This window comes from Burkholderia sp. USMB20 (genome assembly GCF_000949135.2).
Classification (GTDB): domain Bacteria; phylum Pseudomonadota; class Gammaproteobacteria; order Burkholderiales; family Burkholderiaceae; genus Burkholderia.
This window is the reverse complement of sequence record NZ_JTAN02000002.1, coordinates 224,910-282,107: the sequence shown is the minus strand read 5'-3', so window position 1 is coordinate 282,107 and position 57,198 is coordinate 224,910. Positions and strand designations below refer to the sequence as shown.

46 protein-coding genes and 6 pseudogenes (1 of these 52 cut by a window edge) are annotated in these 57,198 nt (G+C 68.2%); 13 read left to right on the top strand and 39 right to left on the bottom strand.

Annotation, left to right across the window (positions count from 1 at the left end; all coding sequences use genetic code 11):
• Positions 1-1,268 carry the 5' portion of an APC family permease gene (locus PL79_RS03975; protein ID WP_044847318.1) on the bottom strand. Its footprint begins 703 nt before the window's first position, so 1,268 of the gene's 1,971 nt are visible here — the first part of the coding sequence; its start codon is at positions 1,266-1,268; its stop codon lies off the left edge, out of view.
• Between the two features lie 538 nt (positions 1,269-1,806).
• Between PL79_RS03975 and PL79_RS03965 the strand changes: the two genes are divergently transcribed.
• Positions 1,807-2,670: a crotonase/enoyl-CoA hydratase family protein gene (locus PL79_RS03965; protein WP_044847285.1), complete on the top strand. Its 864-nt coding sequence runs from the start codon at positions 1,807-1,809 to the stop codon at positions 2,668-2,670.
• Between the two features lie 51 nt (positions 2,671-2,721).
• Here PL79_RS03965 and pdeR read toward each other — a convergent pair whose 3' ends face one another.
• The 4 genes from pdeR to PL79_RS03945 form a co-directional block, all read right to left on the bottom strand.
• Positions 2,722-4,725 carry a cyclic di-GMP phosphodiesterase gene (gene pdeR, locus PL79_RS03960; protein ID WP_044847286.1) on the bottom strand — a complete coding sequence of 668 codons (2,004 nt, stop codon included), beginning with the start codon at positions 4,723-4,725 and terminating at the stop codon, positions 2,722-2,724.
• A gap of 669 nt (positions 4,726-5,394) precedes the next feature.
• Positions 5,395-9,033 (bottom strand): hydantoinase B/oxoprolinase family protein, encoded by a 3,639-nt coding sequence (locus PL79_RS03955; RefSeq protein WP_044847287.1) that lies wholly within the window; start codon positions 9,031-9,033, stop codon positions 5,395-5,397.
• A gap of 130 nt (positions 9,034-9,163) precedes the next feature.
• A complete protein-coding gene (locus PL79_RS03950; protein WP_044847288.1) occupies positions 9,164-10,468 on the bottom strand; it encodes an MFS transporter in 1,305 nt (434 codons plus the stop codon).
• A gap of 266 nt (positions 10,469-10,734) precedes the next feature.
• Positions 10,735-11,508, bottom strand: a complete 774-nt coding sequence (locus PL79_RS03945) for a putative hydro-lyase (RefSeq protein WP_044847289.1) — start codon at positions 11,506-11,508, stop codon at positions 10,735-10,737.
• Positions 11,509-11,711: 203 nt separating this feature from the next.
• Here PL79_RS03945 and PL79_RS03940 point away from each other — a divergent pair, with 203 nt between their 5' ends.
• Positions 11,712-12,644, top strand: coding sequence for a LysR family transcriptional regulator (locus PL79_RS03940; RefSeq protein WP_044847290.1), 933 nt, complete (start codon positions 11,712-11,714; stop codon positions 12,642-12,644).
• Between the two features lie 62 nt (positions 12,645-12,706).
• Here the strand turns inward: PL79_RS03940 and PL79_RS03935 are convergent, their stop codons facing one another.
• From PL79_RS03935 to PL79_RS03905, 7 genes and pseudogenes are all read right to left on the bottom strand, one after another.
• Positions 12,707-13,033, bottom strand: coding sequence for an antibiotic biosynthesis monooxygenase family protein (locus PL79_RS03935; RefSeq protein ID WP_044847291.1), 327 nt, complete (start codon positions 13,031-13,033; stop codon positions 12,707-12,709).
• Between the two features lie 65 nt (positions 13,034-13,098).
• On the bottom strand, positions 13,099-14,085 hold the full coding sequence (locus PL79_RS03930) for a YkgJ family cysteine cluster protein (protein ID WP_044847292.1): 987 nt from the start codon (positions 14,083-14,085) through the stop codon (positions 13,099-13,101).
• A complete protein-coding gene (locus PL79_RS03925; RefSeq protein ID WP_044847293.1) occupies positions 14,079-14,888 on the bottom strand; it encodes a MetQ/NlpA family lipoprotein in 810 nt (269 codons plus the stop codon). The genes PL79_RS03930 and PL79_RS03925 overlap by 7 nt, the downstream gene beginning before the upstream one ends.
• Positions 14,885-15,934, bottom strand: coding sequence for a formylglycine-generating enzyme family protein (locus PL79_RS03920; RefSeq protein ID WP_044847294.1), 1,050 nt, complete (start codon positions 15,932-15,934; stop codon positions 14,885-14,887). The genes PL79_RS03925 and PL79_RS03920 overlap by 4 nt, the downstream gene beginning before the upstream one ends.
• A gap of 10 nt (positions 15,935-15,944) precedes the next feature.
• Complete coding sequence (locus tag PL79_RS03915; protein WP_044847295.1) at positions 15,945-17,900, bottom strand: arylsulfatase; 1,956 nt, start codon at positions 17,898-17,900, stop codon at positions 15,945-15,947.
• Between the two features lie 179 nt (positions 17,901-18,079).
• Positions 18,080-18,157 (bottom strand): annotated as a pseudogene (locus PL79_RS03910) (SDR family oxidoreductase); the annotation flags it as partial.
• A gap of 103 nt (positions 18,158-18,260) precedes the next feature.
• Positions 18,261-19,214: a LysR substrate-binding domain-containing protein gene (locus tag PL79_RS03905; RefSeq protein WP_044847296.1), complete on the bottom strand. Its 954-nt coding sequence runs from the start codon at positions 19,212-19,214 to the stop codon at positions 18,261-18,263.
• Positions 19,215-19,341: 127 nt separating this feature from the next.
• On the opposite strand from PL79_RS03905, the gene PL79_RS03900 reads away from it, so the two are divergent.
• Positions 19,342-20,361: a zinc-dependent alcohol dehydrogenase family protein gene (locus tag PL79_RS03900; protein ID WP_044847297.1), complete on the top strand. Its 1,020-nt coding sequence runs from the start codon at positions 19,342-19,344 to the stop codon at positions 20,359-20,361.
• 72 nt (positions 20,362-20,433) lie between these two features.
• On the opposite strand, the pseudogene PL79_RS36990 reads toward PL79_RS03900, so the two are convergent.
• The 10 genes and pseudogenes from PL79_RS36990 to PL79_RS03850 form a co-directional block, all read right to left on the bottom strand.
• Positions 20,434-20,577, bottom strand: a pseudogene (locus PL79_RS36990) (porin); the annotation flags it as partial.
• Positions 20,578-20,609: 32 nt separating this feature from the next.
• Entirely contained in the window at positions 20,610-22,925 is a 2,316-nt protein-coding gene (locus PL79_RS03890; RefSeq protein WP_044847298.1) for a TonB-dependent receptor, read from the bottom strand.
• A 194-nt stretch (positions 22,926-23,119) separates the two neighbouring features.
• Entirely contained in the window at positions 23,120-24,337 is a 1,218-nt protein-coding gene (locus tag PL79_RS03880) for an MFS transporter (protein WP_044847299.1), read from the bottom strand.
• Entirely contained in the window at positions 24,334-25,410 is a 1,077-nt protein-coding gene (locus PL79_RS03875; protein WP_044847300.1) for an ABC transporter substrate-binding protein, read from the bottom strand. The genes PL79_RS03880 and PL79_RS03875 overlap by 4 nt, the downstream gene beginning before the upstream one ends.
• A 34-nt stretch (positions 25,411-25,444) precedes the next feature.
• A complete protein-coding gene (locus PL79_RS03870) occupies positions 25,445-25,855 on the bottom strand; it encodes an ExbD/TolR family protein (RefSeq protein ID WP_044847301.1) in 411 nt (136 codons plus the stop codon).
• Positions 25,855-26,571 carry a MotA/TolQ/ExbB proton channel family protein gene (locus PL79_RS03865; protein ID WP_044847302.1) on the bottom strand — a complete coding sequence of 239 codons (717 nt, stop codon included), beginning with the start codon at positions 26,569-26,571 and terminating at the stop codon, positions 25,855-25,857. The genes PL79_RS03870 and PL79_RS03865 overlap by 1 nt, the downstream gene beginning before the upstream one ends.
• A 41-nt stretch (positions 26,572-26,612) precedes the next feature.
• Complete coding sequence (locus PL79_RS36460; protein WP_235879195.1) at positions 26,613-27,041, bottom strand: energy transducer TonB; 429 nt, start codon at positions 27,039-27,041, stop codon at positions 26,613-26,615.
• A gap of 29 nt (positions 27,042-27,070) precedes the next feature.
• Positions 27,071-27,415, bottom strand: coding sequence for a hypothetical protein (locus PL79_RS36455; RefSeq protein WP_235879194.1), 345 nt, complete (start codon positions 27,413-27,415; stop codon positions 27,071-27,073).
• Between the two features lie 33 nt (positions 27,416-27,448).
• Complete coding sequence (locus PL79_RS03855) at positions 27,449-28,495, bottom strand: ABC transporter substrate-binding protein (RefSeq protein ID WP_044847304.1); 1,047 nt, start codon at positions 28,493-28,495, stop codon at positions 27,449-27,451.
• Between the two features lie 44 nt (positions 28,496-28,539).
• The gene (locus tag PL79_RS03850) at positions 28,540-29,709 is read right to left on the bottom strand and encodes an LLM class flavin-dependent oxidoreductase (RefSeq protein ID WP_044847305.1); all 1,170 of its coding nucleotides are present in this window, start codon (positions 29,707-29,709) and stop codon (positions 28,540-28,542) included.
• 440 nt (positions 29,710-30,149) lie between these two features.
• Here PL79_RS03850 and PL79_RS03845 point away from each other — a divergent pair, with 440 nt between their 5' ends.
• Genes PL79_RS03845 through PL79_RS03830 form a run of 4 tightly spaced genes read left to right on the top strand, consistent with a single transcriptional unit; the run spans position 30,150 to position 33,990 of the window.
• On the top strand, positions 30,150-31,226 hold the full coding sequence (locus PL79_RS03845) for an ABC transporter substrate-binding protein (protein WP_044847306.1): 1,077 nt from the start codon (positions 30,150-30,152) through the stop codon (positions 31,224-31,226).
• A gap of 31 nt (positions 31,227-31,257) precedes the next feature.
• Positions 31,258-32,364 (top strand): PhnD/SsuA/transferrin family substrate-binding protein, encoded by a 1,107-nt coding sequence (locus PL79_RS03840; RefSeq protein ID WP_044847307.1) that lies wholly within the window; start codon positions 31,258-31,260, stop codon positions 32,362-32,364.
• Positions 32,364-33,179, top strand: a complete 816-nt coding sequence (locus tag PL79_RS03835) for an ABC transporter permease (protein WP_044847308.1) — start codon at positions 32,364-32,366, stop codon at positions 33,177-33,179. The genes PL79_RS03840 and PL79_RS03835 overlap by 1 nt, the downstream gene beginning before the upstream one ends.
• Before the next feature lie 22 nt (positions 33,180-33,201).
• A complete protein-coding gene (locus tag PL79_RS03830) occupies positions 33,202-33,990 on the top strand; it encodes an ABC transporter permease (protein ID WP_044847309.1) in 789 nt (262 codons plus the stop codon).
• Here the strand turns inward: PL79_RS03830 and PL79_RS03825 are convergent.
• Positions 33,981-35,117 (bottom strand): sigma-54 interaction domain-containing protein, encoded by a 1,137-nt coding sequence (locus tag PL79_RS03825; protein WP_044847310.1) that lies wholly within the window; start codon positions 35,115-35,117, stop codon positions 33,981-33,983. The genes PL79_RS03830 and PL79_RS03825 overlap by 10 nt on opposite strands.
• A 120-nt stretch (positions 35,118-35,237) precedes the next feature.
• Positions 35,238-35,918, bottom strand: a complete 681-nt coding sequence (locus tag PL79_RS03820; RefSeq protein ID WP_044847311.1) for a class II aldolase/adducin family protein — start codon at positions 35,916-35,918, stop codon at positions 35,238-35,240.
• 482 nt (positions 35,919-36,400) lie between these two features.
• Here PL79_RS03820 and PL79_RS03815 point away from each other — a divergent pair, with 482 nt between their 5' ends.
• The 3 genes from PL79_RS03815 to groL all read left to right on the top strand — a co-directional run bounded on the left by PL79_RS03815 (position 36,401) and on the right by groL (position 39,779).
• On the top strand, positions 36,401-37,624 hold the full coding sequence (locus PL79_RS03815; protein WP_235879193.1) for an alpha/beta fold hydrolase: 1,224 nt from the start codon (positions 36,401-36,403) through the stop codon (positions 37,622-37,624).
• A gap of 210 nt (positions 37,625-37,834) precedes the next feature.
• Positions 37,835-38,125: a co-chaperone GroES gene (locus PL79_RS03810; RefSeq protein ID WP_011356207.1), complete on the top strand. Its 291-nt coding sequence runs from the start codon at positions 37,835-37,837 to the stop codon at positions 38,123-38,125.
• A 13-nt stretch (positions 38,126-38,138) separates the two neighbouring features.
• Entirely contained in the window at positions 38,139-39,779 is a 1,641-nt protein-coding gene (gene groL / locus PL79_RS03805; RefSeq protein ID WP_044847313.1) for a chaperonin GroEL, read from the top strand.
• A 109-nt stretch (positions 39,780-39,888) separates the two neighbouring features.
• On the opposite strand, the gene PL79_RS03800 is transcribed toward groL, so the two are convergent.
• Positions 39,889-41,040: a porin gene (locus PL79_RS03800; protein WP_044847314.1), complete on the bottom strand. Its 1,152-nt coding sequence runs from the start codon at positions 41,038-41,040 to the stop codon at positions 39,889-39,891.
• Positions 41,041-41,299: 259 nt separating this feature from the next.
• Here PL79_RS03800 and PL79_RS03795 point away from each other — a divergent pair, with 259 nt between their 5' ends.
• Positions 41,300-41,914: a LysE family translocator gene (locus tag PL79_RS03795; protein ID WP_044847315.1), complete on the top strand. Its 615-nt coding sequence runs from the start codon at positions 41,300-41,302 to the stop codon at positions 41,912-41,914.
• Between the two features lie 93 nt (positions 41,915-42,007).
• Here PL79_RS03795 and PL79_RS03790 read toward each other — a convergent pair.
• The 9 genes and pseudogenes from PL79_RS03790 to PL79_RS36015 all read right to left on the bottom strand — a co-directional run bounded on the left by PL79_RS03790 (position 42,008) and on the right by PL79_RS36015 (position 49,399).
• A pseudogene (locus tag PL79_RS03790) lies at positions 42,008-44,018 on the bottom strand (family 2A encapsulin nanocompartment cargo protein cysteine desulfurase).
• Entirely contained in the window at positions 43,993-44,925 is a 933-nt protein-coding gene (locus tag PL79_RS03785; protein WP_034205507.1) for a family 2A encapsulin nanocompartment shell protein, read from the bottom strand. Before PL79_RS03785 ends, PL79_RS03790 begins: the two are co-directional and overlap by 26 nt.
• A gap of 135 nt (positions 44,926-45,060) precedes the next feature.
• Positions 45,061-45,282, bottom strand: coding sequence for a helix-turn-helix domain-containing protein (locus PL79_RS03780; protein WP_044849007.1), 222 nt, complete (start codon positions 45,280-45,282; stop codon positions 45,061-45,063).
• On the bottom strand, positions 45,279-46,238 hold the full coding sequence (gene epsC, locus PL79_RS03775; protein ID WP_044849008.1) for a serine O-acetyltransferase EpsC: 960 nt from the start codon (positions 46,236-46,238) through the stop codon (positions 45,279-45,281). The genes PL79_RS03780 and epsC overlap by 4 nt, the downstream gene beginning before the upstream one ends.
• 28 nt (positions 46,239-46,266) lie before the next feature.
• Positions 46,267-46,737: a rhodanese-like domain-containing protein gene (locus PL79_RS03770; RefSeq protein ID WP_044849009.1), complete on the bottom strand. Its 471-nt coding sequence runs from the start codon at positions 46,735-46,737 to the stop codon at positions 46,267-46,269.
• A 428-nt stretch (positions 46,738-47,165) separates the two neighbouring features.
• A pseudogene (locus PL79_RS03765) lies at positions 47,166-47,375 on the bottom strand (amidase); the annotation flags it as partial.
• A gap of 74 nt (positions 47,376-47,449) precedes the next feature.
• Complete coding sequence (locus tag PL79_RS03760) at positions 47,450-48,241, bottom strand: alpha/beta fold hydrolase (protein ID WP_044849026.1); 792 nt, start codon at positions 48,239-48,241, stop codon at positions 47,450-47,452.
• An 83-nt stretch (positions 48,242-48,324) separates the two neighbouring features.
• Positions 48,325-48,678 carry a DUF4148 domain-containing protein gene (locus tag PL79_RS03755; RefSeq protein ID WP_044849011.1) on the bottom strand — a complete coding sequence of 118 codons (354 nt, stop codon included), beginning with the start codon at positions 48,676-48,678 and terminating at the stop codon, positions 48,325-48,327.
• Positions 48,679-49,210: 532 nt separating this feature from the next.
• Positions 49,211-49,399, bottom strand: a complete 189-nt coding sequence (locus tag PL79_RS36015; RefSeq protein WP_193759805.1) for a hypothetical protein — start codon at positions 49,397-49,399, stop codon at positions 49,211-49,213.
• Here PL79_RS36015 and PL79_RS36450 point away from each other — a divergent pair.
• Positions 49,374-49,664, top strand: a pseudogene (locus PL79_RS36450) (T6SS effector phospholipase Tle3 domain-containing protein); the annotation flags it as partial. The gene PL79_RS36015 and the pseudogene PL79_RS36450 overlap by 26 nt on opposite strands.
• Here PL79_RS36450 and PL79_RS03745 read toward each other — a convergent pair.
• The 3 genes and pseudogenes from PL79_RS03745 to PL79_RS03735 form a co-directional block, all read right to left on the bottom strand.
• Positions 49,665-50,339, bottom strand: a pseudogene (locus tag PL79_RS03745) (serine hydroxymethyltransferase); the annotation flags it as partial.
• Between the two features lie 320 nt (positions 50,340-50,659).
• Positions 50,660-51,439 (bottom strand): SDR family NAD(P)-dependent oxidoreductase, encoded by a 780-nt coding sequence (locus PL79_RS03740; RefSeq protein ID WP_044848327.1) that lies wholly within the window; start codon positions 51,437-51,439, stop codon positions 50,660-50,662.
• 33 nt (positions 51,440-51,472) lie between these two features.
• Positions 51,473-52,720, bottom strand: a complete 1,248-nt coding sequence (locus tag PL79_RS03735; protein WP_044848326.1) for a D-arabinono-1,4-lactone oxidase — start codon at positions 52,718-52,720, stop codon at positions 51,473-51,475.
• Between the two features lie 256 nt (positions 52,721-52,976).
• Between PL79_RS03735 and PL79_RS03730 the strand changes: the two genes are divergently transcribed.
• The gene (locus PL79_RS03730) at positions 52,977-53,981 is read left to right on the top strand and encodes a helix-turn-helix domain-containing protein (protein WP_044848325.1); all 1,005 of its coding nucleotides are present in this window, start codon (positions 52,977-52,979) and stop codon (positions 53,979-53,981) included.
• Between the two features lie 188 nt (positions 53,982-54,169).
• Here the strand turns inward: PL79_RS03730 and PL79_RS03725 are convergent, their stop codons facing one another.
• Both PL79_RS03725 and PL79_RS03720 read right to left on the bottom strand, forming a co-directional pair.
• Complete coding sequence (locus PL79_RS03725) at positions 54,170-54,598, bottom strand: hypothetical protein (RefSeq protein WP_044848324.1); 429 nt, start codon at positions 54,596-54,598, stop codon at positions 54,170-54,172.
• A 51-nt stretch (positions 54,599-54,649) separates the two neighbouring features.
• Positions 54,650-56,500 (bottom strand): S10 family serine carboxypeptidase-like protein, encoded by a 1,851-nt coding sequence (locus tag PL79_RS03720; RefSeq protein ID WP_044848323.1) that lies wholly within the window; start codon positions 56,498-56,500, stop codon positions 54,650-54,652.
• Between the last annotated feature and the right edge of the window lie 698 nt (positions 56,501-57,198).

Below are 57,198 nucleotides of genomic sequence, written 5' to 3'. Positions count from 1 at the left end.
TTGAACCAGCCGCGCTCGCTGCGATGGCGCCACCAGTACGTGCACAGCCCCAGCAGCGACATGCTGAACGTGAGGAACACGTTGATGCTGTACAGCACGACGAGCACGTCGACGCTGCCGTGCGTCCACAGCAGGATCAGCAGGCCCGACAGGCCGACGACGATGATGCCGTTCTGCCGCACGAGGCGCGTCGACAGGTCGCGGAAATGGCGCGGCACCCACGAGTCCGACGCCATGTTCGACAGCACCGCCGGCCCGTCGAGAAAACCCGTCTGCGCACCGACCAGCAGCAGCCCTGCCTCGAACGCGAGCACCGCCGCGAGCAGCGCGTGGCGCGCGAACGCGGAGCCGAGCCCGAGATGATCGATCACGCTGCCGAACACGACCGCGTTGAGCGTCTCGCCTTCGACGGGCCGTGCGTGCCACAGCATGTACAGCAGGATGATGCCGCCGGCCGTGAACGCGAGCGACGTCGACATGTACCACATCGTCGCCTTGCCGTTCGGCACGCGCGGATCCGCGAGCATGTTCACGTTGTTCGACACGGCCTCGAGGCCCGTATAGGTGCCGCCGCCGAGCGAGAACGCGCGCATCAGCAATGCGAGCATCACGAACACGCCGAGCGATTGCGACATCCCGTGCGCCTCGTGCACCGCGTCGGGCACGATCGTCGCCAGCGCGCTGCCGTGCACCGCGACGCCGTACACGATCAGCCCGAAATGCAGCACGACGAAGCCGATGAAGATCGGCAGCAGCACCATGATCGATTCGCGCATCCCGCGGAAGTTGAGCCCCGTCATCAGCAGGATCAGCACGATCTCGGTCGTGAGCTTGAACGCCTGCGCACTGACCGGCAGCAGGCTGAAGAACGCGTCGACACCGCTCGCGAGCGACGTCGCGACGGTCAGCACGTAGTCGACCAGCAGCGCCGCGCCCGACACGAGCCCCGGCTTCGACCCGAGCAGCGAGGTCGCGACGCGATAGCCGCCGCCGCCGGTCGGGAACAGCTCGATCACCTGGTTGTAGCCGAGCGCGATGATGAACACGGTCGCCGCGGTGGCGCAGGCGAGGAACAGCGCAAGCGGCGTGTGGTGCGCGAGCGCGAGGAACGCCTCCTCCGGGCCGTAGCACGACGACGACAGGCCGTCCGCGCCGAGTCCGACCCAGGCCAGCAACGGCGTCACCGCGATCGCATGGCGCGTGCGCGGATCGAGCGGGTCCAGCGGCTTTCCGACGAGCAGCTGCCACATCTTCTGGAATGCGGTCACGGTCCCCTCCCGGGACGCCGGGCGCGGCGGCGTCATCTTCTAAAGCTAGCCGACGCCCGGCCGCTGCACCAGTCCGCACAATCCATGAGACGTGGTCGGCGGCACGGCGCCGCTTTCAACGCGTAAGCGGCCGGCACGCCGCGCGTCGGCCGATCGCGCGGATCGCGCGGATCGCGCACGGCATCGTCATCGCAGCCGCCGTCGCCGCCTTCGCTGCCTTCGCTGCCTTCGCTGCCTTCGCTGCCTTCACCACCTTCACCGCCCCTGACGACCACCGGCCCGATCCCGCCCACCTCTCATCACGGTTCTCCCGCCGGGCGATCACATCGACCACATCGTTCGCATCGCCCGCATGACTCGCACGGTTCGCGCCGGACGCGATACCCGCCCGCGCCCCCGTCATGCGTTGTTCCCCGCAATTCGACATTTGTGCGCGCGCAACAATGGCGGTGCCTCGCGGCCGGCGCCGTGCGGGGGCAGGTTTCCACGTCGCCGGCCGCGTCGGTCTCTGAAAAACCACATCTCTCGAGGACATACCATGCAACTCCAATCCCATCCGGCGTGCCGTCCGTTTTACGAAGCAGGCGAACTCACGCAACTGACCGCGTTCTACGAAGAAGGCCGCAACGTCATGTGGATGATGCTGCGATCGGAGCCGCGGCCGTGCTTCAACCAGCAACTCGTCACCGACATCATCCATCTCGCGCGCGTCGCTCGCGACTCGGGCCTGCCGTTCGACTTCTGGGTGACGGGCTCGCTCGTCCCCGAGCTGTTCAACGTCGGCGGCGACCTGAGCTTCTTCGTCGACGCGATCCGCAGCGGCCGCCGCGACCAGCTGATGGCCTACGCGCGCTCGTGCATCGACGGCGTATACGAGATCTACACGGGCTTCGGCACCGGGGCGATCTCGATCGCGATGGTCGAGGGCAGCGCGCTGGGCGGCGGCTTCGAGGCCGCCCTCGCGCACCACTACATGCTCGCGCAGAAGGGCGTGAAGCTCGGCTTCCCCGAGATCGCGTTCAACCTGTTCCCGGGCATGGGCGGCTATTCGCTGGTCGCGCGCAAGGCGGACCGCGGGCTCGCGGAATCGCTGATCTCGTCCGGCGAGGCGCATGCGGCCGAGTGGTACGAGGATCGCGGGCTGGTCGACCAGACGTTCGACGCGGGCGACGCGTATCTCGCGACACGCACCTTCATCGACGTGATGAAGCCGAAGCTGAACGGCGTGCGCGCGATGCTGCGCGCCCGCGAACGCGTGTTCCATCTCACGCGTTCCGAGCTGATGGACATCACCGAGGAATGGGTGCACGCGGCGTTCACGATCGAGCCGAAGGATCTCGCGTACATGGAACGCCTGGTGATGCTGCAGAACCGGCGCGTATCGAAGCTGCGCACGGTGTGACGTGAGCGGCGCGCCGCCGCGCAAGCGGCGGCGCCCGTCATGCGGGGAGGCTCAGGCGATCAGCCTGAGCTTTCTGGTTTCCGCGAGCCAGGCCTCGAAGGCCTGGGCCGGCATCGGCCGCGCGAAGTAGAAACCCTGCGCGTGGTCGACGTTGATCTGCTTCAGGAATTCGGCTTCCGCGTGCGTCTCGACGCCCTCGGCGACCACCGAGAAACTCAGCGCCCGCGCGAGCGACACGACCGAGCGCACCAGCGCCTGCGAGCGCGGGTTGCGGTCGATGCCCGTGATGAAGCTGCGATCAAGCTTGATCGAATCGAGCGGCAGCCGCGACAGTTGCGACAGCGACGAATAGCCGGTGCCGAAATCGTCGAGGTGAACCTCCGCGCCGAGCTGGCGGAACTGTTTCATCAGCTCGTGCGCCGCTTCTTCATCCTCGATGAAGCTGCTTTCGGTGAGCTCGATGTCGACGAGGCTCGGCTTCAACCCGGCGCTGTCGAGGATCGACGCGAACTGATCGACGATGTTCATGTCCTGCAACTGCCGCGCGGACACGTTCACCGCGATCCGCACGTCGAGCCCCTTCGCCTTCCACGCGGCGGCCTGCGCGGCCGCGGTGCGCATCACCCAGCGCCCGAGCGGCGCGATCAGCCCCGATTCCTCGGCGAAGCGGATGAACTCGATCGGCGCGACGAGCCCGCGATCCGGCGACTGCCAGCGGATCAGCGCCTCGACGGCGTGCACGTCGCCGGTCGCGATGTCGACGACCGGCTGGTAGTGCAGCACGAACTGCTCTTCCTCGAGCGCCTTGCGCAGGTTCGTGTCGAGCCACATGTACTTCGCGACCTTCTGGTTCATCTCCAGCGAGAATACGCGGTACGTATGCTTGCCCTCTTCCTTCGCGACGTACATCGCGGTGTCGGCGCTGCGGATCAGCGTTTCGAGCGAATCGCCGTGCTGCGGATACATCGCGATGCCGATCGAGCAGCTCGTGTAGACCTCCACCAGCCCGAGGTGGATCGGCGTACGCAGCCGCTCGAGGATGATCTGCGCGGTCGCCTCGAGCAGCGGCCGCGTGCCGTGCTCGAACAGCACCAGGAATTCGTCGCCGCCGAGCCGCGCGAGCGTCGCGCCGGACGGCAGGCAGCCGCCGATGACCGCGGACACGTCCTGCAGCAGGCGGTCGCCGGTGATGTGCCCGTAGTGGTCGTTGACGCGCTTGAAGTTGTCGAGATCGAGGAACAGGATGCCGACCTGGCCGCGCACGTCGGTGCGGTCCGCGGCCAGCGCGACGCGGATGCGCTCGCTGATTGCATGACGGTTCGGCAAGCCGGTCAGCACGTCGGAATTCGCGAGTTCGCTGAGCCGCTGCTGCGCGTTGCGCTCCTCGGTGACGTCGACGCCCGAGCAGATCAGGAACTGCTCGTCGGCGCCGCTGCCGCTCTGCACGAACTTGTTGCGAAACTGGAACAGGCGCGGGCCGTTGACCGTGTTGATGTAGCGCTCGACCTCGAACGCCCGGTTGCTCGCGAAAAAGCCGGTGATGTTGCTGCGCGACTGCGCACCCTGGTCGGGGCTCATGAACAGCTCGAACGCGCTGCGGCCGATCACGTCGACCTCGCGCTTGCCGGTCACTTCCTCGCACAGGCGGTTGAAGCGCTGCACCATGCCGTTGCGGTCGAGGATCACGACGAGCGAATTCACTTCGGACACGACCTGCTCGGCGAACGCGAGCCCGTGCGCGAGGTCGCCCGCGACGGACGCGGTATCGGAATAGGCGGAGGCGGTGCCGGCCCAATTGGCGGTGTCGACCTTCCTGCCGACCAGATGGAGGCTGACCGGATCGCCGAACAGCGCGAGTTCGAGCACGAGGTGCGACGTGACGCCGGTGAGCGCGCGGATCCGCGCGGCCTGCTCGCCGGTCAGTGCCACCGCGACATTGGTCAGGCCGCGAACGGCGGCCAGCTCGAGTGCATTGCTGTCGCTGCCGAGCCGCCAGCACGGGCTATGCGTACCGAGATGCGCTTCGAGCACGGCGCGATCGTTTTCGTCATCCATGGACACGCCCCGATCCAGAAAAAACGCACAGTGTAGACGGAGGCGAGCCGGCCGCCCCCGATCCCCGCGCGCGCAGTGCGCGTACCCGGTGGGGCAGTCGTGATGACCGTGCCAGTGGCCCTCGTTCCGTACTTGTTTCCAACCAATGCGAACCGGCGTTCGCGCATTTCGCGCGCAGGTTTTCCAAACGAATGATGGAACCCATCTTATCAAATGACGAAGAAGATTGGCACTCACATTTGGAACGGGGTGTCAAGGAATCGGAACTCGGTTGGCATGACGGATTTTTCGTGATCGACGGGAGGTGCGAAGCCGGTGGCGAGCGCGTCGAACGGCCGGCGGATTCGCCGGAGTGCCCCGCCGGACGGCGGTTTGCGGGAAATCGAGGCATCCCGGCAGCGATGTGTCGGCACGGCGCTGCGGCGGGGTCGGATCGCATTGCGCCGCGCGCGGAATCGGGGATTCTCGTTGCCCGTTCGTGCGTGAATGCGCGCCCTTATTCCCAGCGCTGTTGCAACATCGCGTCGATCGGTGCGAGCGAATAGATCGCCGGGCCGCGCAGCCGATGCAGCAGCATGAATGGAACCGGTGCGATCGCCGCCCGGAACGCGCGAAAGCGGTGCGGCGAGCGCCCCGCCGCACCGCTTTCCGCGTGCGCCCCCCTGCCGCTCAGCCCGCCGCGCCGTACCCGCCGCCGCCCGGCGTCTCGACGACGAACACGTCGCCCGGCGCCATCTGCGCGCGGCCGATATGCTCGAGCGTCTCGACCGTGCCGTCCGCCCGCTCGATCGTGTTGCGGCCGAGCGCGCCGGCCTCGCCGCCCGCCGCGCCGAACGGCGCGTGGATCCGGTTGTTCGACAGGATCGACGCGGTCATCGGCTCGAGGAAGCGGATCCGCCGGACCGCGCCGTCGCCGCCGCGCCAGCGCCCGGCGCCGCCGGAACCCGCGCGCAGCCGATGCGAGTCGAGCCGCACCGGATAGCGCCATTCGAGCACCTCCGGGTCGGTCAGCCGCGAGTTCGTCATGTGCGTCTGCACCGCGCCGACGCCCGCGAAGCCGTCGCCCGCGCCGCTGCCGCCGGCGATGGTCTCGTAGTACTGGTAGCGGTCATTGCCGAACGTGAAGTTGTTCATCGTTCCCTGGCTCGATGCGACGCAGCCGAGCGCGCCGTACAGCGCGTTGGTGATCGCCGACGACGTCTCGACGTTGCCCGATACCACGGCCGCCGGATACTCGGGGTTCAGCATCGAGCGCGCCGGCACGATCACCGTCAGCGGCTTCAGGCAGCCGGCGTTCAGCGGGATGTCGTCGCCGACCAGCGTGCGGAACACGTACAGCACCGCGGCCATGCAGACAGCCTTCGGCGCGTTGAAGTTGTTGTCGAGCTGCGCAGACGTGCCGGTGAAGTCGATCTCCGCGCGGCGCGCCGCGCGGTCGACGCGGATCGCGACGCGAATCTCGGCGCCGTTGTCGAGCGGATAACGATACGCGCCGTCCTGCAGCGCGCCGATCACGCGCCGCACCGCTTCTTCCGCGTTGTCCTGCACGTGCCCCATGAACGCGAGCACGACGTCGCGGCCGAACTGCCCGACCATCCGCCGCAGCTCGTCGACGCCCTTCTGGTTCGCCGCGACCTGCGCGCGCAGGTCGGCCATGTTCTGCTCGACGTTGCGCGCCGGATAGCGGCCCGACGCGAGCAGCGCGCGCGTGTCGGCGTCGCGCAGCACGCCCGCCGACACGAGCTGCCAGTTGTCGATCAGCACGCCCTCTTCGTCGATGTGCGTCGAATCGGGCGGCATCGAGCCCGGCGTCGTGCCGCCGATGTCCGCATGGTGGCCGCGCGAGCCGACGTAGAACAGCGGCGTGTCCGAGCCGTCCGCGAACACCGGCGTGATGACGGTGACGTCCGGCAGGTGCGTGCCGCCGTGATACGGGTCGTTCAGCATGAACACGTCGCCGTCGCGCATGCGGCCGCGGTTGCGCTCGATCACCGTGCGGATGCTCTCGCCCATCGAGCCGAGATGCACCGGCATGTGCGGCGCGTTCGCGATCAGGTTGCCGTCGCCGTCGAAGATCGCGCACGAGAAGTCGAGCCGCTCCTTGATGTTCACCGAATACGCGGTGTTCTGCAGCCGCAGCCCCATCTGCTCGGCGATCGACATGAACAGGTTGTTGAAGATCTCGAGCCGCACCGGATCGGCATCGGTGCCGAGCGAGCGGCGCGTCGGCAGCGGCGTCGTGCGCGTCAGCACGAGGTTGCCTTGCGCGGTCATCTGCGCGCGCCAGCCGGGTTCGACGACGGTCGTGCCGTTCTTCTCCGCGACGATCGCCGGGCCGTCGATCGTGTCGCCGGCCAGCAGCGAGTCGCGCACGTACAGCGCCGCGTCGTGCCATTGGCCGCCGGAATGGAAACGCACGGCGCTGTGCGCGCGCGGCGCCGCGCCCGTGTCGCGCGGCACGAGCGGCGCGATCTCGACCGGCGCATCCGAGCGGCCGATCGCCTCGACCGATGCCAGCTCGGCGACCAGCGGCGTGCCGGGCATCAGGAACGCATAGCGCTGCCGATACGCGGCCTCGAACGCCTGCTGCATCGCGGCGACGCTGCCGGCCGGCACGTCGAGCGCGGAATCGGTGCCATGGTAGCGCAGGTGCACGCGCCGCGCGGTCGCGATGCGCTCCGGCGCCACGCCCTGTTCGAGCAGCGCGCCGACCGCGTCGTCGGCCAGCCGGTCGAGCGCCGCGTTCAGCGCCGGCAACGATTCATCGGACAGCACGGCTTCCACCGCGCGCTCGCGCATCGCGGTCTGGTCGGCGAGCCCCATCCCGTAAGCGGACAGCACGCCCGCGAGCGGATGCGCGAACACCTGCGTCATCCCGAGCGCGTCGGCCACGCCACAGGCGTGCTGGCCGCCCGCGCCGCCGAACGTCGTCAGCACGTAGCGCGACACGTCGTGGCCGCGCTGCACCGAGATCTTCTTGATCGCGTTCGCCATGCTGCCGATCGCGATTTCCAGGAACCCTTCGGCCAGCGCCTCGGGCGTGTCGCGCCGCCCGGTCGCCGCGTGAATCTCGTCGGCGAGCGCCGCGAATTTCGCGGCCACGCCGTCGCGGTCGAGCGGCTGGTCCGCATGCGGGCCGAACACGCGCGGGAAGTGATCGGGCTGGATCTTGCCGAGCATCACGTTGCAGTCGGTCACCGTCAGCGGGCCGCCGCGCCGGTAGGCGGCCGGCCCCGGGTTCGCGCCGGCCGATTCGGGCCCGACGCGCAGCCGCGCGCCGTCGAAGCCGAGCACCGAACCGCCGCCGGCCGCGACCGTGTGGATGCTCATCATCGGCGCGCGCATCCGCACGCCGGCCACCTGCGTCTCGAACACGCGCTCGAATTCGCCGTTGTAGTGCGACACGTCGGTCGACGTGCCGCCCATGTCGAAGCCGATCACGCGCTCGAAGCCGGCCGCGCGCGCGGCGCGCACCATCCCGACGATGCCGCCGGCCGGGCCGGACAGGATCGCGTCCTTGCCCTGGAACGCGTCGGCGCGTGTCAGGCCGCCGCTGCTCTGCATGAACTGCAGGTTCACGCCGGGCATCTCGTGCGCGACCTGCTCGACGTAGCGGCGCAGGATCGGCGACAGGTAGGCGTCGACCACGGTCGTATCGCCGCGCGACACCATCTTCATCAGCGGCGACACCTCGTGCGACACCGACACCTGCGTGAAGCCGATCCGGCGCGCGAGATCCGCCAGCGCGCGCTCGTGCGCGGTGTAGCGATAGCCGTGGATCAGCACGATCGCAAGCGCCTGCACGCCCGAGTCGAACACGCGGCGCAACGCCGCTTCCGCGCGTTGCGCGTCGAGCGGCACGACGACGTCGCCATGCGCGCCGATCCGCTCGTCGACCTCGACGACCGTCTCGTACAGCGCATCGGGCAGCACGATGTCGAGATCGAACAGGCGCGGCCGGTTCTGGTACGCGATGCGCAGCACGTCGCGAAAGCCGCGCGTCGTCGCGAGCGCGGTGCGTTCGCCCTTGCGTTCGAGCAGCGCGTTGGTCGCGACCGTCGTGCCCATCTTCACCATGTCGACGCGCTCGGGCGTGATCGGCTCGCCGTCGGCGAGGCCGAGCAGGTGGCGGATGCCGGCGACGGCCGCATCGCGATACTGCTCGGGATTCTCCGACAGCAGCTTGTGCGTGACGAGCGAGCCGTCGGGGCGGCGCGCGACGATGTCGGTGAAGGTGCCGCCGCGGTCGATCCAGAATTGCCAGCGCGCGGCGTCGGAGGAAACGGGGAAAGTGTGTCGGTCAGTCATGGCGATGAACTCGATGCGTCGTTGAACGAAGGACGAGCGCCGCCGCACGGCGCGCGTCGCGCGCCGCGTGAGGGCTTCGATGAAAAGGGAGCGGTAGAAAGGCGGCGGGCGGGCGCCCGCCCATGCGGCGTTATGCGGCGTCGAGTTCGCGGCCGCGCGTCTCGGGCAGCGTCAGCGCGGCGACGATCAACACGCCGTAGGCGGCGACCGCGAAGATCCCGATGCTCGCGCCGAGCCCGTAGTGCTTCGACAGCGCGCCGATCAGGAACGGGAACAGGGCGCCGATCGCGCGGCCCACGTTGTAGCAGAAGCCCTGGCCCGAGCCGCGCACCCGCGTCGGGAACAGCTCGGTGAGGAACGCCCCCATCCCGGAGAAGATGCCCGATGCGAAGAAGCCGAGCGGGAAGCCGAGCCACAGCATCGACGCGTTCGTGAGGTGCAGCACCGGCGACGTGTAGGCGAACGCGATCACCATCGAGCCGAGCGCGAACAGGATGAAGTTCGGCTTGCGGCCGAGCCGGTCGGTCAGGTACGCGCTCGTCAGGTAGCCGACCCACGAGCCGAAGATGATCATCGCGAGATAGCCGCCGGTGCCCATCACGGTCAGGTGCCGCTCGGTCTTCAGGAACGTCGGCAGCCAGGTCGTGATCGCGTAGTAGCCGCCCTGCGCACCGGTGGTCAGCAGCGCCGCGCGCAGCGTCGTCGACAGCAGTTTCGGCGCGAAGATTTCGGTGAGGCGCGGCGCGTCGGCCACCTTCGCCTGCGTGGCCTTCTCCTTCTCGTAGACGTCCGGCTCCTTCACGTAGCGGCGGATCACGACCACCAGCAGCGCCGGCGCGAGGCCGACGAGGAACAGCGCGCGCCAGGCCTGTTCGGCCGGCAGCACCGAGAACAGCAGCGCATACAGCAGCGCCGACAGCCCCCAGCCGATCGCCCAGCCCGACTGCACGAGGCCGACCGCCTTGCCGCGATCGCGCGCGCGGATCACTTCGCCGATCAGCACCGCGCCGGCCGTCCATTCGCCGCCGAAGCCGAAGCCCATCAGCGCGCGCGCCGCGAGCAGCTGGTGATAGTTCTGCGCGAGCCCGCACAGCGCGGTGAACACGGCGAACCACAGCACCGTCAGCTGCAGCGTGCGCACGCGGCCGATCCGGTCGGACAGGATGCCCGCGATCCAGCCGCCGAGCGCCGACGCGAGCAGCGTCATCGTGCCGATGAAGCCGGCGTCCGCGAGCGAGATGCCCCAGGTCGCGACGAGCGTCGGGATCACGAACGACAACATCTGCGTATCCATCCCGTCGAGCATGTAGCCGACCTTGCAGCTCCAGAACGCGCGGCGTTCGCGCGGCTGCGCGTCCGCATACCATCCGAACAGGCCGTTGCGTGCGGGGCCCGCGGGGTCGGCGGCGGGCGCCGCGAGGGTCTTGCTTTCCATGGTGAAGCTCCTGTCGAAATATGCGGTCGAGACCGTGCGTGTGGTGCGGGTGGTGCGTGTGGTGCGTGTCGTGTTTGTCGTGCGCTTCTTGCGTCGTGTGTTGCTTGCGTCGTGTGTTCGCGTGGCGTGTCGGCGTCGTGCGTTGCTTGCGCGCGTCGCGCTGCGGCTGCGCGCCGCCCTCCGGCCGGGCGGATCGTCTGCGCTCGCGGCATGCCGCCGCGTCGGGGCCGGACCGGCGCCCGTGCGGGCCGCCGGCGTCGGTCGGGTCAGAACACGGCCAGCGACGCGTTCGTGATGTCGGTCATCAGCATGTAGCCGGGCGTATGCGCGATCGCGAGCGGCAGCTTCGCGTCCATCAGCGCGGTTTGCGGCGTCACGCCGCACGCCCAGAACACCGGCAGCTCGCCGTCGCGCACCGTCACCGCGTCGCCGAAATCGGGCGCGGCGAGATCAGCGATGCCCAGTTCCTGCGGATGGCCGATATGGACCGGCGCGCCGTGCACGCCCGGGAACCGGCTCGTGATCTGCACCGCGCGGATCGCGTCGGCGCCGCGCAGCGGCCGCATCGACACGACCAGCTGGCCGCCGAAGATTCCCGCGCGTCGGTTCGGAATCGTCGTACGGTACATCGGCACGTTGCGACCCTCCTCGATGTGGCGCAGCCCGATCCCTTCGCGCGCCAGCATGTCCTCGAACGAGAACGAGCAGCCGATCGCGAACACGACGAAATCGTCGCGCCACAGCGCTTCGAGCGATTCGGCCCGCTCGGTCAGGCGCCCGTCGCGGTAGACGTTGTAGCTCGGCACGTCGGTGCGGATGTCGAGATCCTCGCCGAGCACGTCGAGCCGGAACGCGCCGGGTTCGCCCACGCCCAGCAGCGGGCACGCCTTCGGGTTCGCCTGGCAGAAGCGCAGGAAATCGTGCGCGTACGCGTTCGGCAGGATCGCGAGATTCGCTTGCGCGAACGGGCCGCACTGGCCGGCCGTCGGGCTGCGGAACGTGCCGTTGCGCACGGACTGGCGGAATTCGGAAGGCGTCATGATGGTCGCGGGCAGATCGATAGGTCGTCGGAATGACGGTTGCGTCAGCGGATACGGCGAAGAATAGAAAAGAAAAAATTTTGTCGCCAACGAGTTTTTTTGCGCCGCGTGTATAGAATTTCTTTACACGAAGCCGGGTTTTCCCCAGTCCCGTTCATTTTTTCAGCGGGGCAAGCTGCGCGCCCAACGCCTTGCCGACCGCCATGAACACGCGTTTCCTCGAAACCTTCGTCACGCTCGCGAAGCTGCGCAACTTCCGCACGACGGCCGCCGCGCTGCACGCGACGCCGGCCGCGATCTCGCAGCGCCTGAAGGCGCTCGAGGACGAATTGCAGACCGTGCTCGTCGATCGCGACAGCCGCGAATTCCGGCTCACGCCGAACGGCGAGTACCTGCTCGGCTATGCGAAGGCCGTCGTCGAGGCGACGCACGAGTTGCAGGCCGCCGCGGCCGGCGAAAGCGCGCTGCGCGGCAAGTTGCGGCTCGGCGTGATCGAGACGGTCGTGCACAGCTGGCTGCCGCATTACCTGCGCCGCCTCGCCGCCGACTATCCGCAACTGGAGATCGACCTGACCGTCGACGTCAGCGTCGTGCTGCAGCGCCGGCTGATGGCCGGCGAACTGGACCTGATCATTCGCGTGGAGGGAAGCGACGAGGCGTCGGTCGTCTGTGACGCGCTCGCGAACTATCCGGTGCGCTGGATCGCGCGCGCGGGGCTGCTGCCGACTGCGCGCACCGGCCTCGCGCGGCAGGTGCTGCGCCAGCCGATCCTGACCTACGGGCGCGGTACCGCGCCGCACCGCGCGCTCGAGGACATCGTGCGCACGCTCGCGCACGCGCATGGCGTGCCGCTGTCGGAGACGCGCATCACCGGCTCGCCGTCGATCTCGGTGATCGTGCAGCTCGTACGCGACGGCTTCGGCGTCGCCGCGATTCCGGTGCTGTTCGTGGATGCGCTGATCGCGAGCGGCGAGGTCGTCGAGCTGCCGCTGCAGCCGTCGCCGCCGTCGATCGTCGTGTCGATGTCGCGGCGGGCGGACGCGCCGAAGTTCGTGCATGGCGCGTCGATCGCGGCACGCGCCGCGTGTCACGAGTATTGCGAGAAGAGCAACCGGCTGCTGGTCGAGGCGCTTTGATGTGGTGTGGGGATGCCGGGCGGATCACGCACGGCGCCTGAAGCGCCCGTTCGGCGATCGGCTTACGCCGGCTGCCGCGCATGCGGCTGCGCAAGCTTGCCGTCGCCGTACTCGCGCAGCACCTGCGAGATCACCACGCGATAGCCGTCCAGCCAGCGCGCCTGCTTCGCCTTCGCTTCCAGATGCGCGGGATGCTGCATCAACTGCCGCAGCGCCGCCTCCGATTCCCAGTAGTAGACGTTCTGGATCAGCCCCGCCTCGGCGTTCTCCCACGTCTCCTCGCCGAGGTAGCCGGGCGTCGCGCGCGCCATGTCGGCGATCTGCCGGTCGAGGCGGTGGAATTCGTCGTCGTATTGCCCTGCACGGAAAATGAAGGTCGATGCGTACATGCGCGCCCCATCGGAGACGGTTGAAAGAGCGCCAAGTGTAAGGCACGCGCGGCGTGCCGCCGGTGTCACGCGGTAAGCGCGGTGGAAGCGTGCCGATCGTCGAGCCACGCGTCGATGCGCGGGGCGTCGGTGCGCGTGCCCGCCGTGGCGGCCGGCATGGCGGCGAGTGCGTGCCCCGCACGTTCGAGTGCCTGCGCAAAGCCGCGCAATTCGGCCGTCGCCGGCCGATCGTCGAGACGACGGCGTGCGAGTGCCGCCTCGATACGTGCGTCGATCAACGCGCGCTGCGCGTCGATGAAGTCGATGCACAACGCGCGGCAATGCGCGGACACCGATGCGACGGCCAGCAGCACCGGCACGATCGACATCGTCAAGTAGCCGCCGGGCGCAAGCCGCGCCAACGCCGCGCGCACCTGCGGTCCGCCGTCGATCAGCGATGCGAACACCGCGTCGCGCCATACCGCACGCTCGAACGCGAGCGCATCGCGAAACGTGTCGAGCGCCGCGCGGTCCGCGACCTGCCCTGCCGTCACGAGCGGCAGCGCCGACGCCATATCGAGGGAAGCCGTGCCGCCGTCCGCGCCGACGATGCAATTCGCACCGAGCCACGCCGTCTCGTCGCGCCGCCCGGCGAGCACGCGGGATTGCAGGCGGTCCGGCAGCATCGGATCGAGCGGCACGGCGCGGCAGATCGAAGGCTTGTCCGCATGCACGCTGCAGCGGCCGTCGTCGGCCAATGCCGGACAGCGCCCGAGCGACGGATAGTCGTAGCCCTGGAGCGTCAGTGCAATCCATTCGTCGCTCGCGCCGCGCGCGCGGTGGAACAACGCGTTCGCGAGCGCATCGCAGGCGGCGATGTCGTCCGCGTCGAGCGCATGCTCGCGTCCGCCCGCGCGCGTTCGTTCACCGATGCGCCGCTTCGGCACACGATGGATCGTCAGCGCGCCGACGAAGCGGTGCCGATGCCGGAACAGTTCGCGCAACGACAGCGTCGGCGCGCTGTTGCAGCAGCGGCCGCACGCATTGCACGCGAGGCGATAGTCGTCTACCACGGCCGCCGCACCGAGTCCTGATAGCGCGTCAGGATGAAATGCGCGACGTCGTCCGAGTGATACGCGGCGACGAGCTGCGCGACCCACGGCTTCGTGCGGTCGGCCTCGCGCACGGTCAGCACGTTCGCATACGGCGAGCGCGCATCCTCGAGATTGATGCTGTCGCGCGCCGGCTGCAGCCCCGCGCGCGCGGCGTCCTCGTAGTCGATCGCGACGAACGCGGCCGAGTCGAGCGCCGCATGCAGCCGGTCGCGGCGCAGCGCGACGAACTTCAGCGCGAGCCGGTTGCCCGTCACGTCGCGCAGCGTCGCATGCAGGCCGGCCTGGTCGCGCAGCGTCACCAGCGTGTCGTTCTGCAGCAGCACGAGCGCGCGAGCCATCCCGCGCGAATCGGCCGGGATCGCGACCGTCGAGCCCGGCTGCAGTTCGTTCAGACTCCTGATCTTGCGCGAATAGAGCGCCATCGGCAGCGTGACGGTCGGCGCGACGGCGTTCAGTGCATGACCTTTCGCCGTGCGCGTCGCGGCAAGGCGCTGCGCGTCCTCGAAGCTCGCCGCGTCGATCCTGCCGTCGGCGAGCGCGGTATCGATGCGCGACGCGTCGTCGAATTCGACGACGTCGAAGCTCAGCCCGCGCGTGGCGGCGACACGCTTCACCTCGTCCAGGATGTCCGCATGCACGCCGCGTGTCACGCCGACGCGGATCGTCGATGTGACGGATTCGGCCGCAACGATCCAGCCCGAAGTGGCGACACCGCATGCAACGATCAGCGACGCGGCAACGCAATGCATCACCCGCTTCATGACGCATCCCTCAGAATCGTGCGGAACCCGATATGCGATGCACCGAGATCCGCTTCCTGCTGTTCGCGCGACGACGCGCGATAGCGCACGCAGTAATCGCGCGAGCACAGGAACGAGCCGCCCTTGATCACCATCGGCGTGTCGTGCCGGCGCGTCGGCGGTGCGACGGCCGCCGTGTCGCCGTTCGTGTGCGATTGATGCGGGCCCGTGTACGTGTCCTTCGTCCATTCCCATACGTTGCCGATCATGTCGTACAGGTGGAAACCGTTCGCCGCATAACAGCCGACCGGTGCCAGGCCCGCGTGGCCGTCCTCGGCCGTATCGAGCACCGGGAACGCGCCCTGCCAGTAGTTCGCGGCCGGCTTGCCCTGCGCGTCGCGCGGCGCCGCATCGAGCGACGCGTCGTCGCGACCGGCCTTGCCCGCATATTCCCATTCGGCTTCGGTCGGCAGATCGCGACCGAGCCAGCGCGCATACGCGAGCGCGTCGCGCTGCGTGACGAGCGTGACGGGCAGGTTGCCGAGCCCGTCGACGCTGCTGCCGGGGCCGCGCGGCTGCCGCCACGATGCGCCCTTCACCCAGGTCCACCATGCGAGGTCGCGCGCGTTCAGCTCGTCGCGCGTCGGCACGTGAAACACGGCTGCGCCGCCCTGCTGCTCGGCCTCGGTCACGTAGCCGGTCGCCTGCACGAACGCGGCGAACTGCGCGATCGTCACGTCGGTCTGGTCGATCCAGAAGCCGCTGACGCGCGTCTTGCCGTCGCCCGCCGGACGCTCGTCCGCATAGCCGCGTGTGCTGCCGAACACGAACGCGCCGCCGCTCAGGTGCACCATCCCGGCCTTCGGGTCGTCACGCCACTTCGCGGGCAGGCCCGAGTAGCGCTCGCACTGCCGCTCCGAGCCGAGCGGCACGAGCGGGCGGCCGCGATTCGCGTCGTCGAAGGCGCCGGCGGGCGACGCCGACGGGCTCGCGTAGCCGACGGCGAACGCAGCCGCGAAGAGCGTGGCCGCGAGCGCCGCGCCGAGTGTCCGGAAGCGGAACCGCATCGTGCCGTCCTCAGTAGTAGCCGCGCGGACGCAGCGGTTCCACCCCGCCGACGTTGCTCATGTACGTCTTCCACTGGTCGACGAGCGTGCTGATGACCGACGGGTTCTGCGCCGACACGTCGGTCGTCTCGCCGCGATCCGCCGCAAGGTCGTACAGCTGCCAGTGGCCATCGAGCGGCCCGAGCGGCGGCTCGGTCCACAACGCCTTCCAGCGGCCGTCGGCGCTGCGCAGGTATGCCCGGCCGTACGCTTCGTCGCCGAACGGCGTGGTATGCACCTCGCCCGTCGCCGAGCCGGTGAGCACCGGCAGCAGCGACTGGCCCGTCGGCGGATAGACGTAGCGGTTGTTGTAGACGACCTTGCCCTTGTTCTGGTCGACACCCGTCAGCGTGTTCACGAGCGGCGGCGCCGGCTGCGACGGCGGCGTGACGCCCGCGACCGCGAGGAAGGTCGCCGTGTTGTCGGTCACGTGCGTGAACGCGCGCAGCGTCGGCAACTGGCGTGTCTGCCCCGGCAGCCGCACGATCGTCGGCGTCGACACGCCGCCTTCGGCCGAATAACCCTTCGTGAGCCGGAACGGCGTCGCGCTCACTTCGGCCCAGCGCAGCCCGTACTGCAGCCGTTGCGCGTTCTGCTTGCCGTTGTCGGTGCCGAGCGTCGAATAGACCGGCTCCTGCCCGTTCGCGGTGTCGGTCGCCGTCGGGTCCGCGCCGGAGTCGATCGGCCAGCCTTCCGCGCCGTTGTCCGACTGGAACATGATGAACGTGTTGTCGTATTCGCCGATGTCCTTCAGGTGCTGGATCAAGCGGCCGATGTTGTAGTCGAGGTTCTCGACCATCCCCGCATAGATCTCCATGTAGCGCGCCTGCGCGCGGCGCTCGGCCGGGCTCAGGCTCGCCCACAGCTTGTCGACCTTGCCGGTGCCGTAGTCGCTGTAGCCGTCGGCGGCGGAATGCACGGCGCTGATGTACTTCGCGTTCGCGGTGCCGTTGTTCGCCGTCGCCGGCGACGCGGCCGTCGTTTCGGGCAGGCCGTCGAACGGCTTGAAGTCGGCGGGAATCAGGCCGAGCGCCTTCTGCCGCGCGATCCGCGCGTTGCGGATCGCATCGTAGCCGGCGTCGTATACGCCCGCGTACTTGTGCAGCCACGGGTCCGGCACCTGCAGCGGCCAGTGCGGCGACGTGTAGGCCGCGTACGCGAAGAACGGCTTGCCGTCCTGCTTGTTCGCATCGATGTACGAGATCAGCTTCTGCGTATAGAAGTCCGTCGAGTAGAACACGGCCGGATTGCCGCCCGCGCCGCCCGGCTGTCCGGGCTGGCCCGGCTGCACGTAGCTGCCGTCTTCCGTGTAGTTCGACGAGCCGGCCGGCTCGTGCGCGAAATGGTTCGTCGCTGCGCCGCCGAGCAGCACGTAGCTGCGCTCGAAACCCCACTGGTCGGGCGTCTGTCCGCTGCCCGTCGCACTGCCGACGATCCCCGAGCCGATGTGCCACTTGCCGGCGATGTACGTGTGATATCCGGCATCCTTCAGTAGTTGTGCGAACGACAGCGCGCGATCGTTCAGGTAGCCCTCGTAGCCGGGCAGCCCGCGCCGCTCGTCGGTCGGCACGCCCATCGTGCCTTCGCCGACGAGGTGGTGATCGGTGCCGGAAATCAGCATCGCGCGCGTGATCGCGCAGACGGTGCCCGTGTGGTGGTTCGACAGGATGCGACCCGACGCGACGAGCGCGTCGAGGTTCGGCGTGTTGATCTCGCCGCCGAATGCATGGATGTCGGAATAGCCGAGATCGTCGGCCATGATGTACAGGATGTTCGGGCGCTTCGCGGCCTGCGGCGGTGTCGCGGCGGACTGCGACGGCGCATCGCTGTCGACGCCCCCGCACGATGCGAGCGACAACGCGCCGGCAATCGCGGCGCAGACGACACGGAAACGGAAGGCATGCAACGGCGACGCGGACTTTTTCATTTTGTCGAACGCTCGATTACGGATCGGCGATCTTAGCGGCGCCCGCGCGGCGCCCAAAGTCGGATTCGTCACATGCTAACGGGAAGCAGGAATATGCACGCCGCCCGTTGATCGACGACTCGCGCCGTCATGCACGCGTTGCGTCAGTTGCGTCCGCCGAGGGTACCGCCGCCGTCCACCGCGAGCGCGTTGATCGTCACGCCGTGTCCGGCGAGTTCCAGCGCCCACGTGCGCGTGCAACCGACGAGCGCGCGGCGCATGCACGACCCGCACCGATTGTCCGTCAGGCGCAGAAAACGCGTGTGGTCGCCGTCGTCCGCGTCGTCCGCGTCTTCCGCATCGTCCGATCCCGCGTCGTCGCTACGATGCGTGAACGACGCGCTGCGGCACGCGCTCGCCGTCTGCGTCGTCCGACTCCAGCATGCGCGGAATCTCGTCGACGAACGTATCGATGACGACGCGCACCTTCGACGGCACATTGCGCGACGCCGGCCGCACCACGAACACTTCGGCGCCCGACACGCTGTCGCTGTCCATCACGAGCGCGAGACGCCCGTCGCGCACGTACGGCGCCATCAGCCAGCACGGCAGCCACGCGAGGCCCGCGCCGGCTGCAGCCGCGTCGGCGATCGCGTGCAGGTCGTCGAACCGCAGGCGGCCGGCCGGGCGATGGTCGTGCACCGCGCCGTCCGGGCCGATGATCCGCCACGGCGTCGGCTGCCCGCCGCGCGAATACGCGATGCCGACGTGCGACGCGAGCTCGTCGGATCCCGTCGGCCGGCCGTGACGTTCGAGATACGCCGACGATGCGCAAATGCCCATCCTCTGTACGCCGAGCCGCCGCCCGACGAGCGTGCTCGTATCCGCAAGCTCGCCGATGCGCACCGCGATGTCGAAGCCGTCGTTGACCAGATCGGCCAGGCGATCGCTGAACGACACGTCGATTTCAAGCCGCGGATAACGCTCGATGATGCGCCGCACGACGGGCGCCACGCATTGCCGGCCGAACAGCACGGGCACGCTGATCCGCACGCGCCCGGCCGGCTCGCGCCGGCCCGCGTCGAGCGCGGCCTCCGTCTCGCCGAGTTCCGCCAGCAACCGCCGGCACTGCTCGTAATAGACGAGCCCTTCGTCGGTCAAGCCGAGCTGGCGCGTCGTGCGCTGCAAGAGCCGCGCACCGAGCCGTTGTTCGAGACGCGCGACGATCTTCGCCACGGCCGAGCGCGTCATGCCGAGGCGCAGCGCCGCCGCGGCGAAGCTGCCCGACTCCACGACGTCGACAAATTCGGCGATGCCTCTCAGCCGCTCGTCCATGCAGTTCCACTCCGATGGGATGACAGGTTTGTATCCGTGCCGGCGACAATCGTTGGCCGAATAATCGTCAATGCGTCCGGACGCGCAACACTATGATAGTCCGGTCTATCTCTAAAAAGGAGTCGACATGCACGCATGGCAAATCAGACCGGGGGACGGCATTGCCGCGCTCCGGCGCATCGACGCGACGCGTCGCCCCGTCGGGCCGACCGACGTCGTCGTGAAAATCCACTCGGCAGGACTGAACTACCGCGACCTGATGTTCGCGCGCGGCGACTATCTCGGCATCGGCAAGAACGCGCTGATTCCTGTCGCCGACGGCGCCGGCGAAGTCGTCGAAACCGGCCGCGACGTCACGCGCTTCAAGCCGGGCGATCGCGTGATCAACACGTACTTCCCGCGCTGGATCGACGGGCCGCCCACGCCGCAGAAAGTCTCGGGTTCGCCCGGCGCGCAATTCGACGGCGTGCTCGCCGAGCACTTCGTGTCCGACGAAGCGGCGCTGGTCGCGATTCCCGCGCATCTCGACTACGACGAAGCGGCGACGCTGTCGTGCGCGGGCATCACCGCATGGAACGCGCTGTTCGCCGACGGCGGCGCGGGGCCGGGCTCGACCGTCGTGCTGCTCGGCACGGGCGGCGTCTCGATCGTCGCACTGCAGCTCGCGCACGCGGCGGGCCTGCGCACGATCGTCACGTCGTCGAGCGACGCGAAACTCGAACGCGCCCGCGCACTCGGTGCGGACGCAACGATCAACTATCGCGCGACGCCCGAGTGGCAGCACGAAGTGCTGCGGCTCACCGGCGGTGCGGGCGCGGATCTCGTCCTGGAAGTCGGCGGACACGACACGCTGCCGCGCTCGGTCGCCGCGACGAAGCTGGGCGGCGTCGTGTCGGTGATCGGCGGCGTCAGCGGGTTCGGCGGCCCCGAACTCGGGCTGCTGTCGCTGATCGGCGACATTCGGAAACTGCACGGGATCATGGTCGGCAGCCGCGCGATGCTCGACGACGTCGTGCGGCTCGTCGATGCGAAACGGATCAAGCCGGTGGTCGATCGCGTGTTCGGCTTCGACGAGGCGCCGCAAGCGTATGCGTACCTGCAGTCGGGCCAGCATTTCGGCAAGGTCGTGATTCGCGTCGCTTCGTAACGGATGAAGGCGGCCGCCGCCGCCTTCTTTCCCGCACACCCGGAACCCGTGCCGGATCTCCTCACGCCCCCGGATCTTCGGCTTCGCGACGCCGGTCGACGCGTCGTAGCGCACCGTCGTGTACACGTATCGCGCGCCGACGAACGACGCAGGCATGAACCGAACCTTGCCGTTCACTTCGACGTTCCGATACCTGATCGACGTTACAGTCGCGCCGTTCGTCGAACGGACGCGGCATGCGCCGCGCGTCAGATCTTCGCGGTCAGCGTGATCCCGACCGTGCGCGGATCGCCGTACAGCACCGGATACGCGCCATACGACGGCAGCAGCTCGAGCTTCTTGTAAACCTTGTTCGTCAGGTTCGTCACGTAGCCCGTCACGATGTATTTCTGGTTCGGCGTCGTGTACGACACATGCGCGTTCAGCACCGTATAGCCGCCTTGCCAGAGCTGCGGCATCGTCTGCCGCGTCGCGCTGAAGTATTCGCGGCTGCGGTAGTTCACGTCGCCCCCGGCCGTCAACGTGCCGAACGACACCGGCACGCGATAGTCGAAGCCCGCGTTCAGCGTCGTATGCGGCGAACGCGCGAACGAGTTGCCGACGGCCGTCGGCACGTAGCGGAACTCCGTGAAGCGCGTGTTCAGCATCCCGAGGTTCGCGAACAGGTACAGGCTGTTGACGGGCTGCGCCTTCAGCTCGAGCTCGAAGCCGTCCGCGCGCCCCTGCCCCGCATTCGACAACGTCGACACCGGCGGCCCGCCGAACGGGTTCGGCGCGAGCGCGAATACCTGGATGTCGCGATAGTCGTAGTGGAACACGCTCGCGTTGACGATCAGCCGCTTGTCGAACCACTCGCTCTTGATGCCGATCTCGTAGTCGGTCAGGTACTCCGGCGACACGGTGGACACCGTGCTCTGCGTATACGCGTTGCCGTTGTAGCCGCCCGAGCGGAAACCGCGCGCATAGCGGAAATACGCGCGCACGTTGTTGCTGAGCGCATATTCCGGCGTGAGATCCCAGGTCGGCGCACGCCACGTGTTCGTCTGGTTCTGCTGCGCGCTGACCGCGAGCGGCGACGACACCGACGACGGCGACCACCAGCTGTTCGGATCGCTGAACGTCACGTTGCCCGTGCCCTGCAGCCCCGTCAGATTGATGGTCTTGCGCTCGATCGTGTAACGCAGCCCGCCCGTCACGTTGAAACGGTCGGTGAAGCGGTACTTGACGCTGCCGAAGATCGCCGCGCTCTGCGTGTGCTGCGTGAGGTCGGTCAGGTGGTAGAACGCGGGCGACGGCGCGCCCGGCAGGCCGCCGCCGGCGCCCTGCTCGGCCAGTTGCTCGGTAAACAGGTGCGTGCCGACCAGCCAGCTCAGCCGCTCGCTCTGCGGCGATTCGAGCCGGAACTCCTGCGAGAACTGGCGGCTCGACAGGCGGTCATGCGAGCGTGCCGCATCGAACGGCGAATAGTCCTCGTCGTCCTGATACCAGCGGTGCAGCCCTTCGAATGCCGTGATCGACGTCAGCGACACCGCCGGGTTGATGCGCCAGTGCGCGGTGAGCGACGTACCCCAAGTCGAGATGTGATCGCTCGACGGCGCATTGAGCGACACCGTGTACGGATCGGTCGACCCGACGAAGCCGAACTGGTTCGCGCCGCCGCGACCCGCGCCCTCCGCGTGCCATGCATCGCCGCCGCCCGTGTAGTTGCGGCCGTGGATGTTGAACAGGAAATCGGTGTCGGACGTCGGCACGGCCAGCACCTGGAAGCGCACCGCGTTGTCGTGGAAGCCGCCGAAGCGCCCTTGCTGCACGGTGTTCGTGTAGAAACTGTCAGCATTCTCGTGATACACCGACACGCGCGCGGCCAGCACGTCGTTCTTGCCGATCGGACCGCCGATCGCGGCTTCCGCGAGCCGGCTGTTGTACTGGCCGAGGCCGAGCTTGCCGTAGCCGCTCACGTCAAAGGTCGGCTTCTGCGACGTGATGCTGAGCGCGCCGCCGACGGTATTCTTGCCCCACAGCGTGCCCTGCGGCCCGCGCAGCACCTCGATGCGATCGAGGTCGAACAGCGGAAAGCCCTGCCCGAACACGCTGTTGATGTATACGTCGTCGAAGTACACGCCGATCGGGCTCAGCGACAGGTCCGAAGGATCGTTGCTGCCGACGCCGCGCAGGAACCAGCGCGGCCGCTCGCGGCCCTCGGTCGATTGTCCGTTGAAGTTCGGCACGTACTTCGTCACGTCGTTGATCACGCGCAACTCGTTGTTCTTGATCGCGTCGCCGCTCAGCGCACTCACCGCGACCGGCACGTCCTGAATGCGCTCCTTGCGCCGGCGCGCGGTCACGGTCACCGTGCCGAGATTCGCTTCGCGTACGGTCGACCCGCGATTCGCGCCGGTGGTCTTCGGCGCTGCCGCGGTCGCGTCGTCCGACGCCTGTTGCGCCGGCTTCGCGTCCGGCGCCCCCGCGGTCGCCGCGCCATCCTCTGCCCATGCGGGCAACGATACGGTGCCGCCCGTCAGCAGTCCCCCCAGCGCGGTGACGATTAGTTTTTTCCTGAACATCGATGAGTCATCCTGTTTGATCGGTTGAACGCACGTGCGTGCGCGACGCACGGGTTCTGTATTGCAATTCGGATGCCAGCATCGAGAAGCCCGTCGCACGGGGCTGCAGGCACGCGCACGGTGCCGCCGTTGCTGCATACGCATCTGTGGAAGAAAGCAAACTGCTGGTCTCGCAACACCGTCCTCGAAGATCGTCAGGACAGCTTTGCAGGCAGCGGCTGCGCCGCACCGCGACGGCTCCTGGCGAACCGCAGCGCGAACGCCACCAGCACGACCACCGGCAGCCAGCACAGAAACACGGCCTGCAACCCGACGACCGGCACGAGCGCACTGCCGGCCAGCGGGCCGCAGAACGCGCCGGCCATCGACGCGAGGTTGTACAGGCTCGACACCTGGCTCTTGTCGGCCGGGTGGCGGCCCAGATGCTGCATGTTGACGAGATGCAGCAGCGATGACCCGGCGCACAGCGCGGCGAGCCCTGCGCCGACGATCCACGCGTCGCGCGCGAGGCCGAGCGTGAGCAGCCCGGCGATGCTGCCTGAGAGACCGAGCGCATGGCAACGGCGCCCGGTCATCCGCTGTGCGACATTGCCGAGCCCGAACAACGCGATCACCGCAACGGCACCCTGCAAGGTGAGCAGCGCGACGGCGCGCGTCCGCGACAGTCCGAGCGACTGAATCGCGAGCACCACCGTATACGTGCCGACGAGCGAGCGTGTCGCGCTGTTCACGGCCTCCAGCACGAGCTGCTCGCGCACGTCGTGGCTCCACGCGAGCGCGAGCAGCGCGCGCAGCGTGCCCGTTTCATGCCGTGCGCGGCGCGACGGCGGCTCGGCGTCGCCAAGCAGCATCCGGCTGAACAACGCCATGCCCGCGAAGCTCGCCGACGCCGCGCAGAACGTCGCGACCGCGCCGTGCGCGCCGATCAGCCAGCTCGCGAGCCACGGCCCCGCCATGCCGGTTCCGACCGACATGGCCGCGCGATACCAGCCCGCGCGCGCGAGGCCGATCTGCGCGAGACGCGCAAGGAATACGCCGTTGATCGACACGATCCGGAACGGGATGCACAGCCCGATCAGCCCCTGCGTGAGCGCGATCAGCGGCCACGCGCCGGTAAACGGCACGACGAGATTGAGCAGCATCGGCCCCATGCTCGCGGCGAAGTACACGCGCCGCGCGCCGTAGCGCGCGACGAGCAGCCCGGCAGGCAGGGTCATCAGTGCAATGCCGAGGGGCTCCATCGCGGCGATGACGCCGAGCCGCGCGCTGTCGACGCCGAGTGCCAGCGCATACAACGTCGTCGCGAGCTGCGCCATGCTGATCGTCGTGCCGCTCGCGAGCGCGAGCAGCATGAAGCCGCCGGTGAAGCGCTCGCGCCGCCATGCGCCGGCGACGCGTGCCGGCACGCTCACCGCGCGGCGTCGCGAAACGATGCCGCGATGCCGTCGAGCGCACGCCGGTCGATCCACGCGTGCACGTCGAAGTCGGCGGGCAGGAACCGCCAGTCGACCAGGAAACGCTTGAAATCGTCGAGCGCTGCGATCGACGCTTCGTCGAGATCCGTGCGCAGCCGCCGGTGGACGTCCGCGCCATAAGCCAGCCGCAGCCAGTCGTGGCCCGACCCCGTCTCGCGGCCGAGATAGTCGAGCACTTCATCTTCGTGCTCGCGCGCCCAGCCTTCGACATCGGTCACGCGCGCGAGGAAACGGCTGACGATGTCGGGATGGCGCTCGAGCGTCGCTGCGTTGACGGTCAGCGGCCGCGGCGAACCGTTGTTGATGCGGACCTGCGGATCGGGATGAAAACCGATGTCGACGACCGGCTGCGCGCCGATCAGGTGCGCGGTTTCGAGCCCGAGCGAGCCCTTCACATAGATCGCATCGACGTCACCGCGCACCAGCGCGGCCGCCTCGGCTGCATAGAGCCGCCGGCTCGACAGGCTCGCCGGATGGCTGAATGCCGCGTCGCGGGTCGCGGGGGTCGACACCGGCGCGCGCAGGTTCGACGCCGGTACGTCGACCCATTCGACGTCGCCGGGGCCGAGCCCGTCGAGCGACAGCGCACTGACGAAGCCGCGCAGCGCCGCCGCGCGGAAGATGTCGATGCGCTCGCCGTCGCGGCGCGGCAGGCCGATGCGGCGCCCGCGCAGGTCTTTCGGCCGCGTCAGGCCGGCTTCCGGCAGTGCGACGATCGCCTGGGACTCGTCGACCCAGGTCAGCGCGACCACACGCGTGTCGGCGCCGGACGCGCGCGCCCACAGCGCCGGAATGCTGCCGCCCTGCCGGAACGCGTTGTCGAGCGAATGATCGACGTGCGCGTGATGCAGCGCCGCGTGCTGGCTTTCCTGCAATGCGCGTACGGTGATGCCGTCGCCGGCGAATTCGCTGTCGAGCCAGCCGAGATGCGCGGCAATGCCGAGCGGCGTCGGTACCGGACAGCGCGTGTACCAGATCGACTGGACGTTGTGTGAAGCCGTGGTGCTCATGGATGCGTTCGCAAAGGAAGTCTTGAAAGGCGCGTCAGCCGCGCGGCGCGGTGAGCACCGACAGCCGCGTGATGCCCGCGCGCTCGATCGCGGCCATCAGCTTCGCGACGATGCCGTACGGCACGTGCTCGTCGGCCTGCAGGTCGAGCGCGACGTCGGGGCGGCCGGCCTTCAGCGCGGCCAGTTCGGCCGGCACCGTGTCGAGCGCGACCGCGCGCTTGTCGAGATACACGATGCCCTTGGCGTCGACGCTCACGGTAACGTTCGGCTTGCGGTCGGCCGGCGCGGTAGCGACGGTATTCGGGAGATTCACGTGCACCGCGTTGTTGAGCAGCGGCGCGGTGACGATGAAGGCGACGAGCAGCACGAGCATCACGTCGACGAGCGGCGTGATGTTGATTTCGCTGAGCACGTCGTCGTTGTCGGAAGAGGACGAGAAGGCCATTATGCGAACGCCTCCTGGCGGGTGTCGTCGGAACGGCGTGCCGGCGCGGCAGCAGGCGCGGCGGCCGGCACGCGGAAGCCGGCCTTCTGCGCGAGCGTGACGAAGTCGGTTGCGAACGCATCGAGGTCGGCCGACGCGGCCTTCACGCGACGCACGAAGAAGTTGTACGCGAGCACGGCCGGCACGGCGACCGCGATGCCGATCCCGGTCGCGACGAGCGCCTCGCCGATCGGCCCGGCAACGACGTCGATGCTCGCCGACGCGCTGTGCGTGATCGCGGTCAGCGCATGGATGATGCCGAACACGGTGCCGAACAGGCCGACGAACGGCGCGGTGCTGCCGATCGACGCGAGCACGGCGAGCCCCGCTTCCTCGCGTCGGCGCGCATTGTGGATCTGCTGGCGCAGATGGCGTTCGAGCAGGTCGTGGCGGCTCCAGCTGTGTTCCAGATCGTGCGCGCTGCTCTCGTCGGCACGCCGCAGCGCGTCGAAGCCCGTCGCGGCGAGTTCGCCGACCGGGCTGTTCGCGCCGTCGAGCGCGGCCGCGTCGTGGAAGCTGTTCGCGGCCCAGAATGCACTGACGTAACGCCGGTTGCGCGCGCTCGATCGCAGGCTCTGGATTGCCTTGACGACGATCAGCGTCCACGTGACGACGGAGAAGACGACGAGCAGCCAGAGCGCGCCCTGGACGATGAAGGTGGTCGGGATACCGGTCATGATGTGAGTTCCTTGAAAAATGTGGCGAGCCGCCCGTCGGGTCAGCCCAGCTTGAAATCGATCGGCACGTTGACCCAGCCGTCGACCGCTTCGTCGCCGCGCTTCGCGGGCACGAACGTCCAGCGCTTCACGGCGGCCACCGCCGCGTTGTCGAGCACGCGGCGGCCGCTGCTCGTGCGGACCTCGACGGAATCGGGCGTGCCGTTCGCGAGCACGTGCACGCGCAGCACGACGCGCCCCTCCCAGCCCTGGTCCTGCGCGAACGCCGGATAGTCGGGTGCCGGGTTGCGCAGGTACGCCGCGTCGCCGATCGGCGCGGATTCGCGCACCGGTGCGGCCGGCGCGGCGGGGACGGGCGCCGGGTTCGGGATGGCAGGCGCTGCGGCGACCTGTGCCGGTGCAGCAGTCGATGCGTCGCGAGCCACCGGCGGCACGACAGCCAGAGCGGGCGCCTGATGCGCAACGGCCACGCGCGGCTTCGGCGGGGTCGGCGCCTGCTTCAACGGCTTCGGCGGCACGACCGGCGGCGGCGGATGTGCGGCCTGCGGAAACGGTCGGGCGGCCGCGTCAACTCGACCGTCATCGGCAGCGGCCTCGGCGGTTGCACGCGCGGCTCGGCGGGCGCACGCGCCGCCAATAGCGCGATGCCCGCGTGCAGCGCCGCGACGGCGAGCGCAATCGCGCCCGCGCCGCGCCAACCGCCCGGCTGCGCGGGCCGCACGTCCTTGCGCGCAGGCGGCACCGCCGGCGACAGCCGTGTCGCAGGCACCGCAACCGCGGCGGCCGTGCGCGCCGCGTGCCGGCGCGCCGTCGGCACGCCGTATTCGATCAGCAGTCCTGTCATATTCGGCTCCTTGCAATGACGCGCCGCGGCGCGCTACGCGACCCACGCATGGCGATGCCGGTCGATCTGCGTGAACGGCGCCGGATCGATCCATGCGCGCGCATCGAAATCGCGTTCGAGAAAGCCCCATTCGACGAGGAAATCCTTGAACGCGACCAGTCCGTCGATCGACGTCGGCGCGAGCCCCGTTTCCAGATGCCGGTGCACGTCCGCGCCGTACGCGTAGCGCACCCACTCGTCGGACGCGCGCGTTTCGCGGCCGATATAGGCGACCGTCTCCGCCGGATGGCGCGCGGCCCAGTCGCCCGCGCCGACCACGACCGACAGGAAGCGGCTCACGAGATCGGGGCGCGCATCGATCAATGCGCGATCGACGGTCAGCGTGCGCGGCGTGCCGTTGCCGATCCGCACCAGCGGATCGGGGTGCGCGCCGAGATCGATGACGACCTGCGCGTCGATCAGGTGTACGGTTTCGAGCCCTTCGACACCTTTCACGAACACCGCGTCGACCTCGCCGCGCACGAGTGCCGCGATCTCGAGCCCGTACTCGTGCGGGCCGCGCGTGAACGACGCGGGCCCGGTGCGGCGCTCGTGCGTGTCGGGCAGGTCGACCCATTCGGCGTCGCCGTGGCCGAGCCCTTCCAGCTCGAGCGCGCTCAGGAACCCCTTCAACGCGGCCGCGCGCCAGAAGTCGATGCTGATCGGATGGCGCGGCAACCCGAGCCGCCGGCCGCGCAGATCGCGCGCGGTGCGGATGCCGCGTTCGGGCAGCGTGACGATCGCCTGGAATTCGTTGGTCCACGACAGGCCGATCACGCGCGTATCGGCGCCGCGAGCCCGCGCCCACAGCGCGGGAATGTTGCCGCCCTGCCGGAACGAGTGCGGCAGGCTGTGATCGAAATGCGATTCGCGCTTGTCGGCGTCGGCCGTCTCCTGCAGCGAGTGCAGCGCGATGCCGTCCGGCCCGAACTCCTCGTCGAACCAGCCGCGATGCACGGCGATGCCGAGCGCGGTCGGCACCGGGCAGCGCGTGTACCAGAGTGCGTCGCAAGCCGTGGCCTGCGCAGCGAGTGTCGTCATGGTGAGTGTCCTTGTCGTTTGAATGTGCAGGCCTGCCGCCGCGCTCAGGCACCGGCCACGCGCAGCGTCGCCTGCGTGCCGCGTGCGTTCAGCGTGCCGTCGACGAGCGGCAGCACTTCCTCGCCCACGCGGTACGCCTCTTCGAGATGCGGGTTGCTCGCGAGAATGAACGTCGAGACGCCGATGTCGACGTATTCCGCCAGCCGCTCGGCTACCTGCTCGTGGCTGCCGACGATCACGCAACCGGGGCCGCCGCGGATCTGCGACATCCCGGCCCACAGGTTCGGGCCGACGATCAGGTCGTCGAAGTGCTGCGTGTTGCCCTGGTGCAGCGCGAACTGACGTTTCGCGCCGACCGATTCCGACTCGCCGCGCCCGCCGAAGCCGTTGTGCGTCGACGCACTCACGGTCGCGAACATCTGCCGCAGTTCGGCCCACGCCTGCTCCTCGGTCTCGCGCGCCAGGATGTCGATGCGCATGCCGAAGCGCAGGTCGCGCTCGGCGTTCTGGCGGTCGAGCGCGCGGCGCGCCGCATCGATCACCTCCTTCTGCTTCGCGAGCGGCTCGCCCCAGCTCAGGTGCACGTCGCCGTGCTTCGCGGCCACCGCGAGCGCGGCATCGCTCGCGCCGGCCAGATAGATCCGCGGCGGCGTCTGGCCGCTCAGCGGCGGCAGCAGCCCGCCGGCTTCGACGCGATAGAAGCGGCCGTCGAACGTGAACGGCGCGCCGGCCGCGACGCCCTTCACGACGTCGAGAAATTCGTCGGTGCGCGCATAGCGGCTGTCGTGATCGATGAAGTCGCCGTACGCGCGCTGGTCGGGACCGCCGCCGCCCGTGACGACGTTCCACTCGACGCGGCCGCGGCTGATCCGCTGCAGGCTCGCGGCCATCTGCGCCGCATAGACGGGATGCACGAAATGCGGCTGCAGCGCGATCAGCAGTCGCAGGCGGCGCGTCTCGCGCGCCAGCGCGGCCGCGACGACCCACGGCTCCTCGGTAAAGCGGAAGATCGGAATCAGCGCGCCGTGGAAGCCGGCGATATCGGCCGCACGCGCGACTTGCGACAGGTAGTCGATGTAGCCGAAATCGTCGTCGTCGACTTTGGGCGCAACGCGCGATGCGCGCTGGCGGTTCCATTCGCCGCGCGTATGCAGGTCGTGTGCGCGCCGGCCGTCGCCGTGCATCGGCAGGCGCCACAGAAATTCAACAGCCATCGGGATTCTCCTTGTCGGCCCGTTCGGATTGCGTGCGGCACCGGCGTGCCGCGCGTATGCAGCGCTGTTAAGCACGCGGTGTGCCAACGCGCGCGCTCGCCGACCTGCGAAGCGACCGACGAGCGCGCGCGACGCCTTGCGGGCCGGGCGTCGGCGGCAAACGGCAGGAACGCGCCCGAGGTTGCCGGCATCGCGAACACGAGCCGGCGCGGTGCTGCTGCACCGGCCGCACCGGTGCTGCATGCGCAACAGCGCTCGATGCGACTGTTGCTCACGCAACAGGCGATGCGCGGGCCGACGCGCGGCGCATCGCGCGCGATGCCCGCTGCGCTTGCCGCACGGCCGTTTCCGTTCACTGGCCCGGAACTTGCAATGTGGAACGGCCCGCGCGTGCGACACCGCGCCTCGACCACGCTTACCCAGACAGGGGAATCTCACACATGACAGACAGGCCCGATTCGTCATCGGACAAGCAGCAGACGTTCTGGTACGCCCGATCGCCGGTACCGACGCCGCTCGGCATCGCCGTGCATCTCGGCTGGCTCAACGGCGAGACGTCAGCCGACGGCGTCGCGATCCGCTCGCCGCGCGGCGCCACGCGGCACGACGTGTCGTCGATCAGCGACCACACGCTCGCGCAGTCGTTTCGCCAGGGCGGCAGCATCCCCGCGATGTGGGCGCGCTCGAACGACGCGAATACGCGCGTGATTGGGTTGTCGTGGGTCGACGAATCGCAGCTGATCCTCGCGCGCCCCGAGTCGGGCATCCGCTCCGTGAAGGCGTTGCGCGGGCGCCGGATCGCGATTCCGAGCCGCCCCGACGATCGCATCGACATCTTTCGCGCGTCGGCGCTGCGCGGCTTCGTCAATGCGCTGAGCCTCGACGGATTGACCACGCGCGATGTCGAACTCGTCGACGTGCGCGCACGCACGCTGCAGGCAGTCGGGCCGGCGCGCGCGGCGAACCTGTTCGCGTCGCCGCAAGGCTTCTCGAGCCGCGCGCTCTATGCGGCCGAAGCCGGCGCGCTGCTGCGCGGCGAAGTCGACGCGATCTACGTGAAAGGCTCGACGGGCCTCGAGATCGCGCAGCTGATCGGCGCGCACGTCGTGATCGACATCGGCTTCCATCCGGAGCGCTCGATCCGCAACAACAACGGCACGCCGCGCCCGCTGACCGTCAACGCGGACGTGCTCGCGAACCATCCGGACATCGTCGCCGGCTTCCTGAAGCTCGTGGTCGCCGCCGGCGAATGGGCGAGCGCGCATCCCGACGAAACCGCGCACTACGTGGCCGGCGAAACCGCGTCGTCGATTGACTGGGTTCGCGCCGCGTACGGCAACCAGCTGCACCGCCATCTCGGCGTCAATCTCGACGACGAATCGATCGCCGCGCTCGACGAGTTCAAGACGTTCCTGCATGCCCACGGCTTTCTGGAAGCGGACTTCGATGTCGCCGACTGGATCGACCCGCGCCCGCTCGCCGACGTGCTGCGGCCGTCGCTGCAGAAGCGCGCATGAGCCCCTTTACCGTTCACTGTCCGGGACCATCATGAAACACACGCTCTCCCTCGCTTCGCTGCGCCGCCCGCTACGCGCGCTGCTCGCCGCGCTGCCGCTGGCCGCGGCGGCGCTCGTGGCACCGGCCGCGCATGCGGAAGACGCCCCCAAGGTCGTGCGCATCGCCGTCGTCGCGTATTCGAGCGGCGGCAAGACGCAATACGCGGGTGCCTCCGCACTGATCGACGCCGACAAGTCGCTCGAGAAAGCGCTGGCGGCACGGCACGTGAAGCTGCAATGGGTGCCCGTGTCGACCGCGGCGGTCGGCACGCTCGTCAACGAGGCATTCACGAACGGCAGCATCGATTTCGCCGGCTACGGCGATTTGCCGTCGGTCGTCGTCAACGCATCGGGCACGCACACGCGCCTGATCGTGCCCGGCGGCGTCGGCAGCAACACGTATCTCGTCGTACCGGCCGGCTCGACCGCGAAATCGATCGTCGACCTCAAGGGCAAGCGCATCGCGCTCAACCGCGGCCGGCCGTGGGAAGTCACGTTCGGCAAGCTGCTCGCCGAGAACGGGCTGAAGCTGTCCGACTTCAAGATCTACAACCTCGATCCGCAGGCCGGCGCGGCGGCCGTCGCGGCCGGCCGCGTCGACGGCTTGTTCACGCTGTCCGACGCGTATTCGCTCGTCGACAAGCAGGTCGGCAAGATCATCTGGTCGACCAAGACCGCGCCCGACGACTGGAAGATGCGCGCGGAACTGTGGGCGTCCGACGATTTCGTGCGGCGCTACCCCGACATCACGCAGCTCGTCGCGACGGCCTACGTCCGTGCCGCGCACTGGATCTCGCAGCCGCAGAACCGCGACGCGTACGTGAAGATCCTGAGCGCGTCCGGCCAGCCGGAAAGCATCGTCCGCCGCGAATACGCGGACGAAGCGACGCCGTGGAAGGAGCAATGGACGCCGCTCTTCACGCCGGCGCTCACCGGCCACTATCGCGACGTGATCGCATACAGCCGCCAGGCCGGCCTGACTTCCGTGCCGGTCGACGTGAACGCGCTGCTCGCGCCGACCTTCGTGTCGACCGCGCTCAAGCAGCTCGGCCTCGACGGCTACTGGCGCGCCGACGCCGCGCGCGTCGCGAGCCGCTGATGCCGATGCGCGCCCTCGCGCCGAACGGCTTGCGCGCCATCCGCCTGCCCGGCATCGCGCGGCTCGGCGAACATGCGCTGTGGTGGATCACGCCCGTCGCGTTCGCCGCGCTGTGGTGGCTCGCGAGCGCGCAGCGCTGGTTTCCGCCGCAGCTCGTCGTACCGCCCGAACGCCTCGCGGCGACGCTGCGCACGCTGCTCGACACCGGCGAGCTGCGCGACAACCTGCTGATCACGCTGCATCGCCTCGCGCTCGGCTTCGCGATCGGCGCGACGGGCGGCGCCGCGTTCGGCATCCTGCTTGCGCGCAGCCGGCTGTTCTCCGACTATCTGCGGCCGACGTTCGACCTGCTGCGGCAGGTGCCGACGCTCACGCTGATTCCGCTGCTGATCCTGCTGATCGGCGTCGACGAACCGCTGAAGCTCGTCGTGGTCGGCAAGGCCGTGTTCTTCCCGGTTGCGCTGGCCGCATACACGGGCGTGCACGACGCGCCGCGCGATCTCGTCGAGATGGCGCGCCACTACGGGCTCGGCCGCTTCGCGCTGCTGCGCGACGTGCTGCTGCCGGCCGCGCTGCCGCCGCTGCTGACCGGCGTGCGAATCGCGCTGGCGCGCGCGTGGCTCGCGCTCGTTGCGGTCGAACTGCTCAGCGCCGACAGCGGGATCGGCCAGATGATGGAACTTGCCCGGCAGATGCTGCGGCTCGACGTGGTGCTCGTCGACGTCGCGGCGATCGGGCTGATCGGCTTCGCGCTCGACCGATCGATCGCGCTCGTGCAGCGCTACGCATTGCGCTGGCAGATGCCCGCACGCTGACCCTGACTGGATACGCTTCGGCATGACCTTCGCTACCCGCGCTTTCTCGTTCTCCCCGCTGCGCCGCCGCGCGCGCGGCTTCGTCGTGCCGGCCCTGCTGGTTGCCGCATGGCAATACGCGTCGTCCGGCGACGCGGCTCATCAATACGCGTTCGTGCCGTTGCAGCAGGTCGGCGCCGCGCTGGTCGAACTCGCACGCAGCGGTGAACTCGCGACCGATCTCGGCGCGAGCCTGCGCCGCACGACGCTCGGGCTCGGAGTCGGCGTCGCGCTCGGGCTCGTGTTCGGTGCGTCGATGGCGCGTTCTCCACTCGCGCGCAAGCTCGCCGAGCCGGCCTTCCAGGCACTGCGCTACGTGCCGCTGCTCGGACTGATTCCGCTGCTGAGCCTGTGGGCCGGCACCGGCGAATTCGCGAAGGTGTTCATCATCGCGCTCGCCGCGTTCTACCCGATGACCACCGCCAGCTTCGACGGGCTGCGCCGCGTCGATCCGCGCTACGTCGAACTCGCGCGGTCGTATCGCCTGAGCCGGATCGGCTTGTGGCGCGACGTGCTGATTCCGGGCGCATTGCCCGACCTGTTCGCGGGCGTGCTCCAGGCCGTGCCGTTCGCGTGGATCACCGCGACCAGCAGCGAGCTGCTGTTCAACACGGGGGCCGGCGTCGGCAGCCTGATGCAGAACGCGCAGGCCGGTGCGCGCGCCGACGTGCTGCTGGTGTGCGTGCTGGGCGTGACGGCGCTGGCCGTCGGCATGAGTGCGCTATGCGAGCGGATCGCGCAGCGCGCGCTGCGCTGGCGCGATCACGCCTGACGGCGCAGCCGCGCGTCGGCGTCGCCTGCGTCGCCCGCTCCACCTGCATCGCGCGGCTTCAGGATGCCGAGCTGCGCGAGCCGTGCGCGCACGATGTTGCGCGATTGATCGAGCAGGCGCGACATGCGCAGCTGGTTGTGCTCGCTGTAGTCGAACACGCTGCGGTAGACGGTGTCCTCGATGTGCTGCCACAGCGCCGGCGTGCCGAGATCGAGCAGTTCGACCACCGCGTGGCGCAGCGCCTCGGTCGCTTCCGCCACATCGCGTGCGCGGCGCGGCGGCGCGGCTGTTGCGCCGTGCGCGTCGGCCGGATCCGGCGCAAGCGACAGCGCGGAGAACTGCAGGTCGCCGACGTCGATCGCGCCGCCCGCGCAGATCAGCACCGCATGATGGATCACGTTCTCGAGTTCGCGGATGTTGCCGGGCCACGCGTGCGCGTGCAGCCGTGCGCGCGCGGCGTCCGTCAGCGTCGGCGCGGCCACGCGCAGCCGCTTCGCATAGGTGTCGATGAAGTGTTCGATCAGCGGCGCGATGTCGCCGGGCCGCTCGCGTAGCGGCAGCAGGCTCAGCTTCACGACGTTGAGCCGGTAGTACAGGTCCTCGCGGAAATTGCCGGCGCGCACCGCGGCTTCGAGATTCACGTTGGTGGCCGCGACGAGCCGCACGTCGATCTTCACAGTCTTGCGCGAGCCGACCGGCGTCACCTCGCGCTCCTGCAGCACGCGCAGCAGCTTGACCTGCGCGGACAGCGGCAGGTCGCCCACTTCATCGAGAAAAAGCGTGCCGCGATTCGCCGATTCGAACCAGCCTGGCTGGCTATTGATCGCGCCGGTAAACGCGCCGCGCTCGTGACCGAACAGCTCGCTCTCGATCAGCGTCTCCGAGAACGCGCCGCAGTTGATCGCGACGAACGGGCCGTCGCGGCGCTCGCTCAACGCGTGCACGAGGCGCGCGATCAGCTCCTTGCCGGTGCCGCTCTCGCCGGTGACGAGCACCGTCGCATCGCTCGGCGCGACGAGCTGGATGCGTTCGAGCAGCACCCGCGATTTGGGATCGTCGAACGTCAGTGCCTTCGCACGGATCGTGATCGCATGCGAAGTCGGGTCCGGCAAGCTGAAGATGGCCATGGCACGACCGGCGTGTTGAACGGGAGAGGTTCGACGATAGCAAGGCGCGCGCCGGCCAGGAACCAATTCATCGAGCTATCGGTATGACGGCGGCCGGATTGCGCCGCCCCCGGCGCGGCGTCACGCGAGGCCAGTCATCTTCCATTGCTGCTCGAGCGCGCCCGGGCCGAATTCGAGCGAGCCGCCGAGCGGTTCCGCGAGCGCCTGGAAATACGCGGCTTCCTCGAGGATCAGGATGTACTTCGACACGTCGAGAATCGACTTGCCCCAGAACGTCGCGCCGCCGTTCGCCTCGATGATCGCCGGGACTTCGGGGTCGCGCCGGATCGTGTCGACGATGAAGCGCGGTTCGCCGGGACGGCGATCGACGTAGACCGGAATCTCGCGGGCCCTCGTGTAGCGCGCGGCCGGCGCATAGCGGATCGGCAGCGGACGATGCGCGCTCGCCCACGCGCCGAGGTACGGGCCGTGCACGTGAATCACGACGTCGACTTCCGGTACCTCGCGGAATACGCCCGCATAACGCGGCCCGTTGGCGCCCGCGCGCGCATCGCCGTGCAGCACGTCGCCGTCGAGCGTCACGACGACCGGCTGGATCTCCTGAGACGCAGCCCACGGGCTCGGCGCCGACAGCGCGACGACGAGTTCCGTGCCCGGCACGCGTTGGAACGCCTGGAACGTGTTGGTGGCGGACAGCGTGCGCGTTTCCTTCAGCACGCGCGCGGCCTGCGCGAATTCGCGCGCGGCGCGCTCGACGAATGCCACGAGTTCGCCGCTGTCGATGGCTTGGGTGACGGACATGAGTACGGTTTCCTTGATCGGGTGGACGGATGGGCTCGCGTCGCAACGCCGCGACGCACGGCAACCGGATCAGCAGCAATCGTGCCAGCAGGGCACGCGAGCGTCGCATGCGTGCGCCACCGCGCGGGCGGGCGGTGTGCGCGCCGTGGACGAACCGCGCGGCGCGATACGTGTGTCGGCATCTGTTGCGGGAGCAACAACCGGCGAGCCCGGATTGCTGCGCGAGACGCAGCCGGCGCCTGCGCGCGCCGCACGCCGCGCGCGGGCGTTTCCCCGTCGTGCCGCACGCCGCGCGTGCCGCGCCCGCGCTGCACTGGCGCTGCACTCGCGCTGCGCCGCGCTGGTTCAAAACTTGCGTCGTGGTCGGCCCGCGCCGGGCACTGCCCGGCGCGTCCGATCCGATCTCACCGACCTCCATCCGACCATGACGCTCTCCCCTGCGCGGCTTCGCTGCGCGCACGCTGCTGGTTTCGGCGCTCGCCGTGCCGTCCCTCGTTTCGCATGCGGCTTCGCCCGGCCGCGTTCCCGCGCCCGATCCGTTGCAGGGCGACGGTCGCGTATCCGCGTTCTACACGTGGGACCGCGACGTTCCGGCGACGCCCGGCGTGCTGCTGCGCACCGAAGCACTGCCCGCGACGCTCGGGCTCGCGAGCGCCGGACGGCAACTGCGCATCCTGTATGCGTCGACCGACGGCGTCGGCGGCCGCGCGCCGATCGCCGTATCGGGCGCGCTGTTCGTGCCGCGCGGTACGCCGCCAGCCGGCGGCTGGCCGATCGTCGCGTGGGCACACGGCACATTCGGGATGGCCGACATTTGCGCGCCGTCGTGGTTCGGCCGCTCGTATCGCGACGTGCGCTACCTGAACGCATGGCTTCAACAAGGCTTCGCGGTCGTCGCGACCGACTATCAGGGGCTCGGCACGCCCGGCCCGAATCCGCAGCTCAACAACCGCTCGAACAGCTACACGCTGCTCGACAGCGTGCGCGCGGTGCTGGGCGGCGTGCCGGGCCTCGCGAACGAAGTCGTGCTCGTCGGCCAGTCGCAGGGCGGCTCGGCCGTATTCGCGGCGGCCGGCTACGCACCCGTCTATGCACCGGAACTCGCGATCCGCGCGACCGTCGCGACCGGGACGATCTACAACGCGTCGCGCGCCACGCTCGCGTCGCTCCCGAAGTTCGAAACCGCATACCGGCGCGATCCCGAGCGCGTCGATCCTACGCTCGCGTATCAGTTCTACTCGGTGCTGTCCGCGCAGCAGATCGACCCGTCGCTGCGCGCGGACGAAGTGCTGACCGACACCGCGCTGCCGATCCTCGAACAGGCGCGCATCGGTTGCCTGGCGTCGCTCGAGGACGATGCGGCGCTCGCGCACCTCACCCACGCGAACGCCGTGAAGCCGGGCGGCGATGCGCGTCTGAAGGCGTGGTGGGACGAATACCTGAAATATCCGACGCTGAAGATCGCCACGCCCGTCTTCATCGGCGCGGGCGCGGACGACGGGCTCGCACCGCTCGAGCTCGCGCTAGCGAAGGATGCGTGCGCGGCGGGCACGACGGTCGAGGCGCACCTGTATGCGGGCCGCGAACACAACGGCACCGTCAACGCATCGCTTGCCGACTCGATTCCGTTCGTGAAGCGCGTGCTCGCCGGCGCGACGATCCGCCCGGTTTGCACGCCGGCCGCGCAGCAGGCCGACGCGCAATAGCCGGCAGCACGTGCTTTGCATGACGGCGCGAATGCTTTCCCGGAATCGACGCATGGGCTGCATCGTCGCGGCAGGCGCGTCCATAGCGCCTGCACGCAAATGCATTTCGGAATCCGTTATTGGATCGCGCCGCCACGCGTTTTTATACTCGTCAGCACTCTCTGCTAAAGAGTGCCAGCCAATTTCGACACAACAGAACAGGACGGACAGATGAGCCTACGCCCCTTGCACGACCGGGTCATCGTGAAACGACTCGACCAGGAAACCACCACCGCCTCGGGCATCGTGATCCCCGACAGCGCCGCGGAAAAGCCCGACCAGGGCGAAGTGATCGCCGTCGGCCCCGGCCGCAAGGACGCGGACGGCCAGCGCATCGTGCCCGACCTGCAGGTCGGCGAACGCGTGCTGTTCGGCAAGTACGCGGGCCAGGCGGTCAAGGTGGACGGCAATGAATTCCTCGTGCTGCGCGAGGAAGACATCGTCGCGGTCGTCAATCAATAACGGAGAGCAAATCATGGCAGCGAAGGAAATCATTTTCAGCGACGTCGCACGTGCGAAGCTGACCGAAGGCGTCAACATTCTCGCGAACGCGGTGAAGGTCACGCTCGGGCCGAAGGGCCGCAACGTCGTGCTCGAACGCAGCTTCGGCGCACCCGTCGTCACCAAGGACGGCGTGTCGGTCGCGAAGGAAATCGAACTCGCGGACAAGCTGCAGAACATCGGTGCGCAGCTCGTGAAGGAAGTCGCGTCGCGCACCAGCGACGCCGCCGGCGACGGCACGACGACGGCCACCGTGCTCGCGCAGGCGATCGTGCGTGAAGGCCAGAAATACGTCGCGGCAGGGCTCAATCCGCTCGACCTGAAGCGCGGCATCGACAAGGCGGTGGCAGCGGCCGTCGACGAGCTGAAGAAGATCAGCAAGCCGACCACCACCAGCAAGGAAATCGCGCAGGTCGCGACGATCTCCGCGAACGGCGAGGAATCGATCGGCCAGCGCATCGCCGAGGCGATCGACCGCGTCGGCAAGGAAGGCGTGATCACCGTCGAGGACGGCAAGTCGCTCGCCGACGAGCTCGACGTCGTCGAAGGGCTGCAGTTCGACCGCGGCTACCTGTCGCCGTACTTCATCAACAACGCCGACAAGCAGATCGCCGAGATCGAGAACCCGTACATCCTGCTGCACGACAAGAAGATCTCGAACATCCGCGACCTGCTGCCGGTGCTGGAGCAGGTCGCGAAGTCGGGCCGGCCGCTGCTGATCATCGCGGAAGACGTCGAAGGCGAAGCGCTCGCGACGCTGGTCGTGAACAACATCCGCGGCATCCTGAAGACGGTCGCGGTCAAGGCGCCGGGCTTCGGCGATCGCCGCAAGGCGCTGCTGGAAGACATCGCGATCCTGACCGGCGGCCAGGTCGTCGCCGAGGAAACGGGCCTCACGCTCGAGAAGGCGACGCTCGCCGAACTCGGCCAGGCCAAGCGCATCGAGGTCGGCAAGGAAAACACGACCGTGATCGACGGCGCGGGCGACGCGAAGAACATCGAGGCGCGCGTGAAGCAGATCCGCGTGCAGATCGAGGAAGCGACCTCCGACTACGATCGTGAAAAGCTGCAGGAACGCGTGGCGAAGCTCGCGGGCGGCGTCGCGGTGATCAAGGTCGGCGGCGCGACCGAGATCGAAGTGAAGGAGAAAAAGGACCGCGTCGACGACGCGCTGCACGCGACGCGCGCGGCCGTCGAGGAAGGCATCGTGCCGGGCGGCGGCGTCGCGCTGATCCGCGTGCGGCAGGCGATCCGCGCACTCAAGGGCGCGAACGCCGACCAGGACGCGGGCGTCAAGATCGTGCTGCGCGCGCTCGAGGAACCGCTGCGCCAGATCGTCACGAACGCGGGCGAGGAAGCGAGCGTGGTCGTCGCGAAGGTCGCGGAAGGCACGGGCAACTTCGGCTACAACGCGCAGACCGGCGAATACGGTGACCTCGTCGAGTCGGGCGTGCTCGATCCGACCAAGGTCACGCGCACCGCGCTGCAGAACGCGGCATCGGTCGCGGGGCTGCTGCTGACGACCGACGCGACCGTGTTCGAAGCGCCGAAGGATGCGGCGCCGGCCGCGGTGCCGGGCGGCCCGGGTGCGGGCGGGCCCGGGTTCGATTTCTGACATCGCTGTGCGCGGCCGCCCGAACCGGGCGACCGCGCTTCGATCCACGACGCGTGGCGGCACCGGTCGCCACGCGTTTTTTCATGCGTGAACGCCGCGCGCGCCGTCGTCAGAACATCTGGCGCAGGCCGATCGCGGCCCCGACGTTGTTGGTCCTGCCGATCTGGTCGACCTTGCCGGTGAGCCGGTTGGTGGCGCCCGGATAGTCGGCCGCGAACGCGCCGTTGCCGCGCGCGAAATCGACCGTGCCGTATACCTCGGTGTGCTTCGACAGCGCATATTCGGCCAGCACGGTCGCCGAGTAGTTGATTCCGGAGCCGAGCGTGCCGTCGAGCCGCTCCGCATTGCGCGCGTGGCCGTAATAGCCGGCCACCGTGATCAGCAGCGGCGCGGTAGCCTGCCAGTTCGCGCCGACGTAGAACGTATCGTCGATACGATTCGGGCTGCCGCCACCGAGCGTGGGCGCGCCGGCCTGCTGCATGTTGAAGTCGGTCGTGCCCGTCTTGTCCTGCCCGTGCAGCCAGCCGGCCAGCAGGCGCACGGACGGCGTGACCTGGTACGCACCGCTCACGTGCAGGAAGTTCACCTTCGCGCCGTTGACCGCGCTGCCGTTCACGGACGACACCGAGGTCTGCTGGAAGCCGGCGTTGATCGACGCGGGCCCTTGCGCGTAGGTCAGCTCGACACCGTACGTGCTGTCGAGACCCATCGCACCGGCATGATTGCCGAACCCGTAGATCGCATCGACGCTGAAGCCGTTGGTCGAGAACTTGTACTTCACCGAGTTCGCCACCGTCAGGTAGTTGCCGATGCCGTTGTACGCCCAACTGTCCTGCCAGTAGTCGCCGACGGTCATCGGGTCGAACACGTCGCCCATCGTGTCGTACAGCGGCGCGTACTGGTTGCCGAAGGTCAGCGAGCCGTACCGGTCGCTCGCCAGGCCGACGTACGCCTGCCGGCTGAACAGCGTGTTCGCGACGTGCAGCCTGCCGTCGCCGAGCTCGAAGCCGTTCTCGAGACGAAAGATCGCCGCGAGGCCGCCGCCGAGATCCTCGCTGCCGCGCAAGCCCCAGCGGCTGTGCGTTTCCGGGCCGACCGTCATGCCGACCAGGTCCCGGCCGTCGGGGCCGGCGTTCGTCTGATAGCGGATCGCCGTATCGACGAGGCCATACAACGTGACGGAACTCTGCGCAAAGGCGGGTGATGCCGCTGCTACGGCGAACACCGCGCCGACACCACCGGATACGACGATGCGGTTCATGAAAGGCCTCCCTGAGCGATTGATTTTGTAAGCACTCCGACAGCATTTGCGGCTGGCGGACGGTACTGCGCTCGGGAGAATAATCGGTCATATTCGCGACACCTATTGCCGATTCCGGATTGCACCTTTCCAACGCGCTCAACAATGACGGCGGCGTGCGATGCACGCTAGCCGGCCGGTGCCGAAACGACCGCGCGGCGCCATCGACGGCACGCCGGGGTAAGATGAACGCTCCTTCCGCCGCTTCGCCGCCCGCGCCATGTCGACCACCATCAACACCCTGCTGCCGCTCGCCGGCGTCCTGCTGCTCAGCGTGGCCAGCCCCGGCCCGAACTTCGTGATCGTCACGTCCACCGCGCTCGCGCAGCGCCGCGCCGGCGTGATGACCGGGCTCGGCCTCGCCGCCGCATCGGGCACCTGGGCCGCGATCGCGATTGCCGGCCTCGGCCTGCTCGTGACCCACGTCGCCTGGGTGCACACCGCGCTGCGACTGGCAGGCGCCACGTACCTGATCTGGCTCGGCCTGAAGATGGTGCTGAGCGCACGCAAGCCGCTCGCCGTGTCCGCGCCGCCCGCGTCCTCCGGCTGGCAGGCCGCGAAGAAGGGCTACGTGGTCAGCATGACGAACCCGAAATCCGTCGCGTTCTACGGCAGCATCTTCGCGTTGATGGTGCCGGCGCATACGCCGGTGTGGCTCGATCTCACGGTCGTCGTGCTGTCGATCGGGATTTCGGGCGCGTGGTACTGCGCGATGGCGCTGCTCGCATCGCATCCGTCGGTGCGCCGGCTGCTGATCCGGCGCAAGGCCGTGCTCGACACGACGGCCGGGCTGCTGCTGATGGGGCTCGGCGGGCGCATGCTGGCCGGGCGCTGAGCGCCGTCGCGCTGCCGCATCGCCACGAAAAAAGGCCGCTTGCGACGCCCCGTTGCCGGGAGTCGCAAGCGGCCTTTCCGCATGCCGCGCGCCTCAGCGCCGTGCCGCCAGCCTTCTCACGACGCTCACGAGCGCATCGACCTCATCGCACGTGTTGTAGAACGCCAGCGACGGCCGCACCGTCGCCTCGAGCCCGAAGCGCCGCAGGATCGGCTGCGCGCAGTGATGCCCGGAGCGCACCGCGATGCCCTCTTCGTTCAGCGCCTGCCCGACTTCCTCGGTCTCATAGCCCTTCAGCACGAACGACAGCACGCTCGCCTTGTCGCGCGCGGTGCCGACGAGCCGCACGCCCGGCACCGGCGCGAGCACGCTCGTCGCATACGCGAGCAGGTCGTGCTCGTAACGCGCGATGTTCTCGATGCCGACGCGGCTCACGTAGTCGAGCGCCGCGCCGAGCCCCACCGCATCCGCGATGTTGCCGGTGCCGGCCTCGAAGCGGTTCGGCGGCGGCTGGAACACCGTGCGCTCGAACGTCACGTCCGCGATCATGTTGCCGCCGCCCTGCCAGGGCGGCATGTCGTCGAGGATCGCGCGCTTGCCGTACACGACGCCGATCCCGGTCGGCCCGTAGATCTTGTGCCCGGAGAACACGAAGAAGTCCGCATCGAGCGCCTGCACGTCGACGCGCATGTGCGAGATCGACTGCGCACCGTCGACCAGCGCCTTCGCGCCCGCGCGATGCGCGAGTTCGACGATCTCCTTCACCGGCACGACCGTGCCGAGCGCGTTCGACACCTGCGTGACGGACACGATCCTGGTGCGGTCGTTGAGCAGCTTCCGGTATTCGTCGAGCAGCACCTGCCCCGAATCGTCGACCGGAATCACGCGCAGCTTCGCGCCTTTGAGTGCGGCAAGCTGCTGCCACGGCACGATGTTCGCGTGATGCTCGAGGTTCGACACGATGATCTCGTCGCCTTCGCCGACGTTCTGCACGCCCCACGACTTCGCGATCAGGTTGATCGCCTCGGTGGTGCCGCGCACGAACACGATCTCGTCCGGCGACGACGCTCCGATGAAGCGCTGCACCGTTTCCCGCGCATGCTCGTACGCATCCGTCGCACGGCCGGCCAATGCATGCGCCGCGCGGTGGATGTTCGAGTTCTCGTGCGCATAGAAATACGCGAGTCGGTCGATCACGGCCTGCGGCTTGTGCGTCGTCGCCGCGTTGTCGAACCAGACGAGCTGCTTGCCGTTCACGCGCTCCTGCAGGATCGGGAAATCGCGGCGAATCGCGTTCACGTCGAACGGCGGGTGTGCGCCGCGATACAACTGACCTTGCGGCTCGGCCGCGCGCGTATCGTCGATGAAGTAACGCGGCACCTCGCCGCCCGATGCGCGCGACACCGGCACGTCGCGCTGCACGGCGAGCAGTTCGCGCAGCGCATCGTCGCCCGGCAGCCCGAACGCTTCCGGCGACGCGAGGCCGTTCGACGGCACGACGATGTCCTGCGGCGTCGCCTGCCAGCCCTGCCGCGAGCCGTCGGTGAAGTAAAACGGCGACGCGGCCGGCGCTGCCTGCACCGCGCCCTCCGACACCGCCGCCTGCGCCTGCGGCACGCCGAGCGCCGCGCCGCCGATGCGCGGCTCGAACGCGGGCGCGATCGACACCGCGTTGTCGGGCAGCCCGTTCTGCGCGGCCGCGTGCGGCGCGAGCGCGGGCACGCGATTGCCGAGCGACAGCACGTGTGTCGGCGGACGGCCGCGAGGTTCGTGCCGGCGCCTTGCCTTGCGGCAGCGCGGAGGCCCGGCACCCGGTGCCCGTGCCGCCGGCCCCGCGAGCGGCGAGCGCCCCGGCGCCGGATTGCTCACCGACGCGAGGATCGGCGCGGCAGCCGGCAGCGCCGACGGCACGCCGCGACCGCCCCGCTGCCCGCCGACAGCCCGGGCGCGGTGGCCTGCCCGGGCGGCGTCGCGAAGACTCCGGACGCGAGCCGCGCGAGCCGGCCGCCGGGTCGGGCAGGCCGGCCGGCAGCGGCGCGTGCGGCAACGCGAGCGCGTCGCTGCCGGCCGAGCCGGGATTAACGGTAGGTGTCGGGATAGTCATGGTACTTGGCGATTTCGACGTCATCGAGGACAGCCAGCGCATCCGGCGAATGGACCGCGAGCGAGCAGTACAGCGAGATCAGGTACGACGCGATCGCCTGGTTGTTGATCCCCATGAAGCGCACCGACAGGCCCGGCCCCTGCTCGCCCGCGACGCCCGGCTGATACAGGCCGACCACGCCCTGGCGCTTGTCGCCGACGCGCAGCAGCAGGATCTTGGTCTTGCCGTCCGCGACCGGCACCTTGTCCGACGGAATCAGCGGAATGCCGCGCCACGTGAGGAACTGCGAGCCGAACAGGCTGACCGTCGGCGGCGGCACGCCGCGCCGCGTGCATTCGCGGCCGAACGCGGCGATCGCGAGCGGGTGCGTGAGGAAGAACGCCGGTTCCTTCCATACCTTGGTCAGCAGTTCGTCGAGGTCGTCCGGCGTCGGCGCGCCCGTCAGCGGGAAAATCCGCTGTTCGTCGGTCACGTTCGCGAGCAGCCCGTAGTCCGGGTTGTTGATCAGCTGGCTTTCCTGCAGTTCCTTGATCGTCTCGATCGTCAGGCGCAGCTGTTCCTTGATCTGGTCGTGAGGACTGCTATAGAGATCGGAGATCCGCGTATGCACGTCGAGCACCGTGCTCACCGCGTTCAGGAAATACTCGCGCGGCTGTTCCTCGTACGGCACGAAGGTCTGCGGCAGCACGCTTTCGTCCTCGAGCTGCGTGCACGCGGCGCGCACGGCTTCCGGGTTCTTCACCTGGTTCAGGCGATAGATGCCGGCCTCGACCGGCACCCACTGCAGCAGATGGGTCAGCCAGCGCGGCGTAATCGTGGAAAGCTGCGGGACGGTCTTGGTAGCGTTCGCTAGTTGGCGGGCGGCGTGATCGCTCAGCGCGGCCGTGCCGCTTGCAACGGTCGACATGTGTGGCTCCGGGTTCTTAAGATGAAAAACGGGATTGCTTATGACGCTGGGTGATTATCGGAAGCACGCACCTGCCGGCTCAACATGCTATAGCCGTCACGCGGCACCACCGAACGGGAAAGGAAGCGGAATGCGTCAGGCGACGGACACGCCGGGCAACAGCGTCGAGATCGACACGTCGAACGCGCGCGCGATCTTGTCGGCGGTGACGATCGAGGCGATCGCCTCGCCGCGCTCGATCTCGCCGACGTACGAACGGTTCAGCCCCGCGTGTTCGGCGAGCTGCTCCTGCGACCACGTGCGTGCCTCGCGCAGCTTGCGCACGTTGGCGCCGAAGTGCTGGATCAGGTCGCTCATGTCGTCACCTGTGCGTCGGGCACCGGCTCGGCCGGCTCGCTCCGCGCGCGCGGCGCGGCATTCGCCTCGCTGCGCAGCACGGCCTGCGTGATGTTCGCGCCCGCCGGCACGTCCTGCGTGAGCCACACGTTGCCGCCGATCACCGCGCCGCGGCCGATCGTCACGCGGCCGAGGATCGTTGCGCCCGCATAGATCACCACGTCGTCCTCGACGATCGGGTGGCGCGCGAGCCCCTTCTCCAGATGACCGGCCGCATCGCGCGGGAAGCGCTTCGCGCCGAGCGTGACGGCCTGGTACACGCGCACGCGCTCGCCGATGATCGCGGTCTCGCCGATCACGACACCCGTGCCGTGGTCGATGAAGAAGCCGCCGCCGATCCGCGCGCCCGGGTGAATGTCGATGCCGGTTTCCGCATGCGCCTGCTCGGCGATGATCCGCGCGAGCAGCGGCAGCCCGAGCCGGTACAGCTCGTGCGCGAGCCGGTGGTGGATCATCGCGAGAATGCCGGGATAGCACAGCAGCACTTCGTCGACGCTGCCCGCCGCCGGATCGCCGTGGAACGCGGCCAGCACGTCGCTGTCGAGCAGCCGGCGGATGTCGGGCAGGCGTGCCGCGAAGGCCTGCACGGCCGTGGCGGCCGCTTCGTCGATCTGCGCGTCGGCGTTGCGTTGCCGCGCCGCGTAGCGCAGCTCGAGCGTCACCTGCGCAAGCAGCGCGTTCAGCGCCGCGTCGAGCGCGTGGGCCACATAGAAGTTCTCGCTCTCCTGCCGCAGGTCGGGCGGCCCGAGCCGCATCGGGAACAGCACGCCCTTGAGCGCGCCGATGATCTGTGCGAGCGCCTCGCGCGCCGGCAGGTCGCGCCCGCCCGGTTCGAGCGAGCGGCGCTGCTTCTCGCGCCACGCGCGGCGCACGGTCTGGAGCGACTGAACGATGTCGTCGATATCGAATGCGGCCATGCTGACTTCTCCCCGTAACGGCCGTGACTCAGTCCTGCGCCCACGGCAGGCCGCGATGGCGCCAGCCGTTGCTGCCGCCGCGATGCTGCTGTTCGTCGAGGTCGCCCTCGAACCCTTCGAGCACGTTGAATACCTGCGTGAAGCCGCCTTTGGCCGCGGCCTCGGCTGCCTGCGCGGAGCGGTTGCCGCTGCGGCAGAGCAACAGCACGACCGCGTCCTTGCCGGTCTTCGCTTCCAGTTCGCGCACGAAGCGCGGGTTGCGCGTCAGGCTCGTGCCGGTCGCCCACGGCACGTGCAGCGACTCCGGCACGTGGCCGACGAATTTCCGTTCTTCCGCGGTGCGCACGTCGACCAGCAACGCGTCGCCGGCGGAAAAGAGCGCCCACGCGGCTTCCGGCGCCACGCCGCCCGCGTACGGCGTGCCCGCCGCTGCGGCCGCCGCGCGGGCGTCTTCGAGCGCCTGCTGGGCGGCGGTTCGTTCTTCCAATGCAAACGTCATCACGCTTCCTTGTTCTCGCAGTTTCGTATGATCAAACATGCCGGGAATGCGGCCGGTGCAGCTTGCGTGCTGTCTATAGCCGTCAGCCCCACTATGCGAGCGCGCTCGGGGAAGCAGAACCAATAAAAATTCATTTCCTAATCAGCAGCGCGTGAAATGCAATAGCAGACGCGCGCAATTGGGGCGGATGCGTGCGGAGGACGGGGAGCGATGGCCGTTCGATGTCGCGCATCGAAGGTTTTTTGAAAGGATCGGCGGCGGCGAAGCCGGGAACGATGCCGCATGCGACGCGTGCCGCACGTCGTGATGGAATCCGCGATGGAATCGTGCGCCGGGTCGAACGGCGCACGCTTCGATGAATCGGCGAATGGCAAGCGGCCGGCGCGGTGCATCGCCGACGCACCACGCCCGTCACCGCATCAGCGGTCCGGATCGTCGCCGCGGGCAATCGCGCGATCCACCTCGTCGGCCTGCCGGCGCACGTCGTCGGGACGATGCTCGACCACCGCGTTGATCGCCGGGTTCACCGCTTCGAGGCGGGCCAGCGCGGCATCCGCCACTTCCCGCGCGGACACTTCACGTTGCTGCTCGCGCTTCGCGATTTCGGTCGCCGACAGTTGCCAGAGTTGCTGCGTCATGAATTCTCCTCGTCAAGGGACTTCACAATCACCGACGGCGCCGCGCGTCACGCACGCCGCGCCGCCGCCTTCACTCACTGCGCATCCTGCTTCGCACGTTCCGCGGCCGCGATGATCGCGTCGGCCACGGCTTTCGGCTGGCTCAGCATCGCGACGTGGCTGCCGTTCACACGCGTGACCGTCGCGCCGATCCGCTTCGCCATCGCCTCCTGCAGCTTCGGATCGATCATCCGGTCCTGCGTCGCGACGACGAACGACGACGGCTTCGCATGCCACGCGGCCTGCGCGACCTTCTCCGAAATGCAGCCACCGTACCACGGCCCCTGCGTCGCCGCGACGACGCGTTGCTGCGCGGGCGGCAGGTCCGGCGCGAAATCCTGTGCGATCGCCTTGTCCGACAGCGTCGCGAAACCGCCTGCATCGTTGCGCAACTCGCCGGCCCACGACGGTGCCGGCAGCCCCTGCGTGACGTCGGCGATCGACTGGCCGTTGTCCGGCGCGAACGCGGCGACGTAGACGAGCGACTTCACCTTGTCGTCGTTGCCCGCATCGCTGATCACGACACCGGCCCACGAATGGCCGACCAGCACGACGGGCCCCTTCTGCTCGTCGATCGCGCGCTTCGTCGCGGCGGCGTCGGCGGCGAGCGAGCTCAGCGGGTTCTGCACCGATACGACATGCAGGCCGCGCGCTTCGAGCAGCGGAATCACGCGGTTCCAGCTCGACCCGTCGGCGAACGCGCCGTGCACCAGCACGACGTTCGTGCCCTTCAGGTCTTCCTTGGGTGCCGCCTGCGCCGAGACCGCACCGAACAGCCCGCCGAGCACCGCCGCGGACACCAGAACCCGTTTCGTCAAACCGACCATCGTCATGCTCCTTTTCATCGTGTTGTGCATCTGAAGTGTTTCCGATGCGGCCGCGCCGCTCGTCTCCCGGGCGCGGCCGCGGATCACGAGTGCGCGTACAGATCGTCCGCGTCCGTGCGCGCGTTCCGTGCGGCGCGCTGGTCGGCCGCGGCGTAGCGGGCGGCCGGCGCCGACGCGGCAGCCACGTTGTCGTCCTGCGACTTCGACGGGCCGTTCTGGTCGGAGCGCGCGACCTGCTGCGCTGCGATGACATTCTGTGCGGCGGCGATATCGTCCGGGTAGTGCGCGTCGCTGCCGGCCGGGTTGTAGCCGGCCTGCTCGAGCCGGACGAGGTCGGCGCGCACATCGGCGCGCGTGAGGCCGTGGCCGGCATCGGCGAACGACAAGACGGGGATCGAAGCGAGTACGGCAACTGCGAGGATTCGAGCGGCTTTCATGAGATTTCTCCTGGGGGGAAGATGGGGTATCGATCACTCGGCGTCCGGTGCGAACGCTTGGCACCGAACGTTTGCTGCATGTCGACAGTAGAACCCGCTCACGTATCCGGCTTGTTTCCGAAACTCGCCTTCAGTGCAATCCGATGTCTCCAGAGCCTCGATAGATACAGTGCGATACAAATCCGTCAGTATCGCCACGCACATACGGACGATCGCGATTCGAGCGCTGCCAAGTACGGACACGATCTCGCGCGCAATTGCGTCATGAGGCTGATTCGCCGGATGGTCGCCTGTCGGACGACAGCGGAGCGCAAGGCCACGCTCTACGTCGACAACGAAGCCATGCGACCGATTCGGGCCTGAAACACATTCTGACAATCCGTGTCCGTTATCACGGCCTCCGCGCGGAGTTTTCGGGCGACCGCGTCTTTCACGCGCGCCGATTCAGTATGCTCGCCGCCTGATCACGTTTCCCTCTTGCTTCGGACACTTATCTTTTCACTCCGTGTCGGTCCGATGGTGGCGGAACGCATCACGCATGTTGAGGAGTCTGGATGACCAATTCAATTTTCGATCCTCGATCGGAAGCGAAAACGCGCAATGACGAACCCGTCGCGGAGGCGGCTGCGCCGGACGCGCCCGCATCTCGGCCGGCACCGCCGCCGATCGTCGTCGGCCGCGTCGAAGGCGTGACGATGTTTGCGAAGAACACGCCGCTCATCTGTCTCAAGCAGATGCCCTTGCCCGGTATCGTGATCTTCGTGCATGGGGTGAACTCGGAGGGCGAATGGTTCGAGGCGTCGGAGGAAGGGCTGTGCAAAGGCCTGAACCGCAGGCTCGGGCGTCTGGACGACCAGATGATGTATCACGGTATCGACGCCGGACAGCTGACGCCCGCGAAGTACACGGAGAGTGTGACGCCGGATGGGTTCCTGAACCCTGATTTGCTGGCAGACAATTACATCAAGCCCGATCCGTCGTTCTCACGTCACGAAGTCCGCGTGCGGCACCGGGTTCGGGTACACGCCCGCGGCGATCAGGCCGGCGTAGTGCGCCATGTCGACCATCAGGTATGCGCCGACCGACTTCGCGATCTTCGCGAGACGCTCGAAGTCGATCTTCAGCGCGAATGCCGATGCGCCCGCGACGATCAGCTTCGGCTTGTGTTCGTTTGCCAGCTTCTCGGCCGCGTCGTAGTCGATGTCTTCCTGTTCGTTCAGGCCATAGCTGACGACGTTGAACCACTTGCCCGACATGTTCACCGGCGAGCCGTGCGTCAGGTGGCCGCCGTGCGCGAGGCTCAGCCCCATGATCGTGTCGCCCGGCTTGAGCATTGCGAAGAACACGCCCTGGTTCGCCTGCGAACCCGAGTTCGGCTGCACGTTCGCGGCTTCCGCGCCGAACAGCTGCTTCACGCGGTCGATAGCCAGCTGCTCGACCACGTCGACGTACTCACAGCCGCCGTAGTAGCGCTTGCCGGGATAACCTTCCGCGTACTTGTTCGTGAGCTGCGAACCCTGTGCGGCCATGACGGCCGGGCTCGTGTAGTTTTCCGACGCGATCAGCTCGATGTGGTCTTCCTGGCGGCGGTTCTCGTCCTGAATGGCAGTCCAGAGTTCCGGATCGACGTTGGCGACGGTGCTGGTAGTGCGATTGAACATGATGATTGATCAAAAGAGAGTGATGGATTGACCCTGGTGGGCCGGACTTGCCCGGACCCGCGAAGTCGAGCGCCGGACCGGCGCTCGATGACGTCGACAACCATGCCGCCCCGCGACGCCGGCTGAACGGTGATTCGGCATTGCCATTCCAGCAGACGCAGATTCGTTCAGATAGAAGGATTACGACAATCCGCTAGGACACATCGCGCGGCGAACCGGCAAAAAAAATCGAAGGTCCGCATCGCTGCGGAACCTTCGACAGAACCTGCCGTCCCTGGGGAGCTCGCGCCTGCCCTTCGGCTTCCTGCGAATATCGGGGCCTAAACGGCGGAGAAACAGTTGTCGACGAACAGATGGGTGCCGTTGACGAAGCTCGATTCGTCCGACGCCAGGAACAGTGCGGCCGCCGCCACTTCCGACGGCTCGCACAGCCGGCCTTGCTGCACTGCGATAGCCGCTTCGGTCGCGTCCACGCCCATCGCCTGCAGATCTCTCAGTTCGCGCATCCCGTGCGGGGTGCGGATGAACCCGGGCGCGAGCGCATTGCAGCGGATGCCGCGATCGCGGTATTCGACGGCGATCGCGCGCGCGAACATGTGGCATGCGCCCTTGGTCGCGTCATACAGCACTTCGCCTGGCGTCGCGCAAACAGCCGAGATCGACGACGTGCAGACGATGCTGCCGCGCCCTTTTTCCAGCATCTGCGGCAGCACCGCCTGCGTCATCAGGAACATGCTCTTCACGTTCACGCCCATCAGCCAGTCCCACTCCGACTCCTCGATGTCGAGGAACGGTTTGACGATCAGCGTGCCCGCGTGATTGAACAGGATGTCCGCGTTGCCGAACTGCTTGCGGGCCGCGTCGACCGCGTTCCGCACGTCGGACTGCTTCGACACGTCGGCGCCGAGGCCGATCGCCTGCAAGCCGGCATCGCGCAGCCGCGCCGCGAGCGTGTCGGCCGCGTCGCCGTCGCGGTCGATGATCGCCACCTTCGCCCCTTGCGCGGCGAACAGTTCCGACGCGGCGGCACCGCATCCGCCCGCGCCGCCGCTCACGATCGCGACCTTGCCCGCCAGGCGCCCGTCGATCTTGACATTCATGAGTCGTTCTCCAGTCTGGTTCGTTCGGACCGCTCAGCTGAACAGCGTCCGAAGATGATCGTTGAGGAAATGGCCTTCAGGATCCACGCTGCGGCGCAGTTCGCGGAACGCCTCGGCCTTCGGGAACCAGCGGTCCACGTCGTCGCGGTTCGTGAAGTGCAGCTTGCCCCAGTGCGGACGCGAGCCGTAGTCGCGCAGGATGTCGTCGACGTCCTTCAGGAACGGCCAGTAGTCGACGCCGTTCGGACCGCCCGAGCACGAAATCGTCACGCTATCCTGATGATTGAACGGGCTGATCCACGCCGGATCGCCCTTCGTGAAGCGGTACTCGACCGGGAAGATGCAGTCGCGATGCTTCGTGAGGATCAGCTCGCGCACGCGGCGCAGCGCCTCCTTGCCGTGTTCGGCGGGCACCGCGTATTCGAGCTCGTGGAAGTTCGCGACGTAATGAATCGCGTAGACCTCGGAGCTGTACGCGATCTTCTCGTGCTCGCCTTCGTAGAACGTGCGCTTGTCGGTGATGTCCATCACCTTGATCTCGCACACGTCGTAGTCCTTCTTCGAATTCGACACCTTCGTGGTATCGGGCAGGCAGTACAGGTGCCGGCTTTCGGACGTCGGGCACCAGAAGAACCCGAAATGGCGATGCTTCGCCGCGAGGTCGTCGTACTGTTCCATCAGCGCCTCGAAGTCCTCGCGCCACACGCGGTCGTGCAGCCAGAACGCGTCGGTCACCTGCAGCGTCAGCTCCGACACCACGCCGAACAGGCCGAGGTTCACCTGGGTCGCGTGCAGCAGATCGAGGTCCTGCTGGTCGCTCACTTCCATGATCGAGCCGTCGGGGCGAACGATCCGCATCCCGACCACCTGCGACGACAGGTTGCCCAGCGTCGTCCCCGTGCCATGCGTGCCGGTTGCGAGCGCACCGGCAATCGCCTGGGAATCGATGTCGCCCTGGTTGACGAGCGAGAAGCCGATGTCCTTCAGATGACGCGTCACCGCATTGATCCGCGTGCCGGCCTTCACCGTGACGCGCTTGCGTCGCTCGTCGACCGCGACGATGCCCTGGTAGTCCTTCAGCGACAGCAGCAGGCCGCTCGTCGCGACGATCGGCGTGAACGAATGTCCCGATCCCGAGCATCGGACGTTCTTGCCCTGGCGCGTCGCGGCCTGCACCAGCTCGGCGATTTCCGCCTCGCTGGTCGGCGACGCCATGTGCGCGGCGACGCACGACTGATTGCCGACCCAGTTCCGCCAGAACCCGCCACGTGGAAGCTCCATCGACGTCTCTCCAGAAAAGTGCCGCCGGACCCGCGCCGGCAGCCGTGTTCGGTTCGTCCGGCAACGAAGCGGGATGCTCCCGGCGCCGGCGCGATGCGTTGTGTTCCGTTCGTACCAAAGGTATTGCGCCGGCCGGCTTTTCACTATCGGATTTCGGCAAGCGAGGGTTTTCTCCGGGAATCGGGCCGCCGGGGTTTTTGACCGGCGCGCGCAACGGCTACAATGCGTCGATCCGGCCCGCCCCTTCCCGACTCCGATGACGCCGTCCGCCGATCCGAGCGATTTTTCCGGCGCCCCGCCGTTCGCACGCGCGGTGGCGTTCTGCGCGTTCACCGACGTGGAGGAACAGGCGCGGATCTTCGACGGCTGGCATCTCAACTACACGCAGATCTCGGGCGGCCGGTTTCATGGTTCGTCGTCCATCGTGTCGCTCGGCGGCATCCGGCTCCTGGTCGAAGACCTCGACAAGGTGATCCTGCAGCAGGGCGCGGTGCCGTCGGACCGCATCGCGGTGGCCGTGCCGCTGGAACTCGAAGGCCATGCGCGCATGTGCGGCGAGAAGAGCGGGCGCGACAGCCTCCATGTGTTCTCCAGCCAGCCGGTGTTCGAGTTCTATTCGCCCGACCGGCACGTGCTCGTGAACATCGAGATCGAGCCCGACAAGCTGTCGACGGAAGCGATGCGCACGCTCGCCGCGTCGCTGCGCGCGCGCACCTTCGCGCCGCTGATCCCGATGACGCCCCAGGTCGCGGACCGCCTGCGCGACCTGCTGCGCCACACGATGGCCGCGGCCGCGAAGAGCGCGCCGATCGAGGACGTGACGACGCAGGCGCGGATCGAACTGCTCGAACGGACCGTGCTGTATGCGATTTCAGAAGCAATGACGATGCCCGCGCCGGATGCGAACGCCCTCGCGACGCGGCCGACGAAGTACTGGTCGCTCGTCAACGCGGTGCAGGCGCGGCTGCAGGATGCGTCGACGTGCCCGCTGTCGATCGCCGAACTGTGCGTGCAGCTCGGCATCAGCCGGCGTACCGCGCAGTACGCGTTCAACGACACGCTCAACCTGAATCCGATCGCGTACCTGCGCGCGGTCCGGCTGAATCACGTTCGCCGCGAGCTGCGGCTCGGCGGGTCCGTGACGTCGGCCGCGACGAAGTGGGGCTTCTGGCACCTGAGCAGTTTTGCGCAGGACTACCGCGCGATGTTCGGCGAGTTGCCGTCGGCGACGGCGAGGCGCTACGCGCACCGGGAAGGCTGAGCGTCGATCGCGTGAAGCATGACGCGGCTTCGCGTTGCCCGCGCGTGAACCGAACTTCGATGAAGAAAGCCGCGGCCTAACGTGCGCCGCGGCAGGTTGAAAGCAGGCCGCCGCCGCGGTCGAGCGGCCGGCCCCCATCGGCACCGGCCGACACCGGCCGCCCTCCCGCGCGCGACCTCGCTACACCGTCACTCCTGCTGTTCCTGCTGCGCCTGCACCTGCCGCTGCTGGATGAACTGCCGCACGTCGCTCATCGTCACGCGACCGGTGTGTTTCGCATCGATCTCGTCGAAGTGCTTCGCGACGAACCCGAGCCCGCCGCTCTGCGCCTGCGCTTTCGTCACCGCCGCGCCGTTGCTCAGCACCGTGTTGCCGCCGAGCCGGGCATCGACGCGCTTCTGCGCCTGCTGCTGCAGCGTCGCGCCGGTCGACGGCAATACCGGCGCCACGCGGGTCGAAGGAAAGAACGGGCCGTCGACGCCGTGCCCGCCGCGCGGCAGCTTCACCGGCGCCACCGCCTGCGGCGGCAATGCGTGGGCGCTGCTCATCACGGCACCGAGGACGATCAACGGGGACATACGCCGCATCAAGTTGATTAGGGACATGATCACTCGCATTCAATGGATGAATAGAGGGTTCCTTTTCGCAAGGAGTCCGTCGTTTACGGTTTACGGTGCCGCTGCCAGCGTCGTCGCGGTGGTCGCGCCCGGCGCGGCGCCGGTCGGCGTGCCGGCCGGATTCTCGTCCGGCCACGGCGGCGGCAGCGTGTGCAGCGTCAGCGCGGTCGGAATCCGCCGGCCCTGATAGAAGAGCTTCAGGTCGCGCTTCATCTGCGGACGGGCCACGTCATCCAGATACGTCATGTGTCCGCCCTGGAAGAAGTTCACCTGCAGCTTCGGGTTCAGCCCCTTCACCGTCTGCAGCCGCGCGAGTTGCTTCTCGGTGTTGAAGAACGGCGTCGCCAGATCGTGGAGGCCGTTCTCCGCGAGTACCCGGAGCTTCGGATTGAGCTGCAGCGCGCCAAGCAGATCGGGGATCGTGTCGGGCATCGGCTGGCCGTCATGCGAGAAGTCCCACACCTGGATGATGTTGTCGTTCAGCGGCAGGTAGGTCGCGTTCGGCGCGGTGTAGCCGAGGTAGTCGGGCATCTGCGTCGCGAGCGCGTTGGCGAACGGCTGCGAGATCAGGATGTCCGACGGATCGCCGTCCGTTTGCAGCCGCGGGTCGGCGTTCGGCAACGACACGCGTCCGTCGTAGCGGCCGATCGTCGTGCCGGGCACCAGGTTCGTGCCGAACGGATTCGCGTTGAAGTAGTCGCGCAGCGCGTGCTGCGTGAGGCTCGACGGCAACGACCACAGCGTCAGCGTCGCATCGCTCGGGAACACCGGCGTGCCGAGCGCGTCCGGAATGCCGAGCTGGCTCAGCACCCACGACTGCGAGTACTGCTGCAATTGGTTGTAGATCAGCGTCGTGAACAACTCGGTCTGCAGCGCATACAGATAGGGATTGACCGGCGCCGGCGACACCTGGTTGAAGTACGCCGCGACCGCCGCATAGCCGGGCAGGTAGCCGGCCACGGTATCGGTCTCGAGCAGCAGCCCTTCGGTCGACTGCGTGATCGCGACCGCTTCCACCGCATCGGCGAAGTAGTTCAGGATCGCCGACTGCAGCACGATCCCCGTCAGGTGCACGCCGGCCGATTCGAGCGCCAGCGCGAGCATGTCGGTACGCGGCGTGCCGTACGATTCGCCGTACAGGTAGATCGGCGACGTGCCGCGGTTGTTGACGTTCAGGTAGCGCTGGATGAAGTCGCGCATGATGTTGACGTCCGCATCCGAACCCCAGTACTTCTGGTTGGTGTTCGGCAGCACGGCTTCCGACAGCCCGGTGCCCGGCGGGTCGATGAACACGAGGTCGGTCGTGTCGATCAGGCTTTCCGCGTTGTCGACGAGCGGATAGTTCGGCCAGTTGCTGCCGAACAGCGGATCGGGCGTGGCGACGCGCGTCGGCGCGAACGAGCCGAGCCGCAGCCAGATCGACGACGAGCCCGGGCCGCCGTTGTAGACGAACGTGACGGGGCGCGGCTTGCCGTTCGTGCTCGGCACCGTGTACGCGACGTACGACATCGACGCTTCCGCGTTGCCGTTCGCGTCCTGCGCGGTCAGGTGGCCGGTGGTCGTCGTGTAGCTGACCGTCGTGCCGCCGGATTGCCACTGGTAATGCATCACCGCCGCCTTCTCCGAGACCTGCGCGGCCGCGAGGCCGTCGGTCGCGTTCATCGAATAGGCGACGGGGTCGACGTAAGGCTGGTTCGCCGCCGGCGTCTGGCTGCCGGCCGCCTGTTGCGCGCCGGCCTGCTGGCTGGCGGTGGCCTGCGCGAGGCTCGATGCGCCGACCGACGACGAATCGTCGCCGCCGCAGCCCGCGAGCACCATGGTCACGACGGTCAATGCGCCTAGCCCGGCCAGCCGGCCGCGACGTGCGCGGCGGCTGCCGGTAATGCTCCTGTCTGGTTTCATGCCTCGATCCTTGTGTTGGGTCGGATACCGCTTCACACAGGCCGCCATCGCCGGCGAAAAACGCGCAGGCATACCCGCCACTCGCGTTGCACGGTCGGCAGACGGCGGTTGGGGAATGGACTTCTTCGAGAGACTGAACTTGATACAGACACAGCAAACTGCTGGCGGAGAATGATGCGGGAACGCCGCCCCCTGGCAGTTTCGACGACTTATCGTATTACCAATATTTACGACATGACAAAAATAGGCGGTGCTGCGCCGCGTTGTCAAAGATCATTCCGATATTAAAAAATCTCTTATGATGCGAACGGAGGTCATTGTCTGGTATTTGAAAGAAAAACGATTGTTCGAACTGGACACATTGCGTGAATCATTTTTCCTGAAATGCCGCTCGTTTTGCGCAGATTCCGTAGCGCTTGGCGAGTATTGGAATCGAGCGCAAAAGCCCTTCAAATCGACAGGATTTTTCTTTCATTTTAATTATTCGAATCCGATTAGAGCGAATCGTTGAATAAAGCCCGATATCATCCACAAAATACCGATTCCGACTGTTTACACGATGCACTGAGGAATTATTTACCCGATATCGGAATTAAACCATCGGATGCACTGAACGGCATTGATGCGTAATACGCGGGCATTCGCAACGAAGAAGCGATCATTCGCGCCGCGCATTCCGGATCGGATTGCAGCGATCG

What these genes read in the sequence shown, in the direction of transcription:
- PL79_RS03965 (WP_044847285.1), top strand. Translation starts at nt 1,807, where the DNA reads ATGCAACTCCAATCCCATCCGGCGTGCCGTCCGTTTTACGAAGCAGGC.
- pdeR (WP_044847286.1), bottom strand. Translation starts at nt 4,725, where the DNA reads ATGGATGACGAAAACGATCGCGCCGTGCTCGAAGCGCATCTCGGTACG.
- PL79_RS03955 (WP_044847287.1), bottom strand. Translation starts at nt 9,033, where the DNA reads ATGACTGACCGACACACTTTCCCCGTTTCCTCCGACGCCGCGCGCTGG.
- PL79_RS03950 (WP_044847288.1), bottom strand. Translation starts at nt 10,468, where the DNA reads ATGGAAAGCAAGACCCTCGCGGCGCCCGCCGCCGACCCCGCGGGCCCC.
- PL79_RS03945 (WP_044847289.1), bottom strand. Translation starts at nt 11,508, where the DNA reads ATGACGCCTTCCGAATTCCGCCAGTCCGTGCGCAACGGCACGTTCCGC.
- PL79_RS03940 (WP_044847290.1), top strand. Translation starts at nt 11,712, where the DNA reads ATGAACACGCGTTTCCTCGAAACCTTCGTCACGCTCGCGAAGCTGCGC.
- PL79_RS03935 (WP_044847291.1), bottom strand. Translation starts at nt 13,033, where the DNA reads ATGTACGCATCGACCTTCATTTTCCGTGCAGGGCAATACGACGACGAA.
- PL79_RS03925 (WP_044847293.1), bottom strand. Translation starts at nt 14,888, where the DNA reads ATGAAGCGGGTGATGCATTGCGTTGCCGCGTCGCTGATCGTTGCATGC.
- PL79_RS03920 (WP_044847294.1), bottom strand. Translation starts at nt 15,934, where the DNA reads ATGCGGTTCCGCTTCCGGACACTCGGCGCGGCGCTCGCGGCCACGCTC.
- PL79_RS03915 (WP_044847295.1), bottom strand. Translation starts at nt 17,900, where the DNA reads ATGAAAAAGTCCGCGTCGCCGTTGCATGCCTTCCGTTTCCGTGTCGTC.
- PL79_RS03905 (WP_044847296.1), bottom strand. Translation starts at nt 19,214, where the DNA reads ATGGACGAGCGGCTGAGAGGCATCGCCGAATTTGTCGACGTCGTGGAG.
- PL79_RS03900 (WP_044847297.1), top strand. Translation starts at nt 19,342, where the DNA reads ATGCACGCATGGCAAATCAGACCGGGGGACGGCATTGCCGCGCTCCGG.
- PL79_RS03890 (WP_044847298.1), bottom strand. Translation starts at nt 22,925, where the DNA reads ATGTTCAGGAAAAAACTAATCGTCACCGCGCTGGGGGGACTGCTGACG.
- PL79_RS03875 (WP_044847300.1), bottom strand. Translation starts at nt 25,410, where the DNA reads ATGAGCACCACGGCTTCACACAACGTCCAGTCGATCTGGTACACGCGC.
- PL79_RS03870 (WP_044847301.1), bottom strand. Translation starts at nt 25,855, where the DNA reads ATGGCCTTCTCGTCCTCTTCCGACAACGACGACGTGCTCAGCGAAATC.
- PL79_RS03865 (WP_044847302.1), bottom strand. Translation starts at nt 26,571, where the DNA reads ATGACCGGTATCCCGACCACCTTCATCGTCCAGGGCGCGCTCTGGCTG.
- PL79_RS36455 (WP_235879194.1), bottom strand. Translation starts at nt 27,415, where the DNA reads ATGACAGGACTGCTGATCGAATACGGCGTGCCGACGGCGCGCCGGCAC.
- PL79_RS03855 (WP_044847304.1), bottom strand. Translation starts at nt 28,495, where the DNA reads ATGACGACACTCGCTGCGCAGGCCACGGCTTGCGACGCACTCTGGTAC.
- PL79_RS03850 (WP_044847305.1), bottom strand. Translation starts at nt 29,709, where the DNA reads ATGGCTGTTGAATTTCTGTGGCGCCTGCCGATGCACGGCGACGGCCGG.
- PL79_RS03845 (WP_044847306.1), top strand. Translation starts at nt 30,150, where the DNA reads ATGACAGACAGGCCCGATTCGTCATCGGACAAGCAGCAGACGTTCTGG.
- PL79_RS03840 (WP_044847307.1), top strand. Translation starts at nt 31,258, where the DNA reads ATGAAACACACGCTCTCCCTCGCTTCGCTGCGCCGCCCGCTACGCGCG.
- PL79_RS03835 (WP_044847308.1), top strand. Translation starts at nt 32,364, where the DNA reads ATGCCGATGCGCGCCCTCGCGCCGAACGGCTTGCGCGCCATCCGCCTG.
- PL79_RS03830 (WP_044847309.1), top strand. Translation starts at nt 33,202, where the DNA reads ATGACCTTCGCTACCCGCGCTTTCTCGTTCTCCCCGCTGCGCCGCCGC.
- PL79_RS03825 (WP_044847310.1), bottom strand. Translation starts at nt 35,117, where the DNA reads ATGGCCATCTTCAGCTTGCCGGACCCGACTTCGCATGCGATCACGATC.
- PL79_RS03820 (WP_044847311.1), bottom strand. Translation starts at nt 35,918, where the DNA reads ATGTCCGTCACCCAAGCCATCGACAGCGGCGAACTCGTGGCATTCGTC.
- PL79_RS03810 (WP_011356207.1), top strand. Translation starts at nt 37,835, where the DNA reads ATGAGCCTACGCCCCTTGCACGACCGGGTCATCGTGAAACGACTCGAC.
- groL (WP_044847313.1), top strand. Translation starts at nt 38,139, where the DNA reads ATGGCAGCGAAGGAAATCATTTTCAGCGACGTCGCACGTGCGAAGCTG.
- PL79_RS03800 (WP_044847314.1), bottom strand. Translation starts at nt 41,040, where the DNA reads ATGAACCGCATCGTCGTATCCGGTGGTGTCGGCGCGGTGTTCGCCGTA.
- PL79_RS03795 (WP_044847315.1), top strand. Translation starts at nt 41,300, where the DNA reads ATGTCGACCACCATCAACACCCTGCTGCCGCTCGCCGGCGTCCTGCTG.
- PL79_RS03785 (WP_034205507.1), bottom strand. Translation starts at nt 44,925, where the DNA reads ATGTCGACCGTTGCAAGCGGCACGGCCGCGCTGAGCGATCACGCCGCC.
- PL79_RS03780 (WP_044849007.1), bottom strand. Translation starts at nt 45,282, where the DNA reads ATGAGCGACCTGATCCAGCACTTCGGCGCCAACGTGCGCAAGCTGCGC.
- epsC (WP_044849008.1), bottom strand. Translation starts at nt 46,238, where the DNA reads ATGGCCGCATTCGATATCGACGACATCGTTCAGTCGCTCCAGACCGTG.
- PL79_RS03770 (WP_044849009.1), bottom strand. Translation starts at nt 46,737, where the DNA reads ATGACGTTTGCATTGGAAGAACGAACCGCCGCCCAGCAGGCGCTCGAA.
- PL79_RS03760 (WP_044849026.1), bottom strand. Translation starts at nt 48,241, where the DNA reads ATGGTCGGTTTGACGAAACGGGTTCTGGTGTCCGCGGCGGTGCTCGGC.
- PL79_RS03755 (WP_044849011.1), bottom strand. Translation starts at nt 48,678, where the DNA reads ATGAAAGCCGCTCGAATCCTCGCAGTTGCCGTACTCGCTTCGATCCCC.
- PL79_RS36015 (WP_193759805.1), bottom strand. Translation starts at nt 49,399, where the DNA reads ATGAGCGGCGTGTTCTTCGCAAACATCGTCACGCCTTCGACGCGGCCG.
- PL79_RS03740 (WP_044848327.1), bottom strand. Translation starts at nt 51,439, where the DNA reads ATGAATGTCAAGATCGACGGGCGCCTGGCGGGCAAGGTCGCGATCGTG.
- PL79_RS03735 (WP_044848326.1), bottom strand. Translation starts at nt 52,720, where the DNA reads ATGGAGCTTCCACGTGGCGGGTTCTGGCGGAACTGGGTCGGCAATCAG.
- PL79_RS03730 (WP_044848325.1), top strand. Translation starts at nt 52,977, where the DNA reads ATGACGCCGTCCGCCGATCCGAGCGATTTTTCCGGCGCCCCGCCGTTC.
- PL79_RS03725 (WP_044848324.1), bottom strand. Translation starts at nt 54,598, where the DNA reads ATGCGAGTGATCATGTCCCTAATCAACTTGATGCGGCGTATGTCCCCG.
- PL79_RS03720 (WP_044848323.1), bottom strand. Translation starts at nt 56,500, where the DNA reads ATGAAACCAGACAGGAGCATTACCGGCAGCCGCCGCGCACGTCGCGGC.